Origin of the sequence: Nostoc sp. NMS7 (assembly GCF_017115085.1) — a bacterium.
Lineage (GTDB): Bacteria > Cyanobacteriota > Cyanobacteriia > Cyanobacteriales > Nostocaceae > Nostoc.
Genome location: NZ_JABXKJ010000256.1, coordinates 1 through 57,671 on the forward strand (window position 1 = coordinate 1; position 57,671 = coordinate 57,671).

At 43.9% G+C, this 57,671-nt stretch carries 52 protein-coding genes, 2 tRNA genes and 2 pseudogenes (1 of these 56 running past the window's edge); 21 read left to right on the forward strand and 35 right to left on the reverse strand.

What is annotated here, in order from left to right; translation table 11 throughout:
- The first annotated feature begins 81 nt into the window (after window positions 1-81).
- Window positions 82-1,278, forward strand: coding sequence for an MFS transporter (locus tag HWQ38_RS36930; protein WP_292804385.1), 1,197 nt, complete (start codon window positions 82-84; stop codon window positions 1,276-1,278).
- A gap of 420 nt (window positions 1,279-1,698) precedes the next feature.
- On the opposite strand, the gene HWQ38_RS36935 is transcribed toward HWQ38_RS36930, so the two are convergent.
- On the reverse strand, window positions 1,699-1,938 hold the full coding sequence (locus HWQ38_RS36935) for a hypothetical protein (RefSeq protein WP_292804387.1): 240 nt from the start codon (window positions 1,936-1,938) through the stop codon (window positions 1,699-1,701).
- 118 nt (window positions 1,939-2,056) lie between these two features.
- Between HWQ38_RS36935 and HWQ38_RS36940 the strand changes: the two genes are divergently transcribed.
- Both HWQ38_RS36940 and HWQ38_RS36945 read left to right on the forward strand, forming a co-directional pair.
- Window positions 2,057-2,914, forward strand: a complete 858-nt coding sequence (locus HWQ38_RS36940) for a lysophospholipid acyltransferase family protein (protein ID WP_292804390.1) — start codon at window positions 2,057-2,059, stop codon at window positions 2,912-2,914.
- A 2-nt stretch (window positions 2,915-2,916) separates the two neighbouring features.
- Entirely contained in the window at window positions 2,917-3,087 is a 171-nt protein-coding gene (locus tag HWQ38_RS36945) for a hypothetical protein (RefSeq protein ID WP_292804393.1), read from the forward strand.
- 36 nt (window positions 3,088-3,123) lie between these two features.
- On the opposite strand, the gene HWQ38_RS36950 is transcribed toward HWQ38_RS36945, so the two are convergent.
- The 5 genes from HWQ38_RS36950 to HWQ38_RS36970 form a co-directional block, all read right to left on the reverse strand.
- Complete coding sequence (locus HWQ38_RS36950) at window positions 3,124-3,384, reverse strand: MoaD/ThiS family protein (RefSeq protein WP_292804396.1); 261 nt, start codon at window positions 3,382-3,384, stop codon at window positions 3,124-3,126.
- A gap of 108 nt (window positions 3,385-3,492) precedes the next feature.
- On the reverse strand, window positions 3,493-4,794 hold the full coding sequence (locus HWQ38_RS36955; protein WP_292804400.1) for a response regulator: 1,302 nt from the start codon (window positions 4,792-4,794) through the stop codon (window positions 3,493-3,495).
- Window positions 4,791-7,652 (reverse strand): CHASE2 domain-containing protein, encoded by a 2,862-nt coding sequence (locus HWQ38_RS36960; protein WP_292804403.1) that lies wholly within the window; start codon window positions 7,650-7,652, stop codon window positions 4,791-4,793. Before HWQ38_RS36960 ends, HWQ38_RS36955 begins: the two co-directional genes overlap by 4 nt.
- A 40-nt stretch (window positions 7,653-7,692) precedes the next feature.
- The gene (locus HWQ38_RS36965; RefSeq protein WP_292804406.1) at window positions 7,693-8,613 is read right to left on the reverse strand and encodes a DUF928 domain-containing protein; all 921 of its coding nucleotides are present in this window, start codon (window positions 8,611-8,613) and stop codon (window positions 7,693-7,695) included.
- A gap of 189 nt (window positions 8,614-8,802) precedes the next feature.
- A complete protein-coding gene (locus tag HWQ38_RS36970; protein WP_292804409.1) occupies window positions 8,803-11,358 on the reverse strand; it encodes a CHAT domain-containing protein in 2,556 nt (851 codons plus the stop codon).
- A 146-nt stretch (window positions 11,359-11,504) separates the two neighbouring features.
- Between HWQ38_RS36970 and HWQ38_RS40695 the strand changes: the two genes are divergently transcribed.
- Both HWQ38_RS40695 and HWQ38_RS40700 read left to right on the forward strand, forming a co-directional pair.
- A complete protein-coding gene (locus HWQ38_RS40695; RefSeq protein WP_366933389.1) occupies window positions 11,505-11,801 on the forward strand; it encodes a hypothetical protein in 297 nt (98 codons plus the stop codon).
- 33 nt (window positions 11,802-11,834) lie between these two features.
- On the forward strand, window positions 11,835-12,179 hold the full coding sequence (locus HWQ38_RS40700) for a hypothetical protein (protein WP_366933390.1): 345 nt from the start codon (window positions 11,835-11,837) through the stop codon (window positions 12,177-12,179).
- Between the two features lie 136 nt (window positions 12,180-12,315).
- Here the strand turns inward: HWQ38_RS40700 and HWQ38_RS36980 are convergent, their stop codons facing one another.
- The 6 genes and pseudogenes from HWQ38_RS36980 to HWQ38_RS37005 form a co-directional block, all read right to left on the reverse strand.
- Window positions 12,316-12,456: a hypothetical protein gene (locus HWQ38_RS36980; protein WP_292804412.1), complete on the reverse strand. Its 141-nt coding sequence runs from the start codon at window positions 12,454-12,456 to the stop codon at window positions 12,316-12,318.
- 13 nt (window positions 12,457-12,469) lie between these two features.
- The gene (locus HWQ38_RS36985) at window positions 12,470-12,661 is read right to left on the reverse strand and encodes a hypothetical protein (protein ID WP_292804415.1); all 192 of its coding nucleotides are present in this window, start codon (window positions 12,659-12,661) and stop codon (window positions 12,470-12,472) included.
- Window positions 12,662-12,681: 20 nt separating this feature from the next.
- Window positions 12,682-12,861, reverse strand: a complete 180-nt coding sequence (locus tag HWQ38_RS36990) for a hypothetical protein (RefSeq protein WP_292804418.1) — start codon at window positions 12,859-12,861, stop codon at window positions 12,682-12,684.
- Window positions 12,862-13,010: 149 nt separating this feature from the next.
- Entirely contained in the window at window positions 13,011-15,524 is a 2,514-nt protein-coding gene (locus HWQ38_RS36995) for an S-layer family protein (protein WP_292804421.1), read from the reverse strand.
- Between the two features lie 148 nt (window positions 15,525-15,672).
- Window positions 15,673-16,290: a Uma2 family endonuclease gene (locus tag HWQ38_RS37000; RefSeq protein ID WP_292804424.1), complete on the reverse strand. Its 618-nt coding sequence runs from the start codon at window positions 16,288-16,290 to the stop codon at window positions 15,673-15,675.
- Window positions 16,291-16,340: 50 nt separating this feature from the next.
- A pseudogene (locus HWQ38_RS37005) lies at window positions 16,341-16,550 on the reverse strand (hypothetical protein); the annotation flags it as partial.
- A gap of 336 nt (window positions 16,551-16,886) precedes the next feature.
- On the opposite strand from HWQ38_RS37005, the gene HWQ38_RS37010 reads away from it, so the two are divergent.
- Entirely contained in the window at window positions 16,887-17,477 is a 591-nt protein-coding gene (locus HWQ38_RS37010) for a thioredoxin family protein (protein WP_292804427.1), read from the forward strand.
- A gap of 177 nt (window positions 17,478-17,654) precedes the next feature.
- Here HWQ38_RS37010 and HWQ38_RS37015 read toward each other — a convergent pair whose 3' ends face one another.
- From HWQ38_RS37015 to HWQ38_RS37075, 13 genes are all read right to left on the reverse strand, one after another.
- Window positions 17,655-18,866 (reverse strand): sensor domain-containing diguanylate cyclase, encoded by a 1,212-nt coding sequence (locus HWQ38_RS37015; RefSeq protein WP_292804430.1) that lies wholly within the window; start codon window positions 18,864-18,866, stop codon window positions 17,655-17,657.
- Window positions 18,867-19,135: 269 nt separating this feature from the next.
- Entirely contained in the window at window positions 19,136-19,369 is a 234-nt protein-coding gene (locus tag HWQ38_RS37020) for a DUF6737 family protein (protein ID WP_292804433.1), read from the reverse strand.
- 38 nt (window positions 19,370-19,407) lie between these two features.
- Window positions 19,408-19,554, reverse strand: coding sequence for a hypothetical protein (locus HWQ38_RS37025; RefSeq protein WP_292804436.1), 147 nt, complete (start codon window positions 19,552-19,554; stop codon window positions 19,408-19,410).
- 419 nt (window positions 19,555-19,973) lie between these two features.
- Window positions 19,974-20,942 (reverse strand): TauD/TfdA family dioxygenase, encoded by a 969-nt coding sequence (locus HWQ38_RS37030; RefSeq protein ID WP_292804439.1) that lies wholly within the window; start codon window positions 20,940-20,942, stop codon window positions 19,974-19,976.
- 498 nt (window positions 20,943-21,440) lie between these two features.
- Window positions 21,441-23,477 (reverse strand): NAD-dependent DNA ligase LigA, encoded by a 2,037-nt coding sequence (gene ligA / locus HWQ38_RS37035; protein ID WP_292804442.1) that lies wholly within the window; start codon window positions 23,475-23,477, stop codon window positions 21,441-21,443.
- A gap of 266 nt (window positions 23,478-23,743) precedes the next feature.
- A complete protein-coding gene (locus HWQ38_RS37040; protein ID WP_292804445.1) occupies window positions 23,744-24,148 on the reverse strand; it encodes a peptidoglycan-binding domain-containing protein in 405 nt (134 codons plus the stop codon).
- A gap of 582 nt (window positions 24,149-24,730) precedes the next feature.
- A complete protein-coding gene (locus tag HWQ38_RS37045) occupies window positions 24,731-26,098 on the reverse strand; it encodes an NAD(P)/FAD-dependent oxidoreductase (protein ID WP_292804448.1) in 1,368 nt (455 codons plus the stop codon).
- 56 nt (window positions 26,099-26,154) lie between these two features.
- Window positions 26,155-26,400, reverse strand: a complete 246-nt coding sequence (locus tag HWQ38_RS37050) for a hypothetical protein (protein WP_292804451.1) — start codon at window positions 26,398-26,400, stop codon at window positions 26,155-26,157.
- Window positions 26,401-26,438: 38 nt separating this feature from the next.
- Window positions 26,439-27,104, reverse strand: a complete 666-nt coding sequence (locus HWQ38_RS37055; RefSeq protein WP_292804454.1) for a heme-copper oxidase subunit III — start codon at window positions 27,102-27,104, stop codon at window positions 26,439-26,441.
- A 96-nt stretch (window positions 27,105-27,200) separates the two neighbouring features.
- Window positions 27,201-28,856: a cytochrome c oxidase subunit I gene (gene ctaD / locus HWQ38_RS37060; RefSeq protein WP_292804458.1), complete on the reverse strand. Its 1,656-nt coding sequence runs from the start codon at window positions 28,854-28,856 to the stop codon at window positions 27,201-27,203.
- Window positions 28,846-29,766: a cytochrome c oxidase subunit II gene (locus HWQ38_RS37065; protein ID WP_292804461.1), complete on the reverse strand. Its 921-nt coding sequence runs from the start codon at window positions 29,764-29,766 to the stop codon at window positions 28,846-28,848. Before HWQ38_RS37065 ends, ctaD begins: the two co-directional genes overlap by 11 nt.
- Window positions 29,767-30,178: 412 nt before the next feature.
- On the reverse strand, window positions 30,179-30,784 hold the full coding sequence (locus HWQ38_RS37070; protein WP_292804463.1) for a DUF2231 domain-containing protein: 606 nt from the start codon (window positions 30,782-30,784) through the stop codon (window positions 30,179-30,181).
- Complete coding sequence (locus HWQ38_RS37075; protein WP_292804466.1) at window positions 30,781-31,275, reverse strand: DUF2231 domain-containing protein; 495 nt, start codon at window positions 31,273-31,275, stop codon at window positions 30,781-30,783. Before HWQ38_RS37075 ends, HWQ38_RS37070 begins: the two co-directional genes overlap by 4 nt.
- 530 nt (window positions 31,276-31,805) lie before the next feature.
- On the opposite strand from HWQ38_RS37075, the gene HWQ38_RS37080 reads away from it, so the two are divergent.
- Window positions 31,806-32,579, forward strand: coding sequence for a hypothetical protein (locus HWQ38_RS37080; protein WP_292804469.1), 774 nt, complete (start codon window positions 31,806-31,808; stop codon window positions 32,577-32,579).
- Window positions 32,580-32,598: 19 nt separating this feature from the next.
- Here the strand turns inward: HWQ38_RS37080 and HWQ38_RS37085 are convergent.
- Both HWQ38_RS37085 and HWQ38_RS37090 read right to left on the reverse strand, forming a co-directional pair.
- A pseudogene (locus HWQ38_RS37085) lies at window positions 32,599-33,181 on the reverse strand (adenylate/guanylate cyclase domain-containing protein); the annotation flags it as partial.
- 427 nt (window positions 33,182-33,608) lie between these two features.
- The gene (locus HWQ38_RS37090; protein ID WP_292804472.1) at window positions 33,609-34,691 is read right to left on the reverse strand and encodes a Gfo/Idh/MocA family oxidoreductase; all 1,083 of its coding nucleotides are present in this window, start codon (window positions 34,689-34,691) and stop codon (window positions 33,609-33,611) included.
- Window positions 34,692-35,030: 339 nt separating this feature from the next.
- Here HWQ38_RS37090 and queC point away from each other — a divergent pair, with 339 nt between their 5' ends.
- Window positions 35,031-35,708 (forward strand): 7-cyano-7-deazaguanine synthase QueC, encoded by a 678-nt coding sequence (gene queC / locus HWQ38_RS37095; RefSeq protein WP_292804475.1) that lies wholly within the window; start codon window positions 35,031-35,033, stop codon window positions 35,706-35,708.
- A gap of 125 nt (window positions 35,709-35,833) precedes the next feature.
- On the opposite strand, the gene HWQ38_RS37100 is transcribed toward queC, so the two are convergent.
- Window positions 35,834-37,228 carry a hemolysin family protein gene (locus HWQ38_RS37100; protein ID WP_292804477.1) on the reverse strand — a complete coding sequence of 465 codons (1,395 nt, stop codon included), beginning with the start codon at window positions 37,226-37,228 and terminating at the stop codon, window positions 35,834-35,836.
- A gap of 146 nt (window positions 37,229-37,374) precedes the next feature.
- Here HWQ38_RS37100 and HWQ38_RS37105 point away from each other — a divergent pair, with 146 nt between their 5' ends.
- Window positions 37,375-37,575, forward strand: a complete 201-nt coding sequence (locus HWQ38_RS37105; protein WP_292804480.1) for a hypothetical protein — start codon at window positions 37,375-37,377, stop codon at window positions 37,573-37,575.
- On the opposite strand, the gene HWQ38_RS37110 is transcribed toward HWQ38_RS37105, so the two are convergent.
- Window positions 37,543-38,244: a hypothetical protein gene (locus HWQ38_RS37110; RefSeq protein ID WP_292804483.1), complete on the reverse strand. Its 702-nt coding sequence runs from the start codon at window positions 38,242-38,244 to the stop codon at window positions 37,543-37,545. The two genes, HWQ38_RS37105 and HWQ38_RS37110, sit on opposite strands and share 33 nt — an antisense overlap.
- Before the next feature lie 296 nt (window positions 38,245-38,540).
- Here HWQ38_RS37110 and HWQ38_RS37115 point away from each other — a divergent pair.
- Window positions 38,541-38,613: transfer RNA gene (locus tag HWQ38_RS37115), tRNA-Ile, on the forward strand.
- Between the two features lie 266 nt (window positions 38,614-38,879).
- On the opposite strand, the gene HWQ38_RS37120 is transcribed toward HWQ38_RS37115, so the two are convergent.
- Window positions 38,880-39,314, reverse strand: a complete 435-nt coding sequence (locus HWQ38_RS37120; RefSeq protein WP_292804485.1) for a hypothetical protein — start codon at window positions 39,312-39,314, stop codon at window positions 38,880-38,882.
- Between the two features lie 100 nt (window positions 39,315-39,414).
- Here HWQ38_RS37120 and pyrE point away from each other — a divergent pair, with 100 nt between their 5' ends.
- From pyrE to HWQ38_RS37135, 3 genes are all read left to right on the forward strand, one after another.
- On the forward strand, window positions 39,415-40,038 hold the full coding sequence (pyrE, locus tag HWQ38_RS37125; protein WP_292804488.1) for an orotate phosphoribosyltransferase: 624 nt from the start codon (window positions 39,415-39,417) through the stop codon (window positions 40,036-40,038).
- Window positions 40,039-40,755: 717 nt separating this feature from the next.
- Complete coding sequence (locus HWQ38_RS37130; RefSeq protein ID WP_292804491.1) at window positions 40,756-43,815, forward strand: response regulator; 3,060 nt, start codon at window positions 40,756-40,758, stop codon at window positions 43,813-43,815.
- A gap of 265 nt (window positions 43,816-44,080) precedes the next feature.
- Window positions 44,081-45,043, forward strand: coding sequence for a diguanylate cyclase (locus HWQ38_RS37135; RefSeq protein ID WP_292804494.1), 963 nt, complete (start codon window positions 44,081-44,083; stop codon window positions 45,041-45,043).
- Window positions 45,044-45,143: 100 nt separating this feature from the next.
- Here the strand turns inward: HWQ38_RS37135 and HWQ38_RS37140 are convergent, their stop codons facing one another.
- A complete protein-coding gene (locus tag HWQ38_RS37140) occupies window positions 45,144-45,605 on the reverse strand; it encodes a DUF29 domain-containing protein (RefSeq protein WP_292804497.1) in 462 nt (153 codons plus the stop codon).
- Between the two features lie 30 nt (window positions 45,606-45,635).
- Window positions 45,636-45,707 (reverse strand) — tRNA-Thr (locus tag HWQ38_RS37145).
- Between the two features lie 63 nt (window positions 45,708-45,770).
- Between HWQ38_RS37145 and HWQ38_RS37150 the strand changes: the two genes are divergently transcribed.
- The 8 genes from HWQ38_RS37150 (at window position 45,771) to HWQ38_RS37185 (ending at window position 52,253) form a co-directional block, all read left to right on the forward strand.
- Entirely contained in the window at window positions 45,771-45,893 is a 123-nt protein-coding gene (locus tag HWQ38_RS37150) for a hypothetical protein (protein ID WP_292804500.1), read from the forward strand.
- A gap of 79 nt (window positions 45,894-45,972) precedes the next feature.
- Window positions 45,973-46,893 carry an ornithine carbamoyltransferase gene (gene argF / locus HWQ38_RS37155; RefSeq protein ID WP_292804503.1) on the forward strand — a complete coding sequence of 307 codons (921 nt, stop codon included), beginning with the start codon at window positions 45,973-45,975 and terminating at the stop codon, window positions 46,891-46,893.
- A 238-nt stretch (window positions 46,894-47,131) separates the two neighbouring features.
- Window positions 47,132-47,737 (forward strand): transcriptional repressor LexA, encoded by a 606-nt coding sequence (gene lexA, locus HWQ38_RS37160; RefSeq protein ID WP_292804506.1) that lies wholly within the window; start codon window positions 47,132-47,134, stop codon window positions 47,735-47,737.
- A gap of 10 nt (window positions 47,738-47,747) precedes the next feature.
- Window positions 47,748-47,909 (forward strand): hypothetical protein, encoded by a 162-nt coding sequence (locus HWQ38_RS37165; RefSeq protein ID WP_292804510.1) that lies wholly within the window; start codon window positions 47,748-47,750, stop codon window positions 47,907-47,909.
- Window positions 47,896-49,410 (forward strand): DNA phosphorothioation system restriction enzyme, encoded by a 1,515-nt coding sequence (locus tag HWQ38_RS37170; protein ID WP_292804513.1) that lies wholly within the window; start codon window positions 47,896-47,898, stop codon window positions 49,408-49,410. The genes HWQ38_RS37165 and HWQ38_RS37170 overlap by 14 nt, the downstream gene beginning before the upstream one ends.
- A 421-nt stretch (window positions 49,411-49,831) precedes the next feature.
- The gene (locus HWQ38_RS37175) at window positions 49,832-50,005 is read left to right on the forward strand and encodes a hypothetical protein (protein ID WP_292804516.1); all 174 of its coding nucleotides are present in this window, start codon (window positions 49,832-49,834) and stop codon (window positions 50,003-50,005) included.
- A complete protein-coding gene (locus HWQ38_RS37180; protein WP_292804519.1) occupies window positions 50,002-52,074 on the forward strand; it encodes an AAA family ATPase in 2,073 nt (690 codons plus the stop codon). Before HWQ38_RS37175 ends, HWQ38_RS37180 begins: the two co-directional genes overlap by 4 nt.
- Before the next feature lie 11 nt (window positions 52,075-52,085).
- Window positions 52,086-52,253, forward strand: coding sequence for a hypothetical protein (locus tag HWQ38_RS37185; protein ID WP_292804522.1), 168 nt, complete (start codon window positions 52,086-52,088; stop codon window positions 52,251-52,253).
- Window positions 52,254-52,469: 216 nt separating this feature from the next.
- Here the strand turns inward: HWQ38_RS37185 and HWQ38_RS37190 are convergent, their stop codons facing one another.
- The 3 genes from HWQ38_RS37190 to HWQ38_RS37200 all read right to left on the reverse strand — a co-directional run.
- Complete coding sequence (locus HWQ38_RS37190) at window positions 52,470-53,834, reverse strand: efflux RND transporter periplasmic adaptor subunit (protein ID WP_292804525.1); 1,365 nt, start codon at window positions 53,832-53,834, stop codon at window positions 52,470-52,472.
- Window positions 53,835-53,951: 117 nt separating this feature from the next.
- On the reverse strand, window positions 53,952-57,335 hold the full coding sequence (locus HWQ38_RS37195; protein ID WP_292804528.1) for an efflux RND transporter permease subunit: 3,384 nt from the start codon (window positions 57,333-57,335) through the stop codon (window positions 53,952-53,954).
- 32 nt (window positions 57,336-57,367) lie between these two features.
- A protein-coding gene (locus HWQ38_RS37200; RefSeq protein WP_292804531.1) for a PadR family transcriptional regulator crosses the window boundary here: on the reverse strand, window positions 57,368-57,671 show its 3' portion. It continues 242 nt past the right edge of the window; 304 of the gene's 546 nt are visible here — the last part of the coding sequence; its start codon lies off the right edge, out of view; its stop codon occupies window positions 57,368-57,370.

Sequence of the window (57,671 nt, forward strand, 5' to 3'; positions counted from 1 at the left end):
CAAGCTTTTGGCTTAGAACTCATCCCTATTTCCAACGCTATGGAATGTGTTTCTTAGGAGATAAAAAAATAGGAGAATTGCGTGGCCAGGTTAACAAAGGATATAGCAGGCAAAACACCTGTCTCATTAGGATTGTTGGGCGCTGCTGCCTTTATGGTAGTTGCCGATGCACGGGTGATTGACCCCCTGCTGCACATCATTGCCGATGAATTCAAAGTCGGCGTTGGTAGTGCTGCGGTGATTATCTCCGCATATACGATTCCCTATGGACTATTTCAGTTAGTGTACGGCCCACTAGGCGATCGCATCGGCAAAATTAAGGTAATTACAATCGCACTGGCGGCATTTGCTGTCGGTACGGCGGTTTGTGCCTTTGTGTCAAATATCGTCTTACTTACCTTGCTGCGGTTTCTCACAGGGATGGCTGCGGCTGGGGTGATCCCCGTCACCCTCGCTTACATTGGTGACAATTTTCCTTATGAAGAACGCCAAGCTGCCATCGGCAAGTATTTAAGTGCCTTGGTGTTGGGTCAAATTCTCGGCGGTAGTTTGGGTGGCATCTTTGGAGAATATCTCAGCTGGCGTAATATCTTTCTGGTATTTGGGATCGTCTCCCTTACCATTGCTGGACTTTTATGGCGGGGGACGCGCCACCTTAGCGATAGTCAACCTCCCCAAAGTCGCGTAAATGGCATCACATTTCGACCTTATTACCAACTATTGACCCAACCGATCGCCCGGACTGTGATTATAGGGGTGTTTGTCGAAGGCTTTTGCCTGTTTGGGGCATTTGCTTACGTTGGCGCATTTCTGCGCGATCGCTATAGTCTTAGTTATGTAGCGATCGGGTTTATGCTCAGTAGTTTTGGATTGGGGGGACTAATTTACAGTCGCTCAGTTAAATGGTTAGTTAGGCGACTGGGTGAAATTGGTTTAATAGGCGTGGGAGGAGGCTTGATGTCTATGGGCTTCTTAGCGATCGCATTGTTCCAGAACTGGATACTTTTTATCCCCTTGAGTATTTTAATCGGATTGGGCTTTTATATGATGCACAGCACCCTTCAGACCCAAGCCACGGAGCTTTCCCCAGAAGCACGAGGTACTGCTGTTTCGCTGTTCGCCTTCAACCTGTTTGTCGGCCAGGGAATCGGCGCAGCAGTATTCGGTAGGATTGTAGATAACTTCGGCTACATTTATTGTTTTATTCTGGCTGGTGTAGCGATCGCTCTACTTTCTGTTTGGCTAGTCAAGCAGAAGCAAAACAGCAATCAAAGCTAAGGAACGTGGATTAAATAAAATGCAAAAGTTTATCCTGTATCTATAGCGGTTCTCAATTGCATGGAATAGAGACCACTCGTAGGGGCACAGCAATGCTCATTGGTGTCAACTTAAGCTAGAAATAGCTTAACTGTTGGCTTCATCACCCGCCTAGAACTAAAGTTCTTTGGCTTTTAGCTAAAGTCTACTCAAGTAGACTAAAGATTTTTCAGATTATTTAGTCATCTTTAGATGACTTTCGCTATTAGCAAGGAACTTCAGTTCCTTGCGGGACATGGCTTTTACGTGAAGTTGACACCAATGAGCTTTTTCTGTGCCCCTACCATGTATTGCATCCAAACGAGAACTGCTATAGCTTCCCTCTCCAAGTATATCGGAGAGAGATTGAGGGTGAGGTAAGCTAGGGACATTAATTGTATGTTATTTAATTTTTATTCCTAAGTACAACATTTCATTAGTTTGTAGCAAATTAAATTTGGTAATACCCTGCAATGCTAAAGCATAGGCTTGCATTGTTAGTGCATCGGCTTGCATTGTTAGTGCATCGGCTTGCATTGTTAATGCGTCGGCTTGCATTGTTAATGCGTCGGCTTGCATTGTTAATGCATCGGCTTGCATTGTTAATGCATTGGCTTGCATTGTTAATGCGTCGGCTTGCAATGCCAATGCATCCCTTGGAATCTTAATCTGTTACCATGCATTAAAAACGCTACGTTTTTACGCAAAACTGTACTAAGAAGGATTGTTTGACCTTTGCCAATCCTGTTAAAATGCATCGATGTCAAAAAAGCAACATCTCATAAACAAAAAACCCGGTTGGTCTTTGGATGAGAGAGATCCAAAGTTCATAGAATTTCTGATGCCTCTATTAGACTTTCTTTATCACTACTATTTTCGAGTTCAAACTAGTGGCTGGGAAAATATTCCACCCCAAGAAAAAGTCCTATTTGTCGGTTCGCATAACGGGGGACTTGCGGTTCCCGATATGACAATGATGATGTACGACTGGTTCCGACGATTTGGTGTCGAGCAACCCATTTATGGTTTGATGCATCCCAAGGTTTGGCAGGTTAGCCCACCACTAGCGCAACTGGTCGGCAAGGCTGGAGCAATCATCGCTCATCCGAAAATGGCTTACACTGCCTTGCACTCTGGAGCTAGTCTGCTAGTTTATCCAGGTGGAGCTGAAGATATTTTCCGACCGCATTATTTACGTAATAAAATCCACTTTGCAGGGCGGCAAGGATTTATCAAGTTAGCATTGCGGGAAAATGTGCCGATTGTGCCTGTGATTTCCTGGGGCGCTCACGATACGCTGATTGTGATCGCTGACTGCTACAAAATTGTGCAGCAACTCCACGACTGGGGGATGCCTTGGCTGTTTGGGATTGATCCAGAAGTTTTTCCGATCTATCTCGGACTGCCTTGGGGATTAGGAATTGGCCCATTGCCGAACATTCCATTACCTGTGCCCATCTACACGCGGGTTTGTCCGCCAATTGTATTTCAACGCTACGGTTCAGAAGCAGCCAGCGATCGCCACTATGTCAATGAATGTTATGAATTAGTTGTTAGTCAGATGCAGCAAGAGTTAGATCACTTAGTAAAGCTAACTGCTAAGTCCAATTCTCTATGATCATGCCTATAATTAGTCTGCGTACTGTAAAGCAGCAGCCCTTGGCGCAGTGTTGCACTCTTAGGGCTATTAGCCACGTAAATAGACCACACTCGACTGTCAGAGCGATGTCTACGACGGGCTACGCCTACGCTACAATCAGTAGTTATGAGTTAGAAATTTTGAATCTTTAACTGATCACTCATAACTCATCACTCCTAACTGTTTTGCTAACCGCCGCTAACTGGCGGAATTAATACAACTTCATCCCCATCTTGTAGTAGGGTATCTGGTTCGACAAATATTAAATTAATCCCGAAGCGGGTGATGTCACGCCATTGTGAGAGTTCGGGGTGTTCAGCGATGAGGCGATCGCATACTGCTTTGACTGGCATACTATTGGGAAATTCTAGCACCAGTTCCGAAACCCTAAAGGCTTCTTGATAAACAGCGAACAGTTTGACGGTAACGGTGATGACAGATTTAGACATGCAACATACTTGACAAGCACCCTAAACTCTTAGGGCTGATTATACATTATTAACTAGATGATTTCATCAGTTGATAAAATTATGAATTAGGAATTAGGAATTATTTGGTCACATGGGCAGAGTAATAATAAACTTTGTCCCGTCACCAAGCATTGAGAAACATTTTAGTTCTCCATTGTGTTTATCGACAATAATTTGGTAGCTTATAGCTAATCCTAGCCCGGTTCCCTTGCCCACGGACTTGGTTGTGAAATATTGCTCAAAAATTCGAGCTTGCACCTCAGCAGGCATACCAGGACCGTTATCTTGAATGCAAATTGTGACGGTTTGTTGCTGAGGATCAACCGATGTAGTAATGGTGATCAGCCTTGGACAAGCAGCAATATCTTGATCAGAATGGTTTTGATTGAGTTCATCAAATGCACCAATGGCATTGGCGATGATATTCATGAACACCTGGTTCAGTTGTCCAGGATAGCAAGTGATTGCAGGTAAATCACCGTATTGTGTGACAACCTGGATTTTAGTGCGATCGCCCTTACCTTGGAGTCGATGTTTCAATAGCATTAAGGTACTATCGATTCCTTCGTGAATCTGAAACTCCACCTGAGATGTAATATCGGCGCGAGCAAAAGTTCTCAGAGACAGGCTGATATCTTGAAGACGGGTAATTCCTTGGTGCATTGATGCCAGTAGTTTCGGCAGATCCTCTACCAGATACTCCAAGTCGATTTCTTCAATAAGCTTTTGAATTTCTTGGTCTGGCTGCGGGAGCTTCTGCTGTTGCAAACTGACTAGGCGAAGCAGATTATTTACATATTCCTCAATATAGAATAAATTGCCCCCAACAAAACCAACCGGATTATTAATCTCATGACCAATACCTGCAACCATCTGCCCGAGAGTGGACATTTTTTCACTCTGGATCAGTTGTAGTTGGGTTTGTTGTAATTCCTGTAGAGATTGAGTTAATTCTGCGGTGCGCTCTTGAACACGTTCTTCTAATGTGCGGGCGAGATGGGAAATTTTCAGGTGTAACTTTAAACGGGCAATCACTTCTTCTTGTTGGAAGGGTTTGGTAATGTAATCAACTGCACCTATTTCCAGTCCCGCCACCTTATCTGTAGAATCGGAGAGGGCAGTCATGAAAATCACCGGAATATTCTGAGTCATGGGATTAGCTTTCAGCCGGCGACAAGTTTCAAATCCATCAATCCCTGCCATCATCACATCCAAGAGAATCAGATCGGGACGGGCATATTCTGTTTGTTCGATCGCTGACTCTCCATCTATTGCCATCAGGGCTTTCCAGCCACACGCCTGAATCGCTTCATGTAGCAGCTTCAGATTGTTTGGATTGTCATCCACCAATAGAATATATATCGGTTTCGAGAGAGAATTCCGGATCATGGATGTAACTCCGTTGTGACAAATGATTTGAGGAATTTACGGATTTTTCCGGTTTGGAAATTGGCAGTGAGTTTGTTTAACTCTGCTGCAAAGGGAGCTAGCTGACTGTTTTGCTCACTTAGCTCTCCTAACATTCCCTCGATCGCCGCGATATCCCCCATCATTGCCAGATGATAGAGTTGTTGCAAAACATCCTGGGATGGTAGAACCCATTCACTACCAGTTACCTGCTCACCTTTGGCAGGCGAAGATTGGGCATAGATCCACTCTACTCCCAAGAGCGATCGCAGTTTATTTAGTAGTTCGTCAATCTGGAGGGGTTTGGGCAGGAATGCTGTTGCACCTGCCTCTAAACTCCGTTGGCGATTTGACTCGAAGACGCTGGCACTAGAGACGATAATCGGAATAGAAGAGGTTTGCGGATTCGCTTGCAGGTGAACCATTAACTCAAAACCATCCATATTCGGCATGGCTAAATCGAGCAGAATCACATCTGGATTGTGTTCAGTTGCCACCTGTAGCCCATGTTTGCCATCGTTCGCTTCCAGGGTTCGACAGCCAATTTCTTGCAGCAGACTGGTCAACATCGAACAGTGGTTGCGATCGTCATCGACAATGAGAATCTGAGGCGCACTACCCTGAATCCCGGTAATTTTCTGGGGAGTCGGGGCGATTGCTCCTCTATGCCAGTTATGATCGAGTGGCACTTGTACTGTCAAATCCAGCCAAAACAGACTTCCTTGGCCTTGGTGACTCTCCACCTGAATTTCGCTCCCCATCAATGCTGCAATTCTGTGGCTAATCGCCAATCCCAAGCCAGTACCTTCAGATCGTTGCCCTGCTTGCCCCACTTGCTCAAAGGGCAAAAAGATTTTTTCGAGATGGTCTGGTGACATCCCAATACCCGTATCTTCAATCTGAAAACGAATTTTTTGATGTGTCATTTGTCCATTGTCATTAGTCATTTCTTTAGACTCTTGACCAATACTTCTCTGCGAGAGGCTGCGCCAACGGCAAGGCTCAGTACAAGTGACCAATGACTCTTGACTAATGACTTCCACTGTAAATGTCACACTACCACTATCTGTAAATTTGATCGCGTTGCCCAGCAAGTTAATCAACACTTGCCGCAGCCGTTTTTCATCGACTTCAATGGCAACTGGTAGGCGATCGCTAATTAAAATATTAAATGCAATCCCTTTCTGTTCCGCCCGGATACCACAAATCTCAGTCACACTATGTAAGAAATTGGGCAAATGCACACTGGTTGTAACCAAATCCAATTTCCTCGCTTCTATCTTTGAGAGATCGAGAATGTCATTGATCAGCATCAAAAGGTGTGATCCGCATTGGTAGATAATGCTGACTCTTTCCAGGTTTTTAGCTGTCATATTTGGCGATCCTTCTAGTACCTGAGCAAAACCAAGGATGCTATTCAGGGGTGTGCGTAGTTCGTGGCTCATATTCGCCAGAAACTCACTCTTGGCCTGATTGGCAGCATCGGCAGCAAGCTTTGCCTCAACCAATTCATGAGTTCGTTCTTCGACTTTTGTCTCTAGGGTTTTGGAATAATCTAATAGTTGACTGTTGGCAATTTCCAGTTGACGATTTGTTTGTTCTAACTTCTGCTGTTTATAGGCATTGGTTGTCGCAATCACACTACCGATAAACGCAGCTAAGGCGGGTGTTACTGGAATTAAAATACCATGTAAAAACATCCCATAGCCACCCCATACACAGGCTCCACTAATGCCTACAGTTGCCCAAAGAATTTTGCCGCTGGGAATCCGTCGCCCGGTACGCGCACTAGCTAACCACCAACTGCCCGTAGAACCGATGACAGACCAAAAAACAATCAACAGTGATAGAGAAATGCCAGAAACACCGTGCAGGCTGGATTTTCCGGTTTTAGCCCCTTGTACTAGTTGATGAGCAATATTGGCATGAATAACGACACCTGGAGTCGGTTTTTGAGCAGATACCCAGGAAGAGAAGGGTGTGCTGAAGAAATCATTGGTACTAGAGGCGACTGAGCCAATAAATACCATGCGATCGCGCATCAAATTTGCCGGAATTTTCCCTGCTAACACATCGCGCATCGCAACTGTGCGAAATGCGGCATCTGTTCCATACCAGTTGAGCAGAATTTGATAGCCTCCTAATTCGGCATCGGTATAACCTGCTTCTTGATTTTGCAGGGGCAGGTAAATTTCTTTGCCTAACTGAAACTTTTGCTTTTTGGGGTCAATGCTTTCTAAGCTAATTCTTTCGGTTTCGAGGTACTTAAGAGCCACAAGGGTGGCCAGTCCGGCTTTAATGGTATTTTTCTCTTTGGCATCTTCAGCTGTCAAGAGCGCACGACGTACAAAGCGATCGCTATCCAAGACTAAATCTGCTAATCCTACCTGATCCTTTTTTTTCAATTCTGGTGGGGGATTGACGCGTTCACCAGAAATTTTCTCAACTCCGATTAAATTGGGAGTGTTGCGGAAGACTTTAACAAGTTGCTCATGTCCACTTCCTTCGGGTAAATCTCGATAAAGATCCAATCCGATCGCTCTAGGCTGCTGCGCCCGGATTTTTTCTAGCAATCGTGCCAGCGCCCAGTCTGGAACTGGCCATTTACGCACCGATTGGATATCGCGCTCATCGATTGTGACAATTACAATTTCATCAGCGATCGTCTGTGGCGTTTGCTGACGAACCCATTCGTCCCGAATTTTCCATTCCGCTAAATTGAAAAGTCCCAACGATTGCCCGACCATAACCGTCAAGGCAACGCTGGGAGTAATAATCAAAACGCTACGAGTGCGTTGGATAAAAGTCTGGAATCTCCGCCACCTACATATTTTTGCCATACAGTTATCTCCGTCAACGTTGACTAGGATTAACCTGGCATTAGTTAGTAGATGCTAATAAATTCGCTGTTACAATCTCCTTCAAACTCACTGAGGACAAAAGTTCTTCCCATTGTTTGCGGAGGGTTGCATTATTAGGTTGGGCGGTGTATACGGCTGCAAGTGTTGCCACACAGTCATACCAAACACCGTTTTTACCCAAAGTAGTAGCCCGCTTCAGAGCATCTTGCCCTTGCATTGCTGTTGCCAACTCAGCGCTGGGCTGGATACGCTGAACCCAACCATCGACGTAAGGCGTACTCGGGCTGAGTTGTCCACCTAGTTTGAGTGCTAGGAACCATTGATAGTTTTTGCCAACGGTTAAAGCGGGTGCATTGGCTGGTAATTTGATCGCAATTACCCCAGTTTTGCCTGCAACTGGAATCTTCATCTGATGTTGCAGATTGCCAGCTTCATCCTTGAGGCTGAACACAGCTTCTTGGGCATTGGAAGCCGGGAGATACACCAGAATTGTCGGACGTTCAGACACTGTTGTGCCATAGAAGTTTTGGGGCAAAAGGGCGATTAGTGCTGCTGGTTCTGTTGCACTTACAGTCGATGGATTTAAGTAATAAGTACCCACGCGAGAAGCACCCCCACTTCCTTGTTGAGGGGTACCCTTACCGGCAGCAGGTGTAAAGAGGTCGCCGTAAGAAGCACCCCCACTTCCTTGTTGAGGCGCACCTTTGCCGGCAGCAGGTGTAAAGAGGTTGCCGCGAGAAGCTCCTCCAGTTGCTTGTCTGGGCGCACCCTTGCCGGCGGTAGGAGTAAACATACTACCCCGAGAAGCTCCTCCCGTTGCTTGACTAGGAGAGCCACTGTTGGTAGGCGGGGTAAATGTAACAGCATTGGCACTAGTCCAGGCATTGCTAGCGATCAGAGCGATGAGGCTCAATGTACCAGCTAAATATCGACGTTTCATGATGTTTTACCTAATCTAAATTGAAATATGATACAAAATACCTTTCTTTCGACTATAGCCAGAAGCTCAGATAAGTCTAAGCAACAGTCAATTCCGGGAACTTTTACTATCAGTATAGGCGAGTTTTAGTGATAAAATTGTAAAAAAATAGCCTAATTTCTTGAGAATTAACCTAGTGTTATTACTTAGCTATATCCAGTTGCCGATCAAAACAAAGCCAGACCAAAAGAAGGGATCGTGGAAATCAGTTTGGCGAATTAGGCTAATTTGTGCTTGTCTTAGGGCTTCGGCTTTAGTGATTTTGGGTTGTCGCAGTTGGTTATAGAAGCGAGTCATAAGCATCGCGGCTGCCTGATCTTTGACAGGCCAGAGGGTGGCAATAGTTGAGCGAGCGCCGGATTTGACAGCCAAGCCCGCCAGTCCAAGGACAGCGCGATCGTCTCCTGCGGCTGTATCGCAGGCACTTAGTACCAGCAACTCAATGGCTTTGGAGGGATCGCTACCCCGATTTTTCAGGAGTTCAGATAACTCCTTAACGCTAACTTTTCCATCCCAAGTGAGCAAGAAAGTATCTTCGAGGCGGGAACTAAACTGTCCGTGGGTTGCTAGATGGACAATACTTGCACTACTGGATTTCACCCGTTCAGCAAGGGCTTGACTGGTGAATTCCTGGTTCAGCAACATAGAGGAGGACACCGACTTGGAGATTTGTTTCACTTCTGATTCCACACCCGGCAAAGCACTATAACCAGCGCGAGATTGGCTAATACCACCGACGATCGCACTGAGATGATTTTGATGAAGCGATCGCGTCGCCATTAGTTGCAATCCTGGTGAGAGCGCCACAGCATACTTCTCGATCAGATATTGCTTACCATCATACAAAGCTGCCATCGGAATGTTCCGCAACCGACCATCTAAAACAAACACCAATGTCTTAGTATCAATCAATGCTTGCTCTGCTTCGGCTGGACGAATCAACCAATCATAAATCTGTTGGGACACTCGATCGCGGTCTTTGGAATCCGAGACAGGGTTAAGAGCAACTAAAAAATTGTCTAAAGTCTGCCCAATTTCAGCTTGAGATTTGTGAGTAACATAGGAACGGAGTGGTTGCCCGGCTTTCGAGAGGATTACTGTTAAACGATCTGGTAGAATGATCGGATAAAGGATGGTTGCAGTGCGATCAACCTGATCAATCTGTTGAGTTTTATCTAAACAGGCTTCCCGAAAAAAGTTATCGAGTTCGGCAATTTGGAGTGCTTCAATCAATTCACGAGCTTGCATGAGTTCTGCTTGACTGGGTTGATTCTCTAAAAGTAAATCAACTAGTTCCCGGTAAACAGGCTCCACACTGGTGCGAAAAGAGAACTGCATATCAGGGTTGATAGCCACCAAATCCCCCCGCAGTGCTTTTAAGGCATTGACGGCTTCTGTATAGGCAGTAATTGCTTTGGAGCGATCGCCCTGTTGCTTATACAACTGTCCCACCTGCCAAGCAGATTGAGCAATGATATCGTTAGCTTGGAGTTGACGAGCAATATCGAGAGATTTCTGAGCTAATTCCTGTGCTTCAGATATCTGCTGTGTACGACGATAGAGTTTTGCCCACTGATGTAGTGCATAAGCTTGGGCTGGTGCATCTTGGATTTGCTGTGCAGACTTGACTGTGACTGCCATCAGTTGCGCCAAATCTTTGAGGGGTAAGATTTGGTCAGGATTTGACTGGCGATTGACGGTGACGGTGCCAACAAAATTGATCGCTGCGTAGAGGGAAGTATGACTGGGGGGCAGTTCCCGAAGTTGTTGGAGTAGTTGCGGTGCGAGTGGGGTAGCAAACTCAAGTTTGTCGTAATTGAGGAAAAGTTTAAACTGAGCTAAACGCGCTTGTAACTGATCACTTGGGTTGGTGGCTAAGAGTTGAGCCTGTTCAAAGTAATCTAATGCTGCTTCGGGATCTTGGAAGTCAACAGCAGTTTGTCCCAGACTTATCAGGATAGAACTTAATTGGGGTTTGGCTGCAATTTTCTCAGCGATCGCTAAACTTTGCTCTAAAACCTGTTGACTTTTACTAGAGTCGCTAATCTCATGCAAGGCTAAACCAAGCGATCGCAATCCGCTAACTTTGATTTCATTATCCGGCATCCCTTGGAGTTTTTCAGTCAGCACCTCCAACTGTTGTTTAGAACGGCGATAAAATCCTAAAGTTTGTAAAGCTTGTGCCTGGTTGATTTGACTACCCAAGCTACCCATTTTGTCGCCGGCTTGCTCATAAAACTTTTCAGCTTGCTGCCAACTTTCGATGGCGGTTTCAGCTTTGCCAATGTGTAATTGCAAATTTGCTTGGGTATTGAGTGCTTGTGCCCAAAGAATTGCATCAGCAGAGGGTTTATTTGTTTGCAATAGTTTCAGACTTTGCTCAATAGACTGTTGGGCTGCTTGCCATTGATTAAGTTCCTGTTGTGCCAGTGAAAGATAACTTAAACTGAGAGCTTCGTTAAGGCGATCGCCTTGGGTATGGTACTGTTGTGCTACCGTTTGCCAAGCTGTAACAGCTTCGGCAAAGCGTCCCGATTGGTAGAGATTCCGTCCTTGTTGTAGCTCGTTGGTTGGTTGAGAAGAAGAGAGAACTGTTGTTATTACTGGTGGAGATGCTTTTACAGGTGTAATGGTAAATGCTAAACACAAACTTAAAATACTGAGGCTGATATATAGCCAACGAGTTTGTTTAATTCCGAAAGCCATAAATAATTACCAAGATTTTATTTTGAACAATCACAGTAAAGGTATTTGAGATATTAATAGAGTCATATTGCCCAATTTATAATCGGATCTATCACGTCGCGGGCGATCGCATAGAATTAAGGCACTGTGTCATTCCGGGTTAACCTATGACCACCTTCTTTCGTACGGATGCAGATTTACATTTCCCCGACAGCGACGGCAAACCAATCGCAGACAATACCGAACAGTTTCGTTGGATCGTCCTAATTAAGGAAAATCTGGAAATTCTATTTGCTGATCAACCTAACGTGTTTGTGGCGGGAGATTTGCTATGGTTCCCGGTGAAATCGCGCTTAATCTCACCAGTTGCACCAGATACAATGGTGGTGTTTGGTAGACCTAAAGGACGGCGGGGATCTTACAAACAGTGGCAGGAAGACAACATTGCCCCACAAGTGGTATAGGAAATTCTCTCACCCAGCAACAATGCAGATGAGATGGAACGCAAGCTAGAGTTTTACCAAACTTATGGAGTGGAAGAATATTATCAGTATGACCCAGACCGCTATGAGCTAAAAGGTTGGCGACGGCAAGGTGAACAATTGCTACCAATTGCTCAGATGGATGGGTGGACAAGTCCTCTGTTGGGGATTCGGTTTGCGGTGGGGAACCATGAACTGGTGATTTACCGTCCAGATGGGCGGCAATTTTTGAGTCCGGTGGAGTTGGAGCAACGGGCAGAGCAGGAACATCAACGGGCAGAGCAGGCGGAGCAACAATTGCAGGATATGCAAGCGCTGCTCCAGCAGTATCGCGATCGCTTTGGGGAATTAGATAGTTAGCCTCAAAAATTAACTCCTGAGAACAGTAGCACAGTTTAATGGTTGCTGCACCTGAGTAGGAGATTTATCTGCAATTAATTCAATTTTGCCCTGTGTGTTGCGATGTCAATGTAAAGATTTGTTCAGTCTTTTGGGCTTATTGACCTCCGCTGCTACTACCATTTCCAGACTGCTGCAATAGGTATTCCCAGATGCGCCTGATTTCGGTTTGGAATAATGTGCGATCGCTCGTAGCCTGTTCTTGAATACGCTCAAAGTTTCGCTCTGCAATTCGCAAAGCTTGCTGATGGTCACGGGCAATATCTGCTTTTTTGAGCTACCGTCCGCTCTAACCGGGCTGCTGTCTGGCTGTTGGCGCGGGTTTCCCGTCTGTTGGCGGTTTGAATTGTGCGGATCAGGTCAATTTCATCCCCCACTTGCTCAAGTTGGATATCTATATCGTCTAGTCGTGCATTGACATTTGGCTGTTCTCCGTTGGTCATGCTACTTCTTATCCTTTTTGTTACTCCTTGAGAAGGGTTGTTTTTGCTGGCATTTTGTCTCTTTTTTCGATCAAAGCTTTCTTGACGATTACCGAAATCATCTGAGGAATAGTTCTAAATTCACTTTTAGCCCACTCCTCTAATTCTTGGTACTCGTTTGGATCAAAGCTGATTGTCGTTCTCGGTCGCTTGGTCGCCATTAGTTGCACATAAGTCTACTAACTAAACATTATGTGCCAAATAACTCAAGGTGAGCTTTAATTCATCATTTGATGCAAATATTAACAAGTGATGTACTACGTGTTATCTTACTACTATCATTGGCAAAATTAAGGCCGGGCTAAAAAAATTAATTCTTGACAACAGCAGCACAGGTTAATGGTTGTTGCACCTGAGTAGGAGATTTATCTGCAACTAACTCGATTTTGCCTTGGGCATTGCGATGCCAAGAAGTAGCTTGGACAATAACCTCTGGAGATCGGGGAATTTGGGCTGTCACCTCACCAGTTTTTCGGTATGCAGAGATGTCGCGGATATCAGACCAAGTGCGATCGCTCCCAATTTCCTGCGTTGGATTTTGCGGTATTCCACCCCGACCCGTTGCTACAAAGCGGCTGCCTTCAACACCCGCGCAGCCTGTAGTAATTTCCTGTGATGGGTCGGTGACATTCTCTGGTAATTCTACTAAACCAGAATTGGGGTCAATTCCAAAATTGTTAATATCAACTGTACCGTTAATGCCAAATTCGGAACTGGCGGTGATGTCGTTTTCTAGGGTGAGGCGATCGCGGTACTTCAGCCCAAATAAACCTTGAGTACTAATGTTAATGTTACCGCCCTGACCTTGGACTGCATTAGCGATGATATCGCTGTTTTCTAAACCGACAATCACTGGTGCGTTAATTGACAAGTTACCACCATTCCCGTTGCCCGCAGCAGTGGCGGAAATCAGGCTATTGTGACGCATTAGCAGAGAAGAAAGCAAGTTTAATCTGACATTACCTCCATTTCCAGATGCGGTTGATGCGGTTATAACGCCTTGGTTGTCAAGGAAAATAGAGTTGGCGCTAATCTGCAAATCCCCTGCTCTGCCTGGACCGTCATTTTTGACGGTTATATATGCCCCATCTGTGATGCGTAACGACGGTGTGTTAAGAGTTAGGGAACCAGCGTTACCGCTAGGAATGGCAGGAAGTCTAAAGGCAGCTTGAAAGGCTGGATTGAGAATCTCGGCGTTTGAAGCAATGTGGCTCGCTAGTATCGAATCGGCACTTCTACCTCTGATATCTACGGACTCTGAAGCATTAATTATCGCGTTACCGGCTGAACCCGTGGCAAGGGTGCTAGACCCGAGAAATCCACCGTCTCGAATCACTAATCTGGACGTGTTAACGAATATGTTATTGGCATTTCCAGATCCGAAAGTCGTTAAACCCAAAACAGTCGGTGACAATGTGATAGGGGCGTTGCCAGCAATTTCTATCAAGTCTTCTGCATTAACTCGTAAGGTTCCAGACTGTCCAGAGCCTCCGGTTATAGAGAACAAACTGCCACCATTCAGAATTCTCAGGTTGCCGGTTGAGACAGTAATATTGCCTGCATTGGCAAAGTTAGATGTGAATGTTGCAATCAAGGACACATTGGCTGGGTTGGCGGGGGCAAAGCCATCGATATCGATCAACCCTGCAACATTGACTGTTATATTGCCACCAGGTGCTTGAGCAAACTTCCAATTAATGATTCCTCCTCCATTTGGGATGGATAGCTGCGCGGCGGAGATGGTAACATCACCCGTCTGACTCGTTCCTAAGTTCTCGATTTGGATGAGGCTCCCCAGTTTTCCATCGGGTGTATTCCCCGTGAGGTTAAGGGACTGGGTGGCATTGACTGTAATCCCCCCGGACGGTTGTGTACCAAAGTTTTGGAGCAAGGCAACAGAACCCTCGGTGAAGTTGATATTCCGTCCTTGTAATTGAATCGAGCCTCTGCTGCCACTGGCATCTAGCAGAGATTGCTGCGCGAGCTGGATATCTTTGAATTGCCGCACCTCTGAGTAGTCCCCGACCCACCCCGTAAGAGTGGCATTGAGTCTGACTTGCCCATCGCTGACACTGCCTATTTCCAAATGCCCGCCACCATTAATGGCTGCAATGCCACCGGACAAGTTAACCTCACCCCCTAGAAGCGCTAGTGTATTACCTGCCGCAACTTGTAACCCAATGGGATTATTGCTGCGATCTACGGGGGTAAAACTTCCGCCGATCAGGCGATGTCCACTCCCTTGCACGGTAATTCCCCCTGGATTTTGCCCCAACTGTAAGCCAATGGGGACACTGATCGTCAACAACGGCGAGGCTGACGGATTCACAGCACTAAATTCGACTTCATCACTAAACTTAATACTATTCGCCGTCGTTCCCACAAAGGAGCCGCCAATATCCAAGCGGGCATTTGGCCCAAACACAATCCCCGCAGGATTCATCAAAAACAAACTTACCGGGTTACTACTATTAAGCGTGCTAATTAACCCATCAATATTAGAAACGTTTCCACCTGTAACCCGACTGAATATAGTTGTAATATTTGGTGTGTTAATTAAATCGAATCTCGCCCAAGCACCAGTTGGGACAGAGAAATTATTGAAGCTGTGAAATAAATTATTACCTTTTTCAATCCCATTAAGAATTGTGAAATTATTACCATTTGGGTTGACAATGGTGTTTGTAGTCCCATCGGATGTCACTTGTGCGTTGGCGGAGCCACTCCAAGGGAGTATCGCCGATCGCATCATCCCTGGAGTGAATAACCCAGTTGTTAATATAAATAGAAAAGCGTCAAACCGGAAGCTTATCCCTTTGCACATAGTTCTCATACCAGAAATAATCCCATTCACTTCTGATATTAGGATTCCCGAAATTGTCGTCTAGCTAACACCCATTTCCTGGAATCAAAACAATTAGCAGCTATTAGGAGTTATCGGGAGTTCCCTGGAGTGTAGCTCAAAAAATGCTCTACAAAGCACCATTAAAAATCTGATTAGCAGTTAGGTTTAAATCTGGAAAACTAGGGGATATAATACGTTCAGAATTTCTAAATTGAGCGACTTGATATTCTTCATCAACAAGATGATAAATAGAAATAGTTGGTTGTTTAGGATTACCAATAAATTTTCTTGCCCCCAAAGCGGCATAATCAACGATCCAATATTCGGGAATCTTCATGGCTTCGTAATTTCCTAACTTTGTGTAATAATCATCTTCCAAATTTGTACTTACAACCTCAATAACTAAAGGAATGGATTCACTTTGAGTCACGGTAGATTCTTTTTCCCAAAATTCCTCATTGTGTAGATTATCATCGTTGATTAAAACCACATCTGGCGAGTAACCCGACGATTTTTTCGGTGGTTTTACTAATGCTGTTTTGGGGATAAAGTATGGCAATTTTAATCGCTTATATTCAACGGTAATTTCCCCTGTTAAAAATCCCGTAACTTTTTCATGTTTTCCATTGGGCTGAGACATTTCTACAATTATCCCATCGTGTAATTCGTACCGTTTTCCGGTGTTTTCCGGCAGCCATACAATAAATTCTTCAAAGGTAAATAGTTTGGGTAAAGCTTGAGCCATATCAAAACCTCCTCTTGTTTTGAATTTACCATTTCCAGTGTCGGGACTAATTAGTTTGATAGCGCAGCACAGTTTAAAGATGGTTGTACATGGGCTAGTTGAGCAGCAACTAATTCAATTTTACCGTCAGCGTTGCGATGCCAACCTGTAGCTTGGACAAGAGTTTCTGGGGTTGCTGGTATTTGTGCCGTGACTTCGCCGGTTTTCCGGTATGCAGAGATGTCGCGGATATCAGACCAAGTGCGTCACCGAATAGCCCGTACTTCTCTACGAGACGCTCCGCGAACGGCAAGTGTTACCCTGAGCTTGCGTTGCCCTGAGCCTGCGCCGAAGGGTCGAAGCGCTCAGTAACCATCGTAGACATCGCTCGTCACCTGTTGCGTTGGATTTTGCGGTATTCCACCCCGTCCCGTTGCCACAAAGCAGCTGCCTTGATTACTCGCGCACGACTAAATCTGAGATTTAGTCGGGGTATAAAACCCTATGAAGTTGCCGCAAAACTTGAGGATGGGAAGACAGCACCTCTTGTCCCATTGTCCTATAAAGGTCAGCTAAACTGAAGAAGAAATGGCTTATTAAGTTTTAATAATTCTGTTATGAGTACTGATTCACCTGTTAATTCTCCCGATAAGTCGGAATCGACATTTGGGAAGCGTTTGAGAAACTTCTTAATTGTAATGGTAGCGATCGCCCTCAGCGTTGCCCTGTTCTTGGGATTGCGAACTGAAACAACCTCAGCTTCCCTTGCCAAATTAAGTGATGCGTCCACACCGTTAGAAGTAGCCCTCAGCAACGGCAAACCATCTCTAGTAGAATTTTATGCTGATTGGTGTACTGTCTGTCAAAAAATGGCCCCAGATATCGCTCAACTGGAAACAGAGTATGCTGACAAGATGAATTTTGTGATGCTGAATGTGGATAATCTCAAGTGGCTACCGGAAATGCTGAGATATCGGGTGGATGGGATTCCCCATTTTGTATTTTTGAGTCAGCAAGGGGAAACTATCGCCGAAGCCATCGGCGATCAACCCCGCACGATTATGGCTAGCAATTTAGAAGCTTTGGTTACTGGTTCGTCTCTCCCCTATGCTCAAGCTAGCGGGAAAGTTTCCAAATTCTCAGCCCCAGTCGCACCAACCGCTAGTCAAGATGACCCCCGCACTCATGGCAGCCAAGTGGTAAATTAGCACTTTGGAGGCACGGCGTAGGAAAGTAGGGAAAGTGCGATCGCCCAATTCGTGGTTTCTTGGCGACAAGAACTTCAGCAATATGTGGATTGCCACCAGAAAGCTTTTTTATAAATCTATACCAAAGCGGTAGGGGCACAGAAAAAGCTCATTTCAAACCGAGTTTTCTCGCCCTCTTCATGCAATAGATTGCCGCTTGAGACGCTTATGAGCGTACATTAATTCATCAGACTTGGCGATTAGTTCTTCTAGTGACATATTGCTCTCTAGTGAATAACGCTCTATCCCCATACTCATCGAAAGTTCATAGCTGCGGTTTTGTTGTTGGTTAAAGTTGGCGATATTTGCTTGCAGACACACTTGAATGCTATCAGCGTTCTGAAAGTAGCTGGAGATGAAAACAACGAACTCATCTCCACCCAAGCGGGCAACAATATCCGGGTTCGGAAAACTTTGCTTGAGTAATTGAGCAGCATCAACAATCAAGGCATCTCCCATGTCGTGACCAAAGGTGTCGTTAATCAGTTTTAGCCCATCTAAATCAATAAAGATCACCCAGCAAAAAACTTTCATGCAGTGAACAATTTTTAACTGTTGTTCAGCCAATAAAAAGAAACCACGTCGGTTATGCAAACCTGTTAGTTCATCGGTTAGCGATAACTGCCTTACTTCCATCTCTGCTTGTTTGCGGTTGCGAACTTCCTGAATGAGTTCCATTTGAGCGATCACTTGCCGAGTTAGGCGACGCAGTGCATCCAACTGCTCGTGACTTAAAAGACGAGGAGTGGTATCGATCACACACAACACTCCGATGGGAAAACCATTGGGTGTAACTAGTGGGACACCAGCATAAAAACGAATTTTGGGATTACCTTTGACTAGGGGATTGTTATTAAAGCGATCGTCCTTCATGGCGTTGGGAATCACTAATATATCGTCTGGTTGAAGAATGGCATGGGCGCAAAAACCGAACTCTCTGGGTGTTTCTGTAGCGTTTAGTCCAACCTTAGATTTAAACCATTGGCGATCGCTATCTACTAAGCTAATTAAAGCAATTGGAGTCTCACAAATGTAGCCAGCCAGAGCAGTTAGGTCATCAAATGCTTGTTCCGGTAGAGTATCCAGAATATTGTACTCCGCCAATGCTTTGAGCCTTTCTGGTTCATTTTCAGGTAGAAGAAGAGCTGGCGTTTTCACCGATGAGTGTCTGAGCCTTAGCCAGGGAAGTCTGCTATGCTGGAAATTTTGCAATAACCACCTGATTACCTTTCCAGCATCAAGGCTGCGTGATAGAAACATCTCTGCAATAAAAATCAACATTCGGTTGAATCTACAGAAATATTGTATTGCATGATGTTCTTCATGCCTTTGGTTTGCTCTGTTGTTCATATCACCCTAACTTTCACTGGAGAAATTCCCTGACTATATAGATGCTTACAAGCTCTTTTGCCCCAATTCAGGTTGGAAATTATCAGTATATGCGAAAAATTATCAAAGTTTATTATACTGGCAGAGTTCTTCGTCACAACTTGACATTTTTGATCTCGCTATTTTCTATAGATGCACAGAAGTTGCCAGGGACGGCTTCCAACCCTGGCAACTTCTCCTTCACGTCTGTTCTCTACTGGAGAAATTTCCAGTATCAGATCAGGCTCGAATTAGTCTTTATAATATGACTCCAAAATTCCACTGCGAATCATTAGTTGCGGCCAAAACAACACAAAAAATCCCATCCAGGTGACTACAGGGATGGAGACGAGAACTGTTAGCCAGATAGTTTTAAATAGTAACCAGCTACCACCAATCAGTGTTACACCTGTGAGAACTATAGACCAGGGCTGGCACCACCAAGGTTTGTAATTCCAAGGACTTACGGGCTTTTGTTCAGACATTGGTAAACTCCAAATTTTCCTGGTGATAAATTACCAATTTACAACACAAAAACCGAGGTAAAACCTGCATTTAGTGATAACTCATATCTGGGACGATATATACAAAACAAAACTTCCACTGGCAAAATCATCGGAATACACGGGATGCGGGAAATGATTGCGGCTGTTAGGGTCGAGGTGTGCATTACTGCATCACCCCTCCCAAGCCGTTACGAATCAACATCCGCTAGGGTTTTATCTCTTAAGAATCGAGGGTGTCTTTAGACCTGAGAGTGTCAAAAACTTGGAATTAACCGTGGTTTACAAACCAGAGATTTAAGCCTTGGTTTTCGGCTCTAATTATATTTAACCACTAAACTTGCTTAATTTTCTGAAGGTTAGATAGTTTTAGTTAGGTTTTTAACAATTTAGTATTACTCTATTTTTTGTAGGACTTACGCATCAGGTACGAAATGTAGGGGCAATTCATGAATTGCCCCTACGGTAAATCAAGGGTTTCACTGCCTTTTTGCGTAAATCCTGTTTTGGTAGCTTTGTCCAGATTTCTATGAGCGGTAAACAAGCTACGAACATATTCCGCAACTCTTGCCTAGCAATCTGTAGCTTAGGAAAGTACTGGTTGTGCTTCCAACTTCTCGGCTTTGTTCTTCAAGATGGTTGGTAATTCGCTGCTGAATGCCTCGCCTTCAACCACTTGTGATCGGAAACCATCGGGACCAACTGGAACATCACCTGTGATAGTGGTGCGATAGAGGACGCGCTCGACTTCCAGATGATCCAGATCCTGAGGGGCTAAATGCGCGGTGGCGCGGTTATCCCAGAAGGCAATGTCACCGTTGTTCCAACGGAAGCGGGTGGTGTAGGCGGGCTTGGTGATCTGGTTGAAGAACAACTCAAGCAGCAGGTCGCTCTCTTGTCGTGACACGTCAAGAATGTGCGAGGTGAAGCCAGGGTTCACGTACAATGCGCGTTCACCTGTCTCAGGATGAACCCTGACTACTGGATGGTGAGAAACGAGTGGATTGGCTGCGATGCGCTGGGCAATCTTGCTGTTGCTGGGTAGATTCAAACGCGCATTAAAGCGATGTTCGGCTTTCAATGTGTCTGCTAGCGCTTTCAGTGGTGCTGATAGACCCTCGTAGGCTGCGACTAGATTAGTCCACTGTGTGTCACCACCAAAACTGGGGACGTTAACCGCACGCAAAATCGACGCCGCAGGTGGGTTGACAACGGCTGTCACATCGGTGTGCCAGCGACTCTCGTAGCTAGAACGCCGCAGACCATTGCGCCGCTCGTAACGGCTGCGGTCAATCGGCAGGATTTCTGAGAAGCCTTCAATTGGCTCATCTTCGTGCGGATGCGCGTAGGTAACTTCGCCGAAACGAGCCGTGAACGCAACTTGTGCAGCATGATCGATGTTCTGACCGCGAAAGAACACGACTTTCCACTTCAATAGTGCTTGACGAATTTCTTTGACTGCATCATCGTGCAAAGGACGCGACAGGTCTACGCCACTGATTTGGGCACCGATGAAACCGGCTACCTGTTTGACTTCAATGTGTTTGTTGCTCATGTGAATTCTCCATAGTTTGATCTATAGGGCAATGTTTGCAGTCGTCCGTTTCCTTTGGTATGTTGCTTGCACTTAATGGCTACATATTTAAGGAAGCGATCGCATCTGAAAAGTATTATACGATAAATCGATAGATTTGCAGTAGTATAGAATTGCCGTATTTTAGACTGCCCGAACAACGGTCGATTTAGTTAAGGGACTTCCAAGAAATAAATTACAAAACCATTACATGTAGCGCTCCGTTTCTCCCTACAGCCCTTCTCCTAAAGGAGACGCTACGCGAAGGGCATCCTACGGCAGGCGCTAGCCTCTCACGAGAGGGAGAAGGGGAGACGCTTTAGCGCAACGGTGGCTTTGCCTTTGCTCAGTTTCAGTCCTTCGACAGGCTCAGGAACCATTGGGGTTTAAATAAGAGTCTGTTCGCGAAGATCGTGCCGTAGGCAAAATGTCTTTAATGTAAAAATTTTGAATGCGTGAATTTTGAATTGTTAACTTGTTTCAATCTTCAAGCATCTCGAACAATTGCGCCTCGCTTAACTGCGTAATTCCCAAGGAGAGCGCTTTTTCTAATTTAGAACCGGCATCTTCTCCTAACACTAAATAATCTGTTTTTTTACTTACTGAATCAGTCACTTTTCCCGCAGCTTTTTGAATCAAAGCCTTGGCCTCATCTCGCTTTAAGGTTGGCAATGTTCCCGTAATAACAAAAGTTTTACCTGCGAACTTTTGATTAGCATCACCAACTGTTTTTGTTTCCTCTGTGGCAGCTAATTGCAATCCTTCTGCTTGCAAACGTTGTATCAACCTTTGGTTGGCATCAATCCGAAACCATTGATAAACAGATTGGGCAATTTCAGCACCGATACCATAAATTCCTTCAATATCTGATTGCTTTGCTGTAGCTAACTGGTCTACAGTGAAATATTTCTGAGTCAACAATTGGGCATTCACACTGCCAACGTGACGGATGCCTAAGCCATACAATACCCTTGACCAAGGTTGATTTTTCGATTGTGCGATCGCATCGATCAATTTCTCTGCCGACTTTTTCCCCATCCTTTCCAATGCAGATAACTTCTCTGCTGTCAACTCATATAAATCGGCAACGGAATGTACCAAACCTTTATCAACGAGTTGATACACCAACTTTTCCCCGATGCCTTTAATATCCAAGGCATCACGACTTACCCAATGTTCAATGGAACCTTTAAGAATCGCTGCACAAGAAGCATTGACGCAGCGAGTTACCGCCTCACCTGATTCTCGTACCACAGGTTGACTGCAAACTGGGCAATGGGTGGGCATAAGAAAGGGTTCGGTGTCAGTGGGACGGAGTTCTTTTAATACCCTTACCACTTCTGGAATGATTTCTCCAGCTTTGCGGACAATCACAGTATCGCCAATGCGGATGTCTAATTGAGCAATGCGATCGCTATTATGTAAAGTCGCGCGGGAAACTGTTGTTCCCGCCAGTTGCACCGGGCGCATCTCGGCTAACGGTGTTAACGCCCCCGTTCTACCAACATTCACAGCAATATTTTCCACACGGGTTGGTGCTTCTTCAGCGGCGTACTTCAAAGCGATCGCCCAGCGAGGGAATTTCTGGGTAAACCCTAGCTGTTCCTGAAGTTTAAAAGAATTCAGCTTTACTACTACCCCATCAGTCATGTAGGGTAAATTCAGCCGTTCCGTATCCCAGTATTCATAATATTTTGCCACTTCTGCGATCGAGGCACAGAGTTTGTGGTTGGAGTTCACTGGAAAACCCATCTTTTTCAACAACTCCAACGCCTCCCATTGGGTATTGGCAATACTGGTGTCATCTCTACCAGGAATGTGCAAAGTGTAGCCAAAGAAATCTAACCGCCGTTTAGCGACAATGCGGGAGTCTAGTTGCCTGAGTGTACCAGCTGCGGCATTACGAGGATTGGCAAATAATTGCTCACCTGCTTTTACCCTTTCCTCGTTGATTTGTTTAAATACTTCCAACGGCAAAAACGCCTCACCTCGCACTTCCACCCTTTCCAGAATTTCTAACCCTTCAAAATTCAAACGCAAGGGAATTGAGCGAATTGTCCGCACATTTTGGGTGATATCTTCACCCGTCACTCCATCACCCCTAGTTGTCCCCCTAACTAGAATCCCATCTTGGTAGGTAAGAGCTAAAGCAGAACCATCAATTTTGAGTTCAGTGACATATTCCACTGAGTCTATTTTAGATATTTGTCGCCGCCAACGCTGATCCCACCCTTGCAACTCATCGATATTAAACGCATTCTCCAGACTGTACAAGGGGATATTATGCCGCACCGAGGTAAACTGCGTATGCTTAAGCTCACCTACGCGCTGAGTCGGACTATCCGGTGCCGTCAACTCTGGATATTGAATTTCCAGTTGTTGCAATTCTCGATATAGTTGGTCATAGACTGCATCCTCCATGATTGGAGCATCTAAAACGTAATAAGCTAAGCTTGCTTGTTGCAATAACTGGCGCAATTCTTCTGTGCGCTTTACTTCCGGCTTAATCTGGGTCATTTTTATAATCAGAATTCAGAACTCAGGAGTCAGAATTCAGGATGAATTCTGTACGAGTGGATGATAGCGCAGCTTTAGCTTATCTGGAGCGTGTGAATATTGGTTAAAACCGTACTTCATCCCGCTACGCGCTTTCGCCCCTGGCGGTCACTAACTTGTGCCGAAGTGTAGGCGAAACTAGTATTAAATATTCCTCCTGATTAAAACTCTATCCCTTTATGAATAGAGTATTCACCAATTCTGAATTCTGTATTCTGACTACTGATTTATTTCATAGATGCCAAAGTCCGGTGTCCAATTATTCCGTCTGCTCTTAACCCTTTAGACTTCTGAAATTTCATCACGGCTGAACGTGTGTTGTTATCAAAGACACCAGTCACATTTGCAGTATAGAATCCTTGCTGTTTTAAAGAATTCTGAGCAGTTTTGACTGCCTCTCCTCTGCTACCTACTCTCAGCACGTCACTATGGTTTGCCATACTATTAGACCTGTGCTTGGCATGAACCCTTTGGACAGCATTAGGCTTTTTCATGGTGTTGCCCTGCTGCATATTTTGAGCAACGTAGGAAGCAGTAGTCGGATTGTCGCTTTTATTATTGGTTAAAGAGTAAGCAGGCATAGCAGCGGCTAAAGTCAAGGCAGGGAGCAAAGCAAGTAATTTCCAATTCATCTTTTTGTTCCTTCTAACTATGAGAATTATTAAATTTTGATTAGAAGAGTCATCCTAATAAGGGTTAGTGCCTTATAGTGATTCTTCTATGTAGACTCTGGTGTGTGGGTTTAGTATAGAGTGAGCCTATCTTTTAACCCAGAGCTTTAGCATCACACATTATATTGACAGAGCTATGGCAACATTGTGACAAAAGCATGACACTAATTTATTTAGAATTGTGTCGCAATTTTTACTTCCGCCCTGCGATACTAGCACAGCGCGGCGGAAATAAACATAAGATCAAACCTCACCCTCAATCCCTCTCCTTAGTAAGGCTACGGTGTATACATAAGTCAAATTACCCTCCTTAATCCCCCCGATATATTGGGGGGAAACAGGAATCTAGTTCCCTCCCCTTTATAAGGAGAGGGTTAGGGTGGGGTAATTTAGCGGAACAGGTCGGCGGAAATAAACCACCTATTCAAAATCAATACTTCTCTACGAGAGGCTGCGCCAACGACAAGCTCAGTAACCATGAAACGCTTACTCTGTATTCATTTTGAATTTTGAATTTTGAATTTTGAATTACGCCTTGCGGTACTAGTCCCTTTTCTGTTCATCACCTAACATTTTCAATAATTTTCTGGCAACTAAAACGCCCACAACTCCAGCACCAACTAATTCCACCGCTTGCACCACTTTTTTCCCTACATCTTGAGGGTTGAGGTGGTGATGAAAAATCTCTTCATCCACCCATTCAGTTGTGGCTTTGAAATCATGAATTGCTGTTGGCAATAGCGTTAAATAAGTGCCGTGACGAATTAAATGTCCGGGTTCGCCTGCAACTTCAAAAACATTGAATAAGTTAGCAGCAGCCTCATTTATCCCCAATTTCAACAAAGTTCCACGGATGTTAACCTGAGCTGGTTTGAGGTCTTTTCCCAACGCTAATGCTTTCAAATTACTGGCAATATTAGCCCCTTGTTGATAAGCCACTTGAGCTGTAGGTGGTAGCGAATTATCCTGAACTGCCACACAATCACCACCGGCAAAAACTTCTGGAAAGTCGAGCAATTGCATGGTAGAAGTAACTAGGAGGCGATCGCGATGATCTCGATGTTCTTTGGAAATTGGCAAATCTTTAATCAGTGGATGGGTAGAAGTCCCAGCTGTCCAGATTGTAGTATATGTTGCTAATGTCTCGATTTGCTGATTGCGCTTATATTCAATTGCGTTGGGATGGATAGCAGTGGCTTCTGCTCCCGTGAGTAGTTCAATTGGCACAGCGCGTTTCTGCAATTCCCGTTCGGCAATTTCACGTAAGGGGTCATTAATATCACCATTAAGGATTTGTTTACCGGGATTGAGCAATACCACGTGAATTTCACTCTGATTGCCTCCTAAAGCGCTATACCAATGTGGGAGGAAATCAGCTAAAGTTGCTGCCATTTCTACACCGGAAGCACCACCACCAACCACGACTACTGTTAACAGTTTTCGGCGTTGTTCTAAATCTTCAGTTTGCACTGCTTGTTGTAAACGATCGCGTAAATGCCGCTCCAGAGCGATCGCATCTTCTTGCGTCCAGAAAGGAAAGGCATTTTCTTTGGCTCCCTCAACTTGATGATAGGTAGTAACGCTGCCCAAAGCTAATACTAAGTTGCTGTAATTGTAGGAGTTTCCCGAAGTTAATTTGACTGCCTTTTGATCTAAGTCTATCGACTCCACTGTATCTTGAACAAAGATCACACCACTACCTTTAAGTAATTCCGAAAAACCTGGGACTACTTGCAAGGTATCCATCTCGCCATCGAAATATTCATAGAGTAACGGCTTAAAGCAAAAGCGCTCCTCTTTATCAATCAAAATCACAGAGCGAGGATAATGTTCGTGAGCTAAGTGCAAGGCTGTAAATAGCCCTGCAAAGCCACCACCGACAATCACAGTTTGATAAACTGGGGTGTTCATATAATCCCTTGCAAATATTGTGAAATCAGGATGTTCAATTAATCAGAGCTTCTCTACTATAGGAATAAAAACAAAGCAATCAAACTAACGCTGAGGATCACAGCCAATCCAATCGCGTATTCAACTCTGCGACTAAAAAATCCTACAGCAGCAACCAAGGCGATCGCTAGCCCGATAATGCCAATATATTGCTCTTTTTGTAAATCGTGTGCAATTAGTGGGTCTTTTCCTGGTGGTGCAGTTTCTTGAACTGCTTTTGGGGCGCGTTCTGACGCTGGTATTTCTTGGATGAATAAATTCATAAAGTTACTCCTGAAAATGCTTGGTTAACTGAAGATTTTTATGCCCGCCAAAGATAGAGAAGGGAGAAAAGGAAAACCCAAACTACATCAACAAAGTGCCAAAATAATGTGGTTGCACTTGTACCGAAGTGAGTCTGATTATAATTGCCTGGAATAAATGAGCGAATCAGCATAATTATCTGAAGCACAACACCAGCCAGAACGTGTAAACCGTGGAAACCTGTCAGCAAGTAAAATGTGGAACCAACTAATCCTGTAGTGAGCTGAAAATCGAGATTTTTCCACTCAATTAATAGACCAATTAGGAAGTAGATTCCCATTGCGATCGTGAGCAGCCACAGCCAGCGAAATTTACTGAGTTGATTACGCTTGAGAGCATTTTCTGCTGGTTGAATAATAAAGCTACTCGAAAGCAGTACTACCGTGTTAATAATCACAAAGGTAGACAATTCTGGCCCAGAAATACCGGGTGGTAGCCAGTTAGTAGTATTCAGTCGCAGAGCAACATAAGTAAAGATAAAACTCAAAAAGATGATGCTCTCTGACAGCAGGAACACGGTAAACCCGAACATCCCTTTACCATGATGATCTTCATGACTCCCACCACCACTTGGCAGGAAGCGCTGCAACCAATTTGGTAGGCGTAGCCGCCACTTTTCAAAACGGATCGGACTTTCATCTAGATGAATGGGGCGAGGTTGCATAATTCAGCTGGGGCACTTGTACTGAGCGAAGTCGAAGTATTGGGCATTGTCTCCTTTGATCCTCAGTAATCAGTAAAAGGTGTTAGTGTTTTATCCTTACTCACCGTGATCAGAATTTACTATTACTGAGTATTTTGGATCGCCATAGTCGTAGGGGGGTCTTGTAACAATCGGAATCTCTGCAAAGTTATCTCGTGGAGGTGGTGAAGTGGTTGTCCATTCCAATCCAGTAGCGTGCCAAGGATTATCAACCGCCCTTGGACCGTATAGCCAAGAACCGACAATATTGGCAATAAAGGGCAGAGTAGATACTCCCAGCAAGAATGCCGCCAGACTAGCGATGACGTTCCATCCTTGATACCGTGGATCGTAGGAAGAGACTCGGCGCAACATCCCTTGCAAACCTAACGGGTGCATGGAGAAGAAGGTAATATTGGCAGGGATAAAGGTCAGCCAAAAATGCAGCTTGCCCCAACCTTCAGCGTACATCCTTCCAGTTATTTTGGGAAACCAGAAATAAATGGCTGCGAAGATTGCCATCGTGATCGTGTTGAAGACGATGTAATGGAAGTGACCTACTACAAAATAGGTGTTGTTGACGTGAATATCAAAGGGCGTTGCAGCCAGCATCACACCAGTAACGCCACCGAAAATAAACATCGCTGCTGCTCCCATCGCAAATAGCATTGGTGTTTCTAAATGCAGCTTGCTTTTCCAGATAGTGGCAGTCCAAGCAAATGCCTTCACCCCAGTCGGGATGGAAACTAGCATCGATGTAAACATAAAAGTCATCCGCATCCAGCCAGGGGTAGCACTGGTGAACATGTGATGCACCCAAACGAAGATGCTGACAACAGCGATACCTAATGAGGCGATCGCAACTGACCGATAGCCAAACAAAGGATTCCGGGAAAAGGCTGGCAAAACCTCCGCAATAATACCGAAGGCTGGTAGTGCCATGATATAAACTGCCGGGTGAGAATAGAACCAGAATAAATGCTGGTAGATGATGGGATCGCCACCTTCTTCAGGTTTGAAGAATTGCGTACCGAAAGCGAGGTCAAACAACAGCAGGATCAATGCACCTGTCAAGGCTGGTAAATTAATTAGCTGCAACAATTGGGCACTGAGAACCGACCAAACAAACACAGGCATTCGGAAAAACGTCATCCCTGGCGATCGCATCCAAAAGATCGTAGTCACAAAATTGACAGCCCCCATGATCGAAGAAATGCCGATCAATATTAGACTGACGATCCAAATGAATTCACCGTTAATTAATTGTCCGGGGGGAAATTGCAGGCTGACTGGTGGATAAGACCACCAACCTGCCTGTGCAGTCCCATTGGGTAGCAAAAAGCTCGATATTAACAAAATACCTGCTGGTGGCAAAATCCAAAAGGAGATGGCATTAAGTAAAGGAAACGCCATATCCCGCGCCCCAATCATTAACGGCACTAAGTAGTTAGAAAGTCCGGCATTGAAGGGGATAATCCACAGGAAAATCATGATTGTCCCGTGCATGGTGAACAAGCCGTTATAAAAGGGGCGATCAACCAAATTTGATTCGGGGGTGAGGAGTTCGGCACGAATAATCATCGCCAACAGCCCACCAATCAGGAAGAAAATAAACGTCATCACCATGTACTGAACACCGATCACCTTATGATCGGTGCTAAAGCTGAAATATTGCCGCCAGTTATCAAGAGGCTCTCTATCCTCGGCGATCGCTTCACTGAATTCATGTGTCATTACTTACCTTCCTTTTATTAGCTACAGCAGGTTGATCGGGTGCGACAGTGTACCAACCGCTTTTAAATAATGTCTTTGCTACTTGGATATGTTCAGCAACTGCCTGATTTTTTACAGTTGTTGGTTCGCTAGCCGTTTGGGTGAGCCACTGGTTATACGCTTCAACAGATTCAACGTATACATCTGCTTCCATCAACGCAAAGTAAGTACCGCTAAATTGAGAATCTTTCAGCTTATATTTTCCCGTGCGAGTAGGCGTTAGAACAATCTCAATATCGCGTTTGGGGATAAGATCCTGTTTTAAGCGGAACTCAGGGACATAGAAACCGTGGATTACATCTTGTGCGTGCAGATTCAGGCGGGTGCTGCGATTTACTTTCAGGTGTAATTCATGACTGGTAAGATTATTTGGATAGTGGAAAGACCACTCCCACTGTTTAGCGAAAACATCAATAGTTTCAGAAGCAGGTTTAGGAACGTCGCTGGCTATTGCGGCGTTAGCTGGTTGGGATTCTAAGGGCAGATGCAAATGCACTATTTGTCCCAAACCCAAAATATTTAATTGCTGATAAATATTGAAGCTTTGAAAAGCAATCCACAACACCAAGATAGTCGGGGTTGCTGTCCAGAGAATTTCTAGTCTCACATCGCCCCTAGAAGGGTGTCCTTCGCTGTAGTCTTCCTTAGATGCCCGAAAGAAAAGTACCGAATATAACATCATCCCAACCAGCCCAAGCAAGATGAAAGCTCCAATTGAAACTAAGAAGCTAAACAAATCATCTACTTTTTTTGCTTCGGCGGTGGCTTGAAGAGGCATCCAGGAGTAAGCTAGCTGTCCAATCCAATGGCTGATAACGAGCAAAACTGCAATATAACCAGCTATTAGTAAATATTCTAAAAATCTAAACATAGCAATTTTTGTCTAAAGTCCAATACGCACTCATCATCTATTGCACCTTTAATTTATCAGGACTTACGCAAACAATCGCTGAAAAGAATGATTTTTAGGTAGGGGCAATTCATGTAGCTTTAGCTGACCGCAGGGTACTGCCCCTACCGCGTGTAGTTTTGCGTAAGTCCTATTTACATCCAGTTAATAGCCACAATTGCATTTCTTCTCTACCAGACGCTACGCGAACATTTGGAACTTGCAATTTTGATAGGACTTACGCAAAAAACCTCTCAAACTTTTATTCCTCCGTGTCGCGCCAGCTGCTACAACGGGGGGAACCCCCGCAACGCACTGGCTTCTCTGCGTCCTCTGTGGTTCGATTTTCCGTTGGTGTAAGTCCTGTTTGAATTGTTTAGTGCTTCTGGTTTGATTATTTAAGCAGCAAATCAGGATTTGTCCCCTCTTGGAGCAATTTTGCAGCAGTAACGTGAATTCCAAACTCTTCTCCCAATTGCGCCCCCAAAGTTCCGTGGACATATAAAATGCCTAGTATCACAATGCCTAGTAACAAGTAACTCCACTGCACCTGCCTAATTGAATCTTTGCGCCAACGATAGCGCTGTAAGCCTCTCCACACAGTCATTGCCACAATGATCCCCAACAGCAACACGCCACCCAAACCATGCAAAAGCATTGTCAAAGAGGCGCTCAAACCCCAAGCACTTTTTTCATTGACTGGTGGGTTTGCTAGCAGTAGCTCAAAAAATCCCACTGCAACGGTGAAAAAAGTAACCGTTGCCGCCGCCAGTAGATTGTACCACCCGACATCGAAAAGACCCGCACGGATGGCAGGAAGACCTAAAAATTTGAAAATCGGTTTTTCTATAGGAAAGAATGTGCCTGCTATATCAAAGAGGACGGCGATGATGAATAAACCCAGTGTCAGATGCACCAGTTGCGGATGCATTGGGATTTCGTAGGGTAGCCCGTTAGCACCCAACTTGAATCCTAACTGCTGAATGAGCTGCGAGTTCATGGCGATACTCCCTTTTTCATCGCTTCAACCACTGGCTCGACATGCAGCCCGTATACCCAAAATAGCTTGCTCCCCAGATACACTTGCAAGAACACCAGACAAATTAAAAACATTGTGGCACCCAGATAAGCTGGTGGTACTTTGTGTGGGCTGCGGTTGCGAATCACAAAACGCCAAGCTGCGATCGCCACGACAATAGCCGCAAGTGACCAACCCAAAATGGTATGATAATTCAGCGTTGGCTGCACAGAAGCGTAAATGTTTGCTAAACCCGCTTCAAACTGACCAAATATCACTGCTACAAAAATCGCGATCGCCGCAACAAACATATTCCAGAAACTTACCTCAAATAAACGCACGTTGCGAGTGAAATAGCCGACAACATCGCAGAAGAAAGAAAAAAACACCATCGCAATCACAAAATGAACGACGATCGGGTGCAGTGGGTCAGGGTATGGTAGATTCTGACTATTGAGTGGTAAGGCGGACATCGCTTTCTCCTTGGTATATCTAGGCGCTGTGATTACTTATTTTGGTCAAAATCAAATTCACTATTGACTGTTGAAAGATTTTTAATTTTGCAAATACATCTAATAATATAGAATTCCTAATCAGAGATATCTAAAAAGATCGCAAATAAACTACTGCCTTAGGGATGAGTTACATAAAAATAAGTTACTTATTTCTTGCTAACAGCGATCGCTATCTATATATATACTGATATCCTTTTCTCCAGCAGTGAATTCACTCACCTCCTCCTTTGGCTAAACAACAGTACTACACCCGACAACCTCCGACATTATCAGCCAGCATTCGGTCATAGATCAGTGTGTGCTGTTTCACTATTTATTCATTCATCAATCAAGGTATTTATTTATAGTAAATAAATAGCAAATATACTTACAAAATAAGTAATTTAAGCAATAAAATTTATCTAAAGTTTGTCGAATACTAATCTTAGTTTATACATAAATTACAGTTTCTTGCTTAAGCTTGATTAGTAATCAATAAGTGCAAGAGAATGAATAAATTTTGGAGTATTTTAATGGTTTCTAGCCTAGCAGGACTGGAAATCTTATCTGCCACTAAAGCTCAAGCGGCGTCGTTCGAGATTGACCCTACCTACACTTTTTTAAGAACTTATGCTGATACAACTGATTACAACAGTGTTAAGAGCATTGCTGGCGACGTTAAAGCGATCTCTCTGTCAGATAATGGTCTTCAAAGTGGAGATTTCGTCCATTTGAGTATCTCTGGTGAATTTAACTGGAGTGTTTGGAACCCTGGTAACAGGAGCGACATGATTGGCGTATTCAGTGCTTCAGATAAACTCTTGGATGCATCTGCTGAAAAACGAGTAGCTGATGCTATTGTTCTGAATTCAAAAGATACTAATGAATATGCTTACACTGATAAAACCTGGACTTCTCGCACCCTATTTGACTCAAATTACTACTCAGATTCTACCTACGACTCTGCTAAAAATGCTTATATGTGCAGTGGTATGAGTTTAAGCGATCCTAGTAGAACGTGCGGTCAACAAACATTATTTGATGGTATTTTCGGTATCTTGAGTGAGATAACCCTTCAGATTCCAACCAACGCAAAGTTTTTATTCCTTGCTGTTAATGATAATTTCTATAGTGATAACGCCGCAAAGATGTTACTTAATATTAGCAAAATAGAAACCATAGATATCCAGGTTGCAGTTCCAGAAGCAAATGCCATCCTTGGTATTGGTGCTACAATTGCACTAGCCTTAAGAATGAAGCGTAAAAAGCAAATTGCTGAATAATTATTGGGAGGATCATCAATTTGTCAAGGGTGCCTTTATGTTTAAAGACTGCCTCCACCATTGATTCAAAATATTCATTGAGCATACTCACCACTTCTTCTGCTTCCAAGGTTTCAGTTAAAGTGGTGTAGCCGCGAATATCGGAAAATAAAATCGAAACTTTTTTGTGATCCCCTCCTAGTTTAGCATCATCCAATTTCAGCAATTCTTCGGCTAATTCCTGGGTCATGTAGCGGTACATCGTACTCTTGAGCCGCTTTTCATCACTGGTATCTTCCATCACCACCAGCGCCCCACGAATTTGCGCTTGGTCGCTAGCATCGGCAATTGTGTTAATCGATAAATTAATACTGTGCGGTTTTATGCTAGTACTTATGACTGTGCGATCGGGGTAATATTGATGGCGGCCTTTTTAAGTCAACTGCGTGTAAAGCATCCTGATACCACTTGCTAAAGTCACCTTCTTTGATGGCGATCGCATCAGTAACTAATTTACCTTCTAATCGGTCTTCTGGCTCCAGTCCTAGCAAACGCTTGGCACTTTCATTGGCGGCAATAATTAATCCAGTTCTATCAGTGGAAACCACTCCATTGGAAAGACTACTGTAAGTGGTGTTAAAAGCAACAATTAATTACTTGATATTATCCATAGTTTAATCGCTTGTTTAGCTAGCGTCATCCTGTCAAAGAAGTTGGAAGTCAATTACTCACAAGCATGGTCTGACCAGAGTGCAGACGCAGTAATACTCCAAACCCCTGCTACTGTTTATACACAAGTCTTCTAGAGTTGCCTAAAACAAAACAAAAACCTCAAAGAGTCCTGACGGACATCCCTCTCCTTACCAAGGAGAGGGACAGGTTTTGCGTAGCAGAACCAGGGTGAGGTTTCTTTGGGTTATTCAATAAACCGTAAATTGTGTTAAGAGAGACTTGTGTATACACGGTAGCCTTACCAAGGAGAGAAAGGCAGGGGGAGAAAATTTTACCTTGTCCCCCTTGTCCCCCTTGTCCCCCTTGTCCTCTCTTCTTCTAGGCTGTCGGCGTCAATGATTGTACTCTTGGTTCCGATTGCCAGTCTAATGGATTCCAAACTCGATCTTCCAGCGCCATCTGCTCAATTAAACTTGCGAGTCTCAGGGCTTTGAGAGCTTGTTCACCACCCACTGAGGGTTGATTGCCACCGTGTACACAGTTGACAAAATGTTCTAATTCTGCACTCAGGGGTTGAACATTGCTGGTGTAGACTTTTTCAATCACACCATCTTGCCTGTAAAGTACTTGTCGGTGGTCGGTGAGAGAATTGGCAGTCGTTTGTCGGTGAATCAAAATTTCATTGTTGAGAAAATCTGCCTCAGTAAATGAATTTTTGCAATGGGCGACAATCCGGCGAATTTTTCGGTGGGTGACTTTACTGGCAGTCAGAGTAGCAACAATACCATTGGCAAACCCCAAGGTGGCAGTTACGTAATCTAAATAACCAGAGTCCAGGGCGCGAGTCCCGCTAGCAGTCAATTTCGTGACTGGGGAAGCAGCTAATTCCAAAAGTAGGTCAATGTCATGGATCATTAAATCCAGCACAACCGAAACATCGTTTGCCCGATCTGAGTAAGGACTCATCCTGTGGGCTTCTAGCGCCAGCAATTCCTCTGTTTTCAGCACTTGGCTCAGTTCTTTAAAAGCTGGGTTGAAACGCTCAATATGACCCACTTGCAGGATACACCCAGACTCAGCTGCTGCATTTACTAAAGACTCTGCCTCAGAAATACTGGCTGCGATCGGTTTTTCAATCAAAACATGAATTCCCGCTAACAGACAGTTGATACCCACGGCATAGTGCAGACGGGTGGGAACAGCTACACAAACTGCTTCCACAAGGGGTAGCAGGTCACAGTAATCTTCAAAAAAACGCACCTTGTACTTACTGGCAGTTTCTAACCCTCGCTCAACGTTAATATCTGCCACTCCGACTAGTTCCACATCTTTCATTGAACTCAGCACGCGAGCGTGATGTTGTCCCATGTTACCCACTCCAATCACGCCTATGCGGATCGGTCGTGGCTGGTTACGCTGTGTATATGGATTCGGTTCTGCCACTGACATGCTATTTTGCACTATTATTCTCTCCTCAACCACCAAATTTAGAGACGCTACGGCCGTTGGCGTTTATACTCGAAAGCCAGTTACGATCCGTCTAAAACCATCCAGATGGTAACATAGAGCCTATGTTTATGAAGAATTTCAAAGTTTGTGATCGGTTCCCGTAATCCAAATATCTTTTGTATAGATAGTTCGGCTTTGCTTGAGATTTTGCACTTTTTCCAAAAAATATATGTCTTTTGATTAACTTTAAAATATTCAGTAAGACCTAAGTGTAAATTCTCTTTAGCATTGCTTCCTAGCATCTTGTTAAGGTGTGATTTGGCGATTTTAAATCCAAAATTTGCAACCGATATGAAAGCTGTAATTCTGTTATCTGGAGGATTGGACTCTTCCACAATTCTGTACAAAGCTCAGGCTGATGGCTGTGAATGTCATACTATTTCCTTTGATTACCAGCAGCGACACCGCCGAGAGTTACAGTCAGCCCTCACCGTCGCTCAAAAAGCTGGGATCGTGAAACATCAGGTAGTTAATTTTGACTTACGACAATGGGGCGGTTCAGCACTTACCGATGACGCGATTGATTTACCCCAGGAGCGATCGCTCCATGAAATGTCTCAAAATATTCCTGTCACTTATGTTCCGGCTCGTAATACCATTTTCTTAAGCTTTGCTCTTGGTTACGCCGAAGCGATCGCAGCAGAGCGTGTCTATATCGGGGTCAACGCCCTAGATTACTCAGGATATCCTGACTGTCGCCCCGACTATATCCAGGCAATGCAGGAAGTGTTTCGCCTGGGAACCAAACAAGGGCGTGAAGGAGAACCAATTAATATTGTTGTACCCTTGATCAACTTGAAAAAAACTGAAATCATTCAACTGGGGAACCAATTGGGAGTTCCTTGGGAGCTAACTTGGTCTTGCTATGCCAATGGAGATGTTGCTTGTGGCGTGTGTGATTCTTGTGGCTTGCGGCTAGCAGCTTTTGCCGAATTGGGACTCGTTGATCCACTAGCGTATGCTTCTTGAGTTAGGAGCAGAGACGCGATTAATCGCGTCTGTACAGGAGTTTGGAGTTAAAATTTATAACTTAACGTGAATTAGACGGCTCATATAGTGTCCGTCTAATTCTCTTAACTCTTAACTCCTAACTCCTAACTTTCAACTCCTAACTCTTCTAACCGTTGCAGTTGAATTTGATGCAGGCGTGGGCCAACAATTGACACGACAGTGAATTCGAGATTTTGATAACAGAAGGTTTCGCCTTTGGCAGGAATTTTCTGGAACTGATACAGCAAAAAGCCTCCTAGTGTTTGATATTCTCTTGTCAAGGGCAAATTGAGATGTAAAATCTCATTGAGGTCTTCGAGGTTGATTTGTGCCTGCACTAAAAATTTATGTTTATCTAACATCTGAATCAGTAAGTCGTCACTGCTTTCAGGTTCGCTGGCGTTGCCAATGATTTCGGCAATGACATCTTTAATTGTCACAAGTCCCACAGTACCGCCAAATTCATTCACTACCATGACCATAGCTGGTTTCTCTTGTTGCATCATTGGCAAAAGTTCACTCAAGGACGTGTGTTTTGGAACAAATCGGACTGGACGCATCCAAGGTTGGATTTGTGTCTCCAAACTTAGCTTTCCTAGAGCCAAAGGTTGTGCCAAATCTTTAAAGTAAACAATGCCGCGAACATCGTCTAAAGATTCACCAATCACCGGATAACGAGAATAACCAGTAGAAGCCATTTCCTTGAGTAATGTCCCGAAGGTAGCATCTTTTGGCAGCGCGACAATACTGGTGCGGGGGATCATCACATCTTGGGCCATGACATCCCCAAACTCAAAGACATTATTGAGCAATTCTCGCTCTGAACGCTGTAAACCAGTAGACCCCCATTCTGTAGAGATAATCAGTTGCAATTCTTCGGGAGTCACAGGCGGCCTCCAGCCTTGACCTGTGTATTGGATGCCAAAAACACGCAACAAGCAACGAGTTGATTGGTTGAGAATCCAGATAAAGGGGCCAAAAAAACGCACGATCGCTTTTACTGAAGGCCCCAAAAACCTAGCTAGCTGTTCTGAGTAGAGCATAGCTAAGGATTTAGGACATAGTTCTCCGATCACAATTTGCAAATAGGCAATCAAGAAAAAGGTGATGGGAATTGATAGGGAATGGGCGATGAAGGTAGTCATCCCAATAGGTAAAGGCCAGGATTTTAACCATGTATTTACCAGCACGACTATCGTACTTTCTCCAATCCATCCCAGTGCCAAACTAGAAAGGGTAATGCCTAACTGGGTGGTAGATAGTAGTCGGTCAATACTACGTTGTAGCATATCCACAGCGATCGCCGGAATATCCCCAGCCTTAACTAGCTGGTGAATACGCGATCGCCGCACGCTCACCATCGAAAATTCCGCCGTCACAAAAAAGGCATTTATGGCAATCAGCAGCAACACTGACAACAACCGCAGCGCCACGTCTGTCCAAATTAAATTAGGAAAACCACTCACCGCCAAAGCTCGTGTAAAACTCACGCCCTCCATTTAAGGGAATTGGGAATTGGGGAGTGGGGGATGAGGGAGACAAGGGGGACAAGGGGGACAAGGGGGACAAGGTGGACAAAGGGGAATTATTGAACAAGTCTCTCCCTTGTCTCCCCCCTCTTCCTTGTCTCCCTTGTCTCTTATCCATGCCCAATGCCCAATGCCCAATGCCCAATGCCCAATGCCCAATACCCAATGCCCAATGCCCAGTGCCCAATACCCAATGCCCAATGCCCAATACTTCTCTACGAGAGGCTTCGCCAACGACTTCTCTACCAGACGCTGTTCGCGTTCGCTCAGTACAAGTGCCCAATCTACCTTTGTACAGGAATATTCGATGCCTCTAGCTTCAATTCTTGAGCGGGATAATCAGTGAGAGCAAGTGATATCTTCTTGACATCATCAAGTAAAGCTGTGGGAATGCTCACCGTACCGGAAAATGTTGGCCCATTTGCAGGCAATTCTGTTGGTAAACCCTCTGTACTAGCACTCAGAGTTCGTCCTTTATCATCGGTAACATCTAAAAAACTATACAAGAAGCGTACAGAATCTTTACCTTTGTTCTGCATTTTCACTTTCAGTAGCAAATCACCACCAGAGTAGCGGACAGATTGCACAGACATGGTTACACCCTCACTCTGGGCAATAACCGGAAAACCTGGCTGGAGTTTTTCTTCAACCACTTGTGGGGGTTTTTCCTCTGGTTTCTGCTTGCTGCTATTGGTTTCTTCATCATCTTCCTCTAGGTTTTCCGATTTAGCCGCCTTGGTCTTACCCTCAATTCGCGCCTTGACAATTTTCAGGATCTCTTGCTCTTTTAATAGCACTAGTCCTGCCTGTTGGGAGCTATTTGTCTTATTGCTGGCAAATTTGGTTGTCGGACGCCCATCTGGTGTAGTAACGCCTTTAAGTGCTGAACTCCCCAGTTGAAACCCCAAAAACGCGCTCACAGAACCTGCTCCTAACATCAGGATTAACAAAATCAAAGTAAGAAGTACAGTAGAACTTATTTTCATCGCTGACAAGCTATCACAAAAGAATGCTGGTCTATTTAAGAATAGTGAAGCTTTTGACCTCAATCCTTAAAGGAACTTAATCAATATTAGTTTGCACTATTTTATGATTAAACTATGTAGTATAAAAATCTGGTAAATTATTGTCCAATATTCACAGGCGGTAAATTTGTGCTATAATCATTCAATTGGCTAGACTCAGGGCATTGAGGTATTTTCCTCACTCTAAAATTAGCAAATCAGGTTGACCTAAAAGTTAAAGTAATTGACTCATAGGAACCCAAAACCCAACAAAACAAGCGCCTTTGGCCGATTGGGGAGGCAGCGAACTCATAATTCGCCTTCAGGCTGGTTCGATTCCAGCAGGGCGCACTAAATTCTAAATCAGCAAAAACCAGTAATGTGTTATTTTATCACGCTCTCAATGATGATTGGGACATGAGTAATACTACATTATCTTGAGAATTACCATGCCTGTTCAACTCCTACACCCCAGATTAATCAATCCTGAGTACTCAGCACAAAGGGGCACAGGGTTAGAGGAAAATTTTTATAACTCTTAACTCCTAACTCTTAACTCCCAACTCCTAACTACCACTCCCATTCGGCTACGCTCACGGCAAGCCCACTCTCCAATCTTACGGAGGTGATAAAGTTTCAAACCTGAATTCAGTTCCCACTTTGAGTTTGTTGCTATTCACACGTGGAGACATCATCAGCGATGTGTCATAAGGATTTGGTAAATCAGGAGTGCGAATATAAGGATCGTTGCTAACTTGCTGAGTCAGGACATCACGATATAAAGTGTTAAGCAACTCAGCATCGTGGGCAATTTCATTTTCTGGGAAGGAACCACCGAAACTGGAACCAATTCCTAGAAATGAGTCTAGCTGACGCTTGAGGCTACCATTTTCGTAGAAATTGCGATCGTGACTAAAAAAAGCTCGTTCAAATACATCATTTGTAGTTTCATAATTGGGTGTTTGTATTTGGGCAGATGCAACAGAGGGAAAAGCAATACCAGCAGCAAGCAGCACTAATGAACCACCAAGGGTTTTTAATTTTATACGCACGTTTCTGACTCCTCAATTTTTGGGCAATCTTAATTTATGCTTAAGTTCAGAACTCTTATGAGTTCAACCTTTGGTGTAGCACAACTTTTAATGTTTTGTAATGACGTATTTTACTGAAACTCCTACCCACTCAGATATTTGGGCAACCACTGCTGATTTGATCACCTTGCGCCACAAGCTACTAGATTTATTTTGCCAACTTGCTTATCAAGAGGGTGATTTTCTCCTCTCTTCTGGGCTGCGTAGTTCTTATTACGTGAACAAGACACAGGTAACACTCCATCCTCAAGGCGCTTTGGCAGTTGGACGATTGCTGTTCCCTTTGCTACCTGTAGATACAGAGGCTGTGGGTGGTTTAACATTGGGGGCTGACCCAATTGTGACAGCAGTAAGTCTAGTTTCTGTTTATGAAAACCGACCGATACCAGCGCTGATTATTCGCAAGGAAGCCAAGGGTTATGGGACGAGAGCTTATATAGAAGGCCCCAGTTTACCAGAAGGTGCAAAAGTAGTAGTCTTGGAAGATGTGGTTACAACTGGGCAATCTGCTCTGAAAGCAGTTGAGCGTCTTCAAGAAGCAGGTTATACCGTAGATCAAGTAATTGCACTGGTAGACCGACAGCAAGGGGGAGGGGAGTTGTACCAGTCAGCTGGGTTAAAGTTTGAAACTTTGTTTTCGATTCAAGAAGTTCAAGAACGCTTCCGACAACTTGCAAATTCTTGAACAATAGAACTTGTACTAAGCTAATGTAGTTTTAATTTGCATAACCAGGGCGGGCAAGACTTCGGCGTGAGCGCTACTTCGACAACGCTCAGTACAAGTCAGTCGAACGCTGCCCACCCCACAAGAGTTTTACTTCTAGGTAATAAATAATACTCGCTATAGCGGTTCTCGGCCTTTGTGAGGTACAAGAACCCCACCCCCAACCCCCTAAGAGCAAGCGAGGAGGGCGCTATGATGTACCTGATCTGATTAATAAACGCTATAACGCTACGTGGGTTAAGAACCCTTGATTTTATATTAGTCCGCCTCCGTGGACTACCCTTCTCCTGAGGGAGACGCTACGCGTAGCTTGCTTCCACGTTCGCGGAGCGTCCCGTAGGGAAGTGGTACGGGTTCTCCAAAGGAGTACGTTTGTATAATAAAGCCAATTGCTTATCGGGGAAACCCTTATGAGCAACTGTCGCGCGAATTTATATTTGCCCTAGCTCTAAGTTGACACCAATGAGCATTGTTGTACCCCTGTGAGTAGGACGCCAGTTCGCCCAAGTCGGGAGACCCGCCCACGCGACTGGCTCCTGTATTTCATGCAATTGAGAACCGCTATATTTAAGCAAAGATGTATTTTTATTTACAATTTTTAGCCGCAGCGATCGCTCAACCTAGTCATCGCTCTTTTGAAAAAAAACTTTTTGATTTCCAAAACCGCTGATCTCAATTATGCAATCACCAAATCCGATCTCACTTTCCTCACTCACCTCTATACTGACGGCTTTAGAAGTGTGCAGTGATGAATCAGTATATGCTCCCGGTTATATTCAGCCGCATGGAATGTTGCTGATGCTGCAAGAGCCACAGCTAACAATCTTGCAGATTAGTGAAAATGTGGAACAGTTTTTTGGGATTTCCGCAAAAGCATTGCTGGGTCAACCCTTACAACGGTTGTTTTCTCGCGCTCAAGTGCAGCGACTTACTGGCTATCTGGCTGAAGATAATCTGGAGCTTTGCAATCCGTTTGAGCTAAAAACGCGGCGGGTTGCTGAGACTGATTGGCAACGGGAAAGTCAGACATTCACAGGTGTCATGTACCGGATAGTAGATGGGTTGATTATGGAACTAGAACCTGTGCGATCGCTCAAAAGCATCTCTTCAATCCAGTTCTATCATCGCCTGCAAGCGGCGATCGCCAATTTCCGTAATGCCACTAGCCTGATGAATCTGGCTCAAAACCTTGCCAGAGAGGTAAAAGCAATGATTGGGTTTGATCGGGTTATGATCTACCGCTTTCAGGCAGACGACAGTGGTGTGGTGATTGCGGAGGAGAAACATAAGCATTTAGAAAGCTACTTGGGACTGCACTATTTAGCAACAGATATTCCCGCGCCAGCCCGCAAGTTGTTTTGCCGCAAGTGGGTGCGATTCATTCCCGATATCAATTACACCCCTATCCCCCTGATTTCCACCAACCCTCCTCTGACGGATACACCCCTTGATCTGAGTGATTCTATGTTACGAGGAGTATCTCACTATCACATTGAATACTTACAGAATATGGGGGTTGCTGGGTCGATAACGATTTCGTTGATCAACGACAAACGCCTCTGGGGATTAATTGCCTGTCACCACTACAGCCCGAAACTAGTGGATTATGAAACTCGCAAAGCCTGTGAATTTTTAGGACAGTTTGCCTCAATTGAACTGGTGCATCAGCAAGAACGAGAATTGGATGTTTACCGAACGCAGGTGAAAGCGATTCAGGATGAACTGCAACAGACGTTATTGCAGGAGTCCAATTTCATTGAGCAAGTGTTGATCCGAAATACTTCTCAATTGCTGGATCTAGTTCATGCCCAAGGAGCCGCGATTTTACTTGACGGTCATCTGACATTAGTTGGTCAAACGCCATCGGCTACCCAGGTACAGGAGCTTGTTACCTGGTTGGTGCAACGCAAGGGGGAACGAGTGTTTGCTAGCGATTTCCTCTCACATTTATATCCAGAAGCGAAGGCATTCAAAGATCAAGCTAGCGGCATCCTGGCAGTTTCAATTTTATTCAACCATGCCAAACAAAAGTCGTACCACATTATCTGGTTTCGACCGGAGCAAATCCAGACGGTGAATTGGGCAGGCAATCCCCACGATACGTTAACAATCAACGAAATTGGAGAGATGCAATTGTCTCCCCGGAAGTCCTTTGCAATGTGGAAGGAAACCGTGCGGGAAACTTCCTTGCCTTGGGAGGTTGCGGAAGTGGAAGCCGCTACTGAGATGCGAAATACGCTGATGTTGGCAGTGCTGGAGTTTTCCCAGATCGCCCTAGAACAAGCCGCAGAACAAGCCGCGATCGCTAACCGCGCCAAAAGCCAGTTCCTTGCTAAAATGAGCCACGAACTGCGGACTCCTCTGAATGCCATTTTGGGATTTACTCAGTTGATGAACCGCAGCGAGAAGATTCCATCTGAGTTTCAAGAAGATTTAGGCATCATCAGCCGCAGTGGAAAACACTTGCTAACTCTGATCAACGATGTGCTGGAAATGTCCAAAATTGAAGCGGGTCAGTTAAAGTTAACGGAAAACTCTTTCGATTTGCATCAGCTAATCCACTCGATCAGAGACATGGTTGCTCTCAAAGCTTTAGAGAAAGGAATTGATCTGATCACACAGCAACATCCCAGCGTTCCTCGCTATGTGTATGGTGACGAATCGAAACTGCTGCAAATTCTGCTCAACCTATTAAGCAATGCGATCAAATTTACGACAAGAGGCAGTGTCACCCTGCGATTCCAAGCTTTGACCGGGAAAGTGAGTAAGGTCAACTCACTTGATTCAATTTCTCGCGATGATTCCAAACCAATTATCACCCTTCATGTGGAAGTTGAAGACACTGGATGTGGTATCGCTCAGTCCGATATTGAGACTGTGTTTGAAGCTTTCACACAAACAGAATCAGGTCGCCATGTTCAAGGTACAGGCTTAGGCTTATCGATTAGCCGTCAGTTTGCCCGTTTAATGGGTGGTGATATTACAGCGCGAAGCATCCTGAATCAGAAGTCAACCTTCATTTGTGAGGTTTTACTGAGTCTGGTAAGCTCAGTGGATATCATTGCGCCGGAAACGACTCGCACTGTTATCGGTCTGGAACCGGGACAGCCCACTTATCGCATTCTCGTGGCGGAAGACTTGAGAGAAAATCGTCTGCTGCTCGTCAGCCTATTAGAATTAGTTGGGTTCGAGGTCTGTGCAGCCGAGAACGGAAAGGAAGCGATCGCTCTCTGGTCAGAATGGCATCCCCACCTGATTTTAATGGATATTCAAATGCCCGTCATGGATGGCTACGAAACTACTCGCCAAATTCGAGTCAAGGAGGCGGCAGGTAAAGATGTGGTGATTATTGCGCTGACAGCCTATGCCTTTGAGGAAGACTACACCACCAGCATTCAAGCAGGCTGCAACGACCACATCACCAAACCATTTACAGAAGGTATCCTATTTGATCGGATTACCCACTATTTGGGAGTCCGCTACCGCTACCGCGAAGAAGCTTTACCGCCGTTACACCAGCAAATCTTACTTCACAAATCCCTAACCGCCAAAGATTTACAGGTAATGTCGCCAGAGTGGATTATTCAGGCAAATCAAGCAGCCCTGGATCTCAACGATGCCAAACTCTATAATCTCATTGCTCAAATCCCTAACCAAGAGCAAGTTCTTGCTAATGCTCTGAAATCTCTGGTGGATAACTTCCAGCTGGAAGCGATCGCAATCCTAACCCAAACTTAGAGGATGTTTGAAAAGTCGCAAAGTATACTAGAAAATTGAGGAAAATATTCCCCTACACTATCGAGTTGCAATTGAACAACGTACTTATTTAAGTGATGACTCAGATTCTGTCGTGCTAGATATTACTTAGCAATTGATTATAATCAAGAATCAGTACCACCCCTAAAGGCAGAAGATGCTGTATGGTTTGATACCCTTTTACGCAAACAAGGGTTAAGGAATAAATAATTGGTTAAGAATTTTTCCCATTCCCCACCTTCTCCCTATGGCTAATTTACTTAAATCCGCTTCAGAAACCAATATCCTAATCGTGGACGATACCCCCGACAATCTACGATTGTTAGCGAAAATATTAGAGTCGCAGGGTTATATCATCCGTAAATCCCTCAACGGGAGAATGGCATTACAAGCTGCTTCTCGACATCCGCCCGATCTGATTCTGCTTGACATCAATATGCCCGAAATGAATGGCTATGAGGTTTGTCAACAGTTGAAAGAATTAAAAATAACAGATCAAATTCCGATTATTTTTATTAGTGCTCTTGACCAAATCAATAGTAAAGTGCAGGCATTTGAAGTAGGTGGACAAGACTATATCACCAAGCCCTTTCAAGAACTTGAAGTGCTAATCCGGGTCAGAAACCAACTACTCATCAAACAGCAACAGCAACAACTTCTTGAACAAAATCAACGCCTAGAGCATGAAATTCAGGAACGCCTGAAGGCTGAAGCAGACGTAAGGGAGCTATCTGTAACTGATGAGTTGACAGGATTATATAATCGACGTGGTTTCTTTTGGCTGGCAAATCAGCAATTCAAAATTGTCCAACGCATACAAATGTTCTGCTGTCTTTTGTTTGTTGATATAGATGGTTTAAAGCAAATTAATGACTCTCTAGGGCATGAAATAGGAGACAGAATGATCGTTGACACAGCCAAATTATTAAAGCAAACCTTTCGGGATTCGGATATTATTGCCCGTCTAGGAGGAGACGAGTTTGTAATATTAGTTCATATCGAGTCCAGGAATACAGATGAAATTTATCCTCGATTGCAAGCAAATATTGATCGTTTTAATCAAGAGCATAATTACTTATATAAACTATCCATAAGTGTTGGTGTGTCACAATGCGCCTCAAATGAAAACGTTTTACTAGAACAATTGATAGAAGAAGCTGACAAGCTAATGTATGAGGATAAACGCGCTAAACGCCTCGGAAATCATTAATTGTTGTATTGAAAGTAGAAATATCGACATTAATCTGTGAACAGCTACATCCAATTTCTGAATGTACACTGGCGGTTCAAGTATTTTCGCAATGGTTTAATTAATCGGGTAAAAAGTCTTCGTCTAAGCATTCATACGCACTAAATGGAGACTCAACAGGAAAAGTATCAAGGGATAAACCAGTTTCATCACTGGCTTGTTTTCTAGCATCTTGATAACACTCCAAGAAAAATTCTTGAAAATACGGCTTTAAACTAGGGCTGTCTTTAAAAGCTCTTGTAAGTCTCCGGCGATGTTCTCTAATTGTTGCTTTCCAACTATTAGAGCGTTTATTAGACTGAAACTTATACTTGAGCAAGTGTACTAAAACAACAATCAAATTACTGTCTAGTGCTTGCTTTTCGCTTCTTCCCATGCTCTCGATTTCTTCAATGAGATTTGCTAAATCGATTTCAGCTAATCTCCCTTCTTTTAATTTTTTAGCAGTTGTCTCTATCCATAGATAAAAATCTTGGTCATAAAGACTTTCGTCTGTAAAAGCAGTTGGTTGAGGCGCTGTCATTTTATATTTAAACCTGCCAAAATCAACAAAAGCCAGCAGCGGGATTTGAACTCGCGACCTTCCGATTACAAGTCGGATGCACTACCACTGTGCTATGCTGGCAAATTTAGCGTAGGCGTAGCCCACCGTATGTATCGCTCTCAATATAGCAACCACAATTTCTAATTGTACCATAATCAACCTATTTGTCTAGCTGCGATCGCTAAAAAATATCTGCCTCTTCAGAAATTAGGCTACAAAACCAGAGATTTTGGCAATCTCGCTACTTTTGTCCGCCGAGATGGTTGAGTTGGCGTAGCAATTGTGATAAATTAATCCGCCTGGTAAAGCAACAGAAATATATAATTGTTGTTTACACATCACAAGCATGGCAGTGTTGATCGGACGAGATTTATTAAGTCTGGCGGACATCAGTCCAACGGAACTTCAAGAACTCCTGCAATTGGCAACTCAACTTAAATCACAACAGGTGAAGTTGCAGTGTAATAAAGTTTTGGGGTTGTTGTTCTCCAAAGCTTCAACTCGCACGCGGGTAAGTTTTACTGTGGCGATGTATCAACTGGGGGGACAGGTAATCGATCTCAACCCCAATGTCACTCAAGTTAGTCGCGGGGAACCTTTGCAGGATACGGCGCGCGTGTTAGATCGATATCTGGATATTTTGGCAATTCGCACTTTTGCACAGCAGGATTTGGAAATTTTTGCTAACTATGCCAAGATTCCGGTGATTAATGCGCTGACTGATGCAGAACATCCCTGTCAGGTATTAGCGGATTTATTGACGATTCAAGAAGGCTTTGGCACCCTTTCTGGGTTAACTTTAACCTACGTGGGTGATGGGAATAATGTGGCTAATTCTCTAATGTTGGGCTGTGCTTTGGTGGGGATGAATGTCAGAATTGCTACCCCTAGCGGATATCAGCCAGATTCTAGAATTGTAGAACAAGCAAGAGCGATCGCTAATCACAAAACTGAAGTCCTCCTCACTCATGATCCAGAATTAGCCGCTAAGGGAGCTGCTGTACTTTATACTGATGTTTGGGCGAGTATGGGGCAAGAAGCAGAAGCAGGCGATCGGATGCCAATTTTCCAGGCTTACCAAATTTCAGAGCAGCTATTGAGCCTTGCTGATCCAGAGGCAATTGTTTTACACTGCTTACCAGCCCATCGTGGTGAAGAAATTACCGAATCTGTTATTGAAGGTTCGCAATCACGAGTTTGGGAACAGGCAGAAAATCGCCTGCACGCCCAAAAAGCTTTACTTGCGAGTATCTTAGGGGCAGAATGAAAGGAGTTAGGAGTTTGGAGAGACGCGATTAATCGCGTCTGTACAAAAGTTAGGAGTCAGAATAGCGAGTGTGCAATTGGCTCCTGACTACTTCTTGGTTAAAAATCCTAAATAAATGGGTAAAAAAAAAGAGAATATTCTTTGTTTTGCCTTTCATATTTTTACTTTTCTCTTGTTATAGGGAGTTTTTTGTAGTACTAATGTTCTAGAGACATTTATAATTACTTCTCGCAAATTTATGGAACGTCTAACGGAAGCTCAACAAGAACTTTACGAATGGTTAGGAGAATACATCCGATCGCATCAGCATTCGCCTTCAATTCGGCAAATGATGCAAGCGATGAATTTGAAGTCACCAGCACCAATTCAAAGCCGCTTAGAACATTTACGCACGAAAGGATATATAGAATGGACTGAAGGGCAAGCGCGAACAATTCGGATTTTGCGTGCTATTAAGCAAGGTGTACCAATTTTGGGGACGATCGCTGCTGGTGGTTTAATAGAACCGTTTACTGATGCTGTAGATCATCTAGACTTTTCTAATTTATCATTACCTCCCCAAACCTATGCTTTGCGGGTAGCTGGCGATAGCATGATTGAAGATTTAATTGCTGATGGTGATGTCGTATTCCTGCGTCCAGTAGCAGAACCAAATCATTTAAAAAATGGTACCATCGTCGCCGCCAGAGTTGATGGATTTGGTACGACATTAAAACGTTTTTATCGCCAAGGCGATCGCGTTACCCTCAAACCAGCAAATCCTAAGTATAATCCGATTGAAGTAAGTGCTATGCAAGTGCAGGTGCAAGGTTCACTCATTGGTGTTTGGCGCGGTTACAACTAAGTAATGGGGAGTGGGGAGAAATCAATTCAAAATTCAAAATGACGCTCTCTACGAGACGCTGCGCGAACGCGGACTCGCTAACGCTACGCTAACAAAATTCAAAATTGAAGAACTCCTGCCTCCTCTTTCCCAATGCCCAATGCCCATTTGCTTAATATATGTACCTGATTAAAAATCCAGTGCAGCAACTGCCCACTTTCCGGGAAAGTGACCATGGGGATACTCCCCGTGGCGCATTTCGGTTGAAATTACCAATTGCAAGGGAAAGTCAGGGCAGTTATTACACTCTGCAACCATTACCAGGATGCCCAAGAATGCCTCTGTCTCTCCAATTGCGGCAATATCAGCGAGAAGCGATCGCTAGCTGGTTTACCAACAATGGCAGAGGGACGCTGAAAATGGCTACTGGTAGTGGTAAAACGATTACTGCACTAGCGATCGCTTGTGAATTATATCAGCAGATTAATTTACAAGTGTTGTTGGTGGTGTGTCCCTACCGCCATCTTGTCACCCAATGGGCGCGAGAATGTGAAAAATTTAATTTGCAACCCATTTTAGCTTTCGAGAATTTACGCACTTGGCAAAGTCAACTTTCGACGCAAATTTATAATTTGCGTTCTGGTTCTCAACGGTTTGTCACTGTAATTACTACGAACTCCACTTTAATTGGAGATGGGTTTCAATCTCAACTCAAATATTTTACCGCAAAAACTTTAATTATTGGGGATGAGGCGCATAATTTAGGCGCACCCAAGTTAGAAGAAAGTTTACCGCGCAGTGTTGGGTTGAGACTAGCTTTATCTGCCACACCGGAAAGGTATTTTGATGATTTTGGTACGCAGTCCCTATTTGATTATTTTGGCCCAGTTCTCCAGCCAGAGTTCACTTTGAGGGATGCGATCGCTCAAGGTGCTTTGGTACATTATTTGTATTATCCTCTGTTGGTAGAGTTAACTGAAGCAGAAAGCATTGCCTATTTAAAGTTAACTAAAAGAATTGGGCGATCGCTACTTTATCGAGATCGAGAAAATGGCGGAAATTTTGAAGACAATGAAGATTTAAAGCCGTTGTTAATGCAAAGAGCAAGATTAATTGGTGCGGCGGAAAATAAATTAAATGCTTTACGGGATTTAATGGCAACTCGCCGCGAAACTACTCACACTCTTTTTTATTGTAGTGATGGTTCGCAGGATGCGGGACAACGTTCATCCCTACGCCAACTTAAAGCTGTTGCTAAAATTCTGGGGGTAGATTTAGGATATAAGGTTAGTACCTATACAGCCCAAACATCTTTAGAAGAAAGGGAAATTTTACGCCGCCAATTTGAAAGCGGGGAGTTACAGGGTTTAGTGGCAATTCGTTGTTTAGATGAAGGTGTCGATATTCCGGCAATTCAAACTGCGGTGATTTTATCAAGTTCTGGTAATCCCCGCCAGTTTATCCAACGACGGGGGCGAGTTTTACGTCCTCATCCTGCTAAGGAACGCGCTACTATATTTGACATGATTGTTTTACCACCAGATTTAGATAGAGAAACGATAGAAGTTGAGCGTAATCTTTTGAAAAAGGAATTGCGTCGCTTTGTGGAATTTGCTGATTTGGCTGATAACGCGGGCGTTGCCAGAATGAAATTACTGGATTTACAAAAGCGATATGGTTTATTAGATATTTGATGATAGCAATCTTAAATCATTTGTGAAAAGTTAGATCCCCGACAACTTTTACGAAGTCGGGGATCTTCGTCCTTCAATTCTCATAACTCATCTAGGATTGCTATATTTGTATTATTTTGTAAAAATTTTTCGAGTTTAGAAAAAAGAAGCATTAAGTATGAAATAATGAAATTATGAGTTTGATTATAATAGAATGTAACTAAAAATTTTAAAGTCACTTATATTCCATTATTAAGTAGATTGTTACTATAAATAATAACAGAAAACGATTAAAGAATAAAGTGGTTTTTCAAAGAAAATTATAAATTTGCAAAAACTATTTTTTCCAAAAATTAAAGATAACGCAAACAGTGGTTTTACGGAGGTAAATGCAGCACTAGAGGAAGTTAAAATATAGAAAAAGTATATTTAAAAACCCAATATGCCACAAGATGGGAATATTGATGATGTGCAAGAGCCAATAACCAGTGCTCCGCCGGAAGTACGGCAAATTATTGAGCGGGTATGGAAGCTGGAAAAAGGCAGGCTAGATAAGAAGATTAACAGCCATATAAATGATCATATTTTGGACATTATTAAGGAAGAGGTGCGATGAAGCTAACTTCAATCAAGCTATGCAACTTTCGCTCCTTTTATGGTACGACACCAGAGATGATCCTGGCTGGGGGAGATGTTCACAACACGACGATTATTCATGGCAATAATGGCTCTGGAAAAACCAGTTTATTGAATGCCTTTACATGGGTATTGTATGATAAATTTAGTGCGGCGTTTGCATCGATAGAACAGTTAGTAAATAAGCGGGCGATCGCTGAAGCTCAAAAAGGTCAAACTATAGAATGTTGGGTAGAAGTTGGCTGGGAACATGAAGGTAAACGTTATCGAGTTAAACGCGCCTGTCGGGGTTATAAAAACGAAAGTGATTTTGACGCTGGCAAAACTCAATTAACCATGTGGGTTGGTGGTGATGATGGCAAATGGAATATACCAAATCAGCAACCAGACGATATAATTAATCAAATTTTACCCGCTACTTTATATCAATATTTTTTCTTTGACGGCGAACGAATTGAAGAAATAGTCCGTTCTGACAAAAAAGCTGAAATTGCTGAAGCTACAAAAATTTTCTTGGGTGTGGAGGTAATTAACCGTTCCATCAAACATTTGGGAGATGCTAAAAAAACTCTAGAAAATGATTTAAAAGCTATTGGTGATTCCCAAACTAAAGAACTGTTACGACAGCAAGAAAAGATAGAACAAGAGCGTGAACACATTGCCAAACGGCAAATAGAAATTAAAGAAGAGTTAAAATATCAACAAACTTTTAAAAAAGAGACAAGTAACCGTTTGCGAGAACTTAGTGCTGCTAAGGAATTGCAATCAAGATGGCAGAATTTAGAATCGCAGAAAGCGGCGAATCAAGAAGAATATAAAAAAACTAAAGAAGCGCTGAAAAAAGTTATTTCCGCGCGGGGTTATACCGTTTTACTATCAGAAACTACAGCGCAGTTTCGCGGAATTATCAATGATTTGAAGCAGCGAGGTGAGTTAACATCAGGAATTTCGCGGGAATTTGTGAATGATTTACTCAATTCTCAACGCTGTATTTGTGGTGCAGAATTACACGAGGGTAATCATTCTCATACTCATGTGAGTACCTGGTTAAATAAAGCTGGTTCTTCGGCGGTAGAAGAAACTGCAATTCGCATGATAGCTCAAGTAGATGAAATTGATAAGCAAGCTATAGGATTTTGGGAAGAAGTTGATAGAGAGCAAACTAGGATTAATCAATTAAGGCAAAGTATATCTCAAACTGAAGGCGATTTAGATAATATTCAAGAACGGTTGCGAAAAGATGCTAATGAAGAAATTAGCAGTTTGCAAAAACGGTTAGATGAAATTGAAAGTAAAATTGATGCATTAAATCGAGAACAGGGTGCAAATCAGCAGCAAATTGCTCAACTCACAACTGAAATTGAAGGTTTAAACAAACAAATTGCCAAACAAAAGCTGAATGAAGACAAGCAAACTTTAGCACAGCGACGAATTAACGCCACTCAAGATGCAATCGAACGGTTAACAGAAGTTAAAAATCGCCAAGAACAACAATTTCGCCTGCAACTAGAAAAGCGAGTCCAAGAGATATTCACAGAAATTTCTGTGACTCCATACATTCCTAAAATTAGCGATAAATATGAACTGACATTAGTAGAAAATACTACAGGTATAGAAGCACTAGTTGCAGCATCCACCGGGGAAAATCAAATTCTCAGTTTATCCTTTATTGCCAGCATCATTGACAAAGTAAGGGAATGGAGTGAGAAACGAAAAATGATGATGATTCCCGATAGTAGCACTTTTCCAATTGTCATGGATTCACCTTTCGGTAGTTTAGATGAAAGTTCGCGGCGACACATTGCTAAGACAATTCCCGAATTAGCGAATCAGTTGATAGTTTTAGTTACTAAGACTCAGTGGCGGGGTGAAGTAGAAGCAGAAATGACAGATAGAATTGGTAGAGAATATGTGCTTACGTATTATTCTTCTAAGGCGGATTGCGAACAAGATTATATTGAGTTGGCTGGGGAAAGATATCCTTTGGTGAAACAAAGTCCGAACGAGTATGAATATACTGAAATTATCGCGGTTGAACGTAATGTTTAAAGGATGAAGTTATGATTGCGAGTGCAGACAGTAAGTATATGACTCCCCGGGAATACCTGGAATGGGAAGAACACCAAGATATTAAACCAATTCGCAATTCGCAATTCGCAATTACGTTTTGTGATGGGGATTTAGACCCCGACACAAAACGCGCTGCCATTCTTAGGCAGGGGAATTAAACTGAACATACTTTGTTAAATATGAATATATTAATGGTGACGTCTTCGCTATGACTGGGGGTACTTTGAAAATCACAAGATTCAGAACCCCGACTTCTTAGATAAGTCGGGGTTCTAGTTGTTCACGAATGTTTAAGTAGGGCTATAGTTAAAATGCCGATTTAATTAAGCATCTAACTCGGAAGTTTTTAACCAAACCTGATATCAGAAATGAGTCTACTTTGTTTGTGCAACTCGCTGCACGCGCAAACCCTCTGTGTCATCAACCGTAGGAGTGGCAATGAGCGATTCCTTTCCTGTCAGACCTGATGTAATTTCTATTTCAGTCCCATAATCTCGCCCAACGGCAACTTTTTGATAATGCACTCTTTCGTCTTTGGTTACAGTTGCTACCTGCGTACCTCCGGCGTTAACGACTAAAGCACTATCTGGCAAAACAAAGGGAGGATTGTTGCGGTTAATGGCAAATCTGACATTGGCATACATCCCAGGTCGCAGCGTCGCATCGGAATTATGCACTTCTAATTGTGCCAGCAAAGTCCGAGTATTTGGATCTATAGCGTTGCTAGTACGCACTACTTTACCCGTAAACACTCGTTGTGGTAACTCTCTGACTGTAATTTGTGCTGTTTGACCAGTCTGAAGTGACTGTGATAAACTCTGTGGAACATTCACATTTACGTTTAGCTTGTCATAAGCAGCAATAGTATAAAGGCTGGTGTTGCTAGTGTTGGTGTTGCTGGTACTGATGCTACTAGTAGTACTGGTGTTACTACTACCTGCTGAAATTAAAACACCTGTATTGACATTACGTGCGGTAATCACTCCTGAGAAAGGAGCAGTGACTTTCTTATAAGACTGCAATACAGTATTACGCTGCAAGTTTGCTTGACTGGCGTAGACGTTAGCTTGTGCTGCTTTGATGTTGGCAGAGTCAGCATTAACAGTGTTTTGTGCTGCCTCAACGCTGGCAATATTAGCCTGATATGTAGCATATTTTGTATCTGCATCTTGTTGAGCTACTGCACCTTTCTTGACAAGAAATTGCCAGCGCTCCCAGCTCTGACGTGCTATCAATAGATTAGCGCGGGCTTGCTTCAAATCAGAAATACCTTTAGCTAAACTAGCACGAGTTTGAGACACATTGGCTTGTGCTTGCACTAATTCTGCGTTCGCTTGCAGAACTTGCTGATCGGTGTCTGGTGAATCAATCTCTGCCAACAACTGACCGGCTCGGACGCGATCGCCAATATCTGCGTACCACCGCCGCAAATACCCAGTACTGCGAGCGTAGATGGTCGTTTGGTTAAGAGCTACAACACTTCCAGTTAGTTCCAATTTTGTACTAGCATTAGCGCGACGGGGAGTAATCACGTTGACTGTCGGTAGGGTGCTTGCTTCCTTAACTGCTGCTTGTAATTCTGACCTTTGGCTTAACCGAGGCAGAATACCTATGGCCAGTAGGCTAGCAAAAAAAATAGCACCAATTACAGCCCAACCAATTCCACCGATGCCGCGCTTTTGTTTTCTAGAAGTCGTTTGTTCTTCAGAATCAGGAGATGGACGATGCTGAGAATCCATAGGTAAACTGTCCCGTATTATCTAATTTGCCGAAATTTAGCAGCTAGAGTCATTACCATCATTGCCTTTGACAATTTTGTTCTTTGTAGGCTGCCCATAGGGCATACTTGGAATTGCTCATGACTTGCCTTGAGGTGATGATAACGAGTATGCTGTCTTTGGATCTGAGAAATTTAAATCGTCATCATCCTGATCAACAGGACGAGGTTCTTGACGCCGCATAATGCTGTATACGACAGGTACAAAGATCAGAGTAGCGACTGTTGCAGCTGATAAGCCACCAATTACAGCGCGACCCAAGGGTGCATTCTGCTCACCACCTTCACCAAGACCGAGAGACATTGGCACCATACCGATGAGCATGGCTAAGGCAGTCATCAACACAGGACGCAACCTTGTATAGCCCGCCGCTAGAGCTGCTTTATAGGCATTTTCCCCTTCCTGACGCTGCTCATTAGCAAAAGTGATCATTAGAATACTGTTTGATGTCGCCACACCTATACTCATAATTGCACCCATTAAGGAAGGGACGCTCATGGTGGTGCGGGTGACAAATAGCATCCAGATGATACCTGCTAAGGCGCTTGGCAGTGCCATCATAATAATCAGGGGATCGAGCCAAGATTGGAAGTTCACTACCATTAAGCAGTAAACCAGCACAATTGCAAACACGAGTCCTAAACCAAGTCCCAGAAAGGAAGAGTTCATCGTTTGCACTTGCCCTCGGATATTAATCTGACTACCCTTAGGCAATTTTTTCTGATAATCTGCGATGATTCGATTGACATCTTTAGCAACTCCCCCAAGGTCACGACCAGAGGAGTTAGCGTAGATATCGAAAACTGGCTGAATGTTGTAGTGATTGACAACTTGCATCACTGTGTCACGTTTAACACTAGCCAAATTACCTAAAAGTTGGGGTACATTTTGACCGTTGCCAACTGGCGTATTTTTCAGGCTGTCAATAGAGTCAATTTTATACTGGGGAACTTGGACAGCCAGGGTGTAACTCACGCCTTTTTTGGGATCGAGCCATTGGTTGATTGCAGCTTGACCGCTTGAACTTAAGGAAGTGAGGACGCTATTGGCAACATCGCGCTGGGTCATACCCAATTGTTGAGCCTCGGTGCGATCGACATCAAGACGTAATTTCGGCGCATCGACAACTTGCTGGAGATGTACATCCACAGCCCCTGGAATACGCGTCATCCGGTCGGCGATTTTTTGAGCAATTTCAAAGTTACCCTTTGAGTTTTTCAGAGGGCCAGATATTTGCACGTCAACAGCAGCAGGTAAACCGAAATTGAGAATTTGAGTCACAATATCAGCCGGCTCAAAAAAGAAGGTGTAATTGGGAAATGTCACTTTCAATTTCTGGCGGAGTTCCTTGACGTAAGAAAAAGTTGCACCAGATTCTTTTAGGGATACAAGAATATCAGCATCAGCCGGCCCAATTGTGGCACCGTTATAGCCATAGGTAAGGTTAATGCCACTGGTGGGTAAGCCGATGTTATCCAGAATCAGAGAAAGATTGTCTTTCGGTACAGTCTGGCGGATAACGGCTTCAACTTGGCTAACAATTTTTTCTGTCTCTTCCAAACGAGTACCAGGTAAGGCTCGAACATGGAGGCTAAATTGACCACCATCGACTTCCGGGAAAAAGTCTTGGCCGACGAACGGTAACAAAACTCCTGCACTTACTATAAAAGCACCAAACAGCACAAAGACTATGCGGCGGTGATTTAATGCTAAGTTCAGAACATCGTAGTACCAACTGCGAAATTTCTCAAATTGCCGATTAAACTTTTCGTGTAGTCGCCATATCCAATCTTTCTTAACAGGTTTGGCAGTTTTTGTTGTCTGTTCCGTTTGGTGGTGGTTGTCGCTGTTACCATTATTGTTTTGGACTGGCGAATCTAGATGATGGCGATCGCTATGACCATTATTGTTTTGGACTGGTGAATCTAGAGAATGGCGATCGCCATGACCATTATGATCTTCGCTTTCTCTATGCCAGTCTACTTCGGATGGTAAAAGATAGCTTGCCATTGTCGGTACTACAGTCCGAGATAGCACATAGGAAGCAAGCATCCCAAATACTACCGCCATCGCTAGCGGTACAAATAGATACTTTGCCACTCCACTTAAAAACACGACTGGCACAAAGACAATACAAATACATAATGTTGCAACAAGTGCTGGAGTGGCGATTTGTTGAGCGCCATCTAAGATTGCTCGCTTGATTGCTTTACCTTGTCCGAGATTTCGGTGGATATTTTCAATTTCTACTGTGGCATCATCTACAAGAATACCAACAGCTAAGGACAAACCACCTAAAGTCATGATGTTGAAAGTTTGTCCCAAACGACTCATCACAATGATCGAAACCAGCATTGAGAGGGGAATCGATACGGCTACAATTACAGTGCTGCGCCAACTTCCCAGGAAAATCAAAATCATCAGCGCGGTGAGACAGGCTGCAATCAATCCTTCTTTGAGAACGCCTTGAATAGAAGCTTTCACAAATATAGATTGATCGAACAAAAACGCTAAATTTAGTTCTGGGGGCAAGGTGGATTGGATGCGAGGCAAAGCTTTTTTTACCCGATCAATCACATCAATAGTCGAGGCATTGCCACTCTTCAGGATACTAAGTAAGCTGGATCGTCTGCCATTCTGACGCACAATGTTTGATTGCACACCAAAGCCATCTCTTACCTGGGCGACATTACGAATGTAAATGACAGTACCATTCACTTGCTTAATCGGCAAGTCGTTGAGGGCTGACACCACATCTGGACTATTGTTGATTTGTACGGCGAAGTCGCGATCGCCGATCTTCATATCACCTGCGGGTAATACCAGATTTTGGGCACTGACAGCATTAGTCACGTCTTGGGCAGAAATGCCATTAGCCAACATCGCTTGGGGATCGATATCAACCATAATTTGCCGAGGTTTACCACCATAGGGCAGAGGTACACTCGCCCCTTGCACTGTTGCTAATTGGGTGCGGACGAAGTTGGTAGCATAGTCGAAGAGTGCTTCTTCCGGCAAGGTTTTGCTACTGACACTCATCTGGACAATCGGCACACTAGAAGCGTTGTATTGAATGATGAATGGCGGTGTGATCCCCGGTGGCAAAGGGCGCAGAATTGTTTGGCTGACAGAGGTAATTTGAGCGACTGCTGAGGCGATATTCGCGTTCGGTTGGAAGAAAACCTTGACGACACTAACACCACTCAAAGATTGAGACTCAATGTGTTCGATGTCACCAACGGTTGTGGTCATGGCGCGTTCGCTAATGGTGACGATTCGCTGGGCCATTTCCTCAGATGTCGTGCCAGTATAAGTCCAAACTACGCTGACAACTGGAATGTTGATTGCCGGAAAAATGTCAACTGGTGTACCAAATATCGTGACTACACCCAGGATCACAATCATTAAAGCTGCGATCGCAAATGTATACGGAAGACGTAAAGCAATTTTGACGATCCACATAGTTAGTTAGGATACTTCAAAAGTTTTTTGGGTTAAAGCTGTTTTACTGAAGTTGGCGTTTGAGCTAATTGGAGTTGTTCGGTTTTGAGCTGTTCAACTAGCCACTCTATCTCCGATTCGATGACTTCAACTACCCGCTTTTGTAATTTTGCTTGATATAAATCATCAGTAATTTCCAGGGCTTTTTTCTCTGCTAAACGTAACATACATGACATCAATCGATGTTCAATTAACTGCACTCGTTCTTCGGGTAATAAATGACTAAAGAAAAAAAATTTGATTAAGAATCGCGATCGCACATTCACCCAACTTTCATGAGGATATGCCAGCATCTCT

What these genes read in the sequence shown, in the direction of transcription:
- HWQ38_RS36940 (WP_292804390.1), top strand. Translation starts at nt 2,057, where the DNA reads ATGTCAAAAAAGCAACATCTCATAAACAAAAAACCCGGTTGGTCTTTG.
- HWQ38_RS36945 (WP_292804393.1), top strand. Translation starts at nt 2,917, where the DNA reads ATGCCTATAATTAGTCTGCGTACTGTAAAGCAGCAGCCCTTGGCGCAG.
- HWQ38_RS36950 (WP_292804396.1), bottom strand. Translation starts at nt 3,384, where the DNA reads ATGTCTAAATCTGTCATCACCGTTACCGTCAAACTGTTCGCTGTTTAT.
- HWQ38_RS36955 (WP_292804400.1), bottom strand. Translation starts at nt 4,794, where the DNA reads ATGATCCGGAATTCTCTCTCGAAACCGATATATATTCTATTGGTGGAT.
- HWQ38_RS36960 (WP_292804403.1), bottom strand. Translation starts at nt 7,652, where the DNA reads ATGGCAAAAATATGTAGGTGGCGGAGATTCCAGACTTTTATCCAACGC.
- HWQ38_RS36965 (WP_292804406.1), bottom strand. Translation starts at nt 8,613, where the DNA reads ATGAAACGTCGATATTTAGCTGGTACATTGAGCCTCATCGCTCTGATC.
- HWQ38_RS36970 (WP_292804409.1), bottom strand. Translation starts at nt 11,358, where the DNA reads ATGGCTTTCGGAATTAAACAAACTCGTTGGCTATATATCAGCCTCAGT.
- HWQ38_RS40695 (WP_366933389.1), top strand. Translation starts at nt 11,505, where the DNA reads ATGACCACCTTCTTTCGTACGGATGCAGATTTACATTTCCCCGACAGC.
- HWQ38_RS40700 (WP_366933390.1), top strand. Translation starts at nt 11,835, where the DNA reads ATGGAACGCAAGCTAGAGTTTTACCAAACTTATGGAGTGGAAGAATAT.
- HWQ38_RS36985 (WP_292804415.1), bottom strand. Translation starts at nt 12,661, where the DNA reads ATGACCAACGGAGAACAGCCAAATGTCAATGCACGACTAGACGATATA.
- HWQ38_RS36990 (WP_292804418.1), bottom strand. Translation starts at nt 12,861, where the DNA reads ATGGCGACCAAGCGACCGAGAACGACAATCAGCTTTGATCCAAACGAG.
- HWQ38_RS36995 (WP_292804421.1), bottom strand. Translation starts at nt 15,524, where the DNA reads ATGTGCAAAGGGATAAGCTTCCGGTTTGACGCTTTTCTATTTATATTA.
- HWQ38_RS37000 (WP_292804424.1), bottom strand. Translation starts at nt 16,290, where the DNA reads ATGGCTCAAGCTTTACCCAAACTATTTACCTTTGAAGAATTTATTGTA.
- HWQ38_RS37010 (WP_292804427.1), top strand. Translation starts at nt 16,887, where the DNA reads ATGAGTACTGATTCACCTGTTAATTCTCCCGATAAGTCGGAATCGACA.
- HWQ38_RS37015 (WP_292804430.1), bottom strand. Translation starts at nt 18,866, where the DNA reads ATGAACAACAGAGCAAACCAAAGGCATGAAGAACATCATGCAATACAA.
- HWQ38_RS37020 (WP_292804433.1), bottom strand. Translation starts at nt 19,369, where the DNA reads ATGTCTGAACAAAAGCCCGTAAGTCCTTGGAATTACAAACCTTGGTGG.
- HWQ38_RS37025 (WP_292804436.1), bottom strand. Translation starts at nt 19,554, where the DNA reads ATGCACACCTCGACCCTAACAGCCGCAATCATTTCCCGCATCCCGTGT.
- HWQ38_RS37030 (WP_292804439.1), bottom strand. Translation starts at nt 20,942, where the DNA reads ATGAGCAACAAACACATTGAAGTCAAACAGGTAGCCGGTTTCATCGGT.
- ligA (WP_292804442.1), bottom strand. Translation starts at nt 23,477, where the DNA reads ATGACCCAGATTAAGCCGGAAGTAAAGCGCACAGAAGAATTGCGCCAG.
- HWQ38_RS37040 (WP_292804445.1), bottom strand. Translation starts at nt 24,148, where the DNA reads ATGAATTGGAAATTACTTGCTTTGCTCCCTGCCTTGACTTTAGCCGCT.
- HWQ38_RS37045 (WP_292804448.1), bottom strand. Translation starts at nt 26,098, where the DNA reads ATGAACACCCCAGTTTATCAAACTGTGATTGTCGGTGGTGGCTTTGCA.
- HWQ38_RS37050 (WP_292804451.1), bottom strand. Translation starts at nt 26,400, where the DNA reads ATGAATTTATTCATCCAAGAAATACCAGCGTCAGAACGCGCCCCAAAA.
- HWQ38_RS37055 (WP_292804454.1), bottom strand. Translation starts at nt 27,104, where the DNA reads ATGCAACCTCGCCCCATTCATCTAGATGAAAGTCCGATCCGTTTTGAA.
- ctaD (WP_292804458.1), bottom strand. Translation starts at nt 28,856, where the DNA reads ATGACACATGAATTCAGTGAAGCGATCGCCGAGGATAGAGAGCCTCTT.
- HWQ38_RS37065 (WP_292804461.1), bottom strand. Translation starts at nt 29,766, where the DNA reads ATGTTTAGATTTTTAGAATATTTACTAATAGCTGGTTATATTGCAGTT.
- HWQ38_RS37070 (WP_292804463.1), bottom strand. Translation starts at nt 30,784, where the DNA reads ATGAACTCGCAGCTCATTCAGCAGTTAGGATTCAAGTTGGGTGCTAAC.
- HWQ38_RS37075 (WP_292804466.1), bottom strand. Translation starts at nt 31,275, where the DNA reads ATGTCCGCCTTACCACTCAATAGTCAGAATCTACCATACCCTGACCCA.
- HWQ38_RS37080 (WP_292804469.1), top strand. Translation starts at nt 31,806, where the DNA reads ATGAATAAATTTTGGAGTATTTTAATGGTTTCTAGCCTAGCAGGACTG.
- queC (WP_292804475.1), top strand. Translation starts at nt 35,031, where the DNA reads ATGAAAGCTGTAATTCTGTTATCTGGAGGATTGGACTCTTCCACAATT.
- HWQ38_RS37100 (WP_292804477.1), bottom strand. Translation starts at nt 37,228, where the DNA reads ATGGAGGGCGTGAGTTTTACACGAGCTTTGGCGGTGAGTGGTTTTCCT.
- HWQ38_RS37105 (WP_292804480.1), top strand. Translation starts at nt 37,375, where the DNA reads ATGCCCAATGCCCAATGCCCAATGCCCAATGCCCAATGCCCAATACCC.
- HWQ38_RS37110 (WP_292804483.1), bottom strand. Translation starts at nt 38,244, where the DNA reads ATGAAAATAAGTTCTACTGTACTTCTTACTTTGATTTTGTTAATCCTG.
- pyrE (WP_292804488.1), top strand. Translation starts at nt 39,415, where the DNA reads ATGACGTATTTTACTGAAACTCCTACCCACTCAGATATTTGGGCAACC.
- HWQ38_RS37130 (WP_292804491.1), top strand. Translation starts at nt 40,756, where the DNA reads ATGCAATCACCAAATCCGATCTCACTTTCCTCACTCACCTCTATACTG.
- HWQ38_RS37135 (WP_292804494.1), top strand. Translation starts at nt 44,081, where the DNA reads ATGGCTAATTTACTTAAATCCGCTTCAGAAACCAATATCCTAATCGTG.
- HWQ38_RS37140 (WP_292804497.1), bottom strand. Translation starts at nt 45,605, where the DNA reads ATGACAGCGCCTCAACCAACTGCTTTTACAGACGAAAGTCTTTATGAC.
- argF (WP_292804503.1), top strand. Translation starts at nt 45,973, where the DNA reads ATGGCAGTGTTGATCGGACGAGATTTATTAAGTCTGGCGGACATCAGT.
- lexA (WP_292804506.1), top strand. Translation starts at nt 47,132, where the DNA reads ATGGAACGTCTAACGGAAGCTCAACAAGAACTTTACGAATGGTTAGGA.
- HWQ38_RS37170 (WP_292804513.1), top strand. Translation starts at nt 47,896, where the DNA reads ATGTACCTGATTAAAAATCCAGTGCAGCAACTGCCCACTTTCCGGGAA.
- HWQ38_RS37175 (WP_292804516.1), top strand. Translation starts at nt 49,832, where the DNA reads ATGCCACAAGATGGGAATATTGATGATGTGCAAGAGCCAATAACCAGT.
- HWQ38_RS37180 (WP_292804519.1), top strand. Translation starts at nt 50,002, where the DNA reads ATGAAGCTAACTTCAATCAAGCTATGCAACTTTCGCTCCTTTTATGGT.
- HWQ38_RS37185 (WP_292804522.1), top strand. Translation starts at nt 52,086, where the DNA reads ATGATTGCGAGTGCAGACAGTAAGTATATGACTCCCCGGGAATACCTG.
- HWQ38_RS37190 (WP_292804525.1), bottom strand. Translation starts at nt 53,834, where the DNA reads ATGGATTCTCAGCATCGTCCATCTCCTGATTCTGAAGAACAAACGACT.
- HWQ38_RS37195 (WP_292804528.1), bottom strand. Translation starts at nt 57,335, where the DNA reads ATGTGGATCGTCAAAATTGCTTTACGTCTTCCGTATACATTTGCGATC.